The following is a 57,671-nucleotide window of genomic DNA, read 5'->3' on the forward strand; positions in this document are numbered from 1 at the left end:
CTTACGCTGGTGAAGGGTGATGAGGTGATCGAGGGAAGAAAGAAACTCACCAATCTTCGACTGCTCACTGCTTTTGGTTACTCGAAATGTAATCTTCGACAACACCGGAAACTTCAGATTCCATGTATCTGAGGTTAAACCTTGCGACCATCGACGAAAAATATCTAAGCTTGTTTTTTTCTTAAATAACTCCATAAAAAATTTAGTATCTAAATCGTTCAGAGGCCGTAAAACTGTGTAAGCAGGGCTTACGATTCCAAAGAAATCCGATTCTCCCACCGCACCTTGCCACATACGCATAGAGTTATAAGCTAGATCTCCTTTTCTTACAATTTTGTAATTACTTTTATCATCAGAGGACACGTTTCGTTTATCAGAGTCTTTCTGTCGAATAACACCATCGGCTATAGTTACAGACAGTAAATCTTCATCACCAGATGCTTTCTCCGTCCTCTGCTGAAATAAATCACCCAACTTACGCTGTTCCCAATCGTCAGTAAATCCCGAAAAACGAAGTTCTGGAGACTTTTCTTCATTTTTTGGGAACAATTTTGAAAGCAACGTTTTCTTCAATTTTTTGAGCGTATCTAACTTACGCTGGTGAAGGGTGATGAGATTGTCAATACTGGAAAAAAGAGTTCCAACTTGCTCTTGCTCTTGTACTGAAGGTATTACAATTTTTGTATTTATTATGTCCTTGTTATAAAGCCTTTTTATTGTACTTCCCTCGAGAGTCCACTCAGTTCTCTCATAAAAAGCCTTCAAGAATTTATCGACAAGTTTATCGTTATGGTCGAGCCAGACAATGTTAGAGTCTTGATAATAAGCCGATTCACCTTGATACTCAACTATTCTGCCAATGCTACCAGCTGCGGAAATTAATAATGCTCCAATCGACGGGAATGGATATTGCCTTCTGTATTTTTCAAATAATGAGTTAGAGATAAACGCGTCTGGTTTAGCTCCGAATGTTCCGATTTTATAAAACGGTACATCTCCCTTCTCTGCTGTTTGATGCCTATAGATGCGTCTGCACATCTCAACGGAGCCAAACTCTCCCAACTTACGCTGTTCCCAAGGGTCCGTAAAACCTTGAAATCTTATCCTCGGTTCCATTTTTTCCAGTTTTTCAGCCATGTTTCTTTCCTCAGTACCCCTTAAAATACAAAAACTATTCGTATTTCTTTATCTCATCCGCTAGCTCATAAATTGCCGTTCTAAACATGTTTCGATATCTAATCTTCGACAGTTCTGCGATGTCTGGAGCAGCAAGTTCTTTGAAGTAATCCTGAGCAGACCGCAAAATATCATCGATCTGGTTTTGCTTATCCAGGTCCTTCATACCTACGCGATGCCTACTGATGAGACTCTCCAGTTGGTGAGGTGTGATCGTGTTGTCCAATCCCCACTTTCGAATGAAGTTCGCAGACACACGGAGCACGGATTGGCTTTGAGCTTCATCCATCGCATCATTCATTCTTGCCGTATCTCGAGGAGCTGGATACGGCAAAGCATATTCCTTGGAATACACACGGTCCACAAACTGGTGAAGTTTCGCTTTCTCTGAATCACTCTCGGACTTAGCAATTTCATAACCGATATCTTCACGTAGCTGCGATGCAGACTCCATATCATCGTCATGAATTGCATCAGACATTTGTGCTATCAATTCCGTGAGGTAATCATAGTTGATAATGACCTCAGTAATGCGCACCATTTCCAGCTCAACCATGGAGATATCAGGCTCCTCAGTTCCTCCCAAAGGTTCTGGGTCAGTGCCTTGCTTTAGGCCATCGAAGATGAAAGTAGTGAGATTGACCTCCTGCTCAGGGGTGAGACCGATTCGATTGTAGAAATCTTCAGGGTTGCCCGTAGCCGAAACTTCGTTGCCTTCGTCATCCTTCGTATACTGCTTCATCTTACTGAGCAAAGTACTGTAGTTGCGTAGAAGATCAACAGCGTCCGCTCTATCCTTTTCACCATTCGGGATATCCGTAAAGTTGCGTGTTAATGTTCGTAGCTTATTCACGGTATCCTGTATTTGCTCTTGAACAACGCTAAACTTTACAGAAAGCACACCGTTATTAGCAAGCGTTTGAGAGTCAAGTCCATCCAGCTCACCTTGCTCTCCCTGCTGTCGGTTGGAGTATTTCAGGAGAGCATCATTCATTTCCTCTTCATTTTGCTTTGGCCATCGGTAATTAACCACATTGCCCCAAGGCTTATCGAGGATATTATGCATTCGATTAGTCCTCGAGTATGCCTGAATCAAATTTGCACCCTTAAGCGTGCGGTCCACATACAAAGTGTTCAGTTCTGGAGCATCAAATCCAGTTAGAAGCTGATCTACCACAATTGCCAGATCAAGATACCTACCATCAGCCGAGGTTTTATTGAGCCTGCGAGCCAAATCCTCAGTGTACTGTTTAGCGCTCTTCCGCTCGAAAGCCGTGCCAAACATCGCATTGTATTGAGCCATAGCGAAATCCAAACCCTCATTAGTTGGAAGCTGGTTCTCACCATTGGAGGTATCCACCGAGAAGCTTACAGCGACTTTGAGTCGCTCATCTGCTGGCCGCTTCGCATTCTCTTCAAGGAATTTATGAAAATACTGCATGGCACGAGGCGTGGAAGGTTTATGCCCTCCCACATGCACAGTAAGCAGAGCATTGTATTTACGATTATTCGAGCGCTGATTCCAGTATTTGAAGATATCCTGCACTACAAGATTAAGATGCTCCGGAGAGGTATCATAAACGCTTTCTTTCTTGTCGTCATCAATTTCTTCGGCGGTAGGATTGTCCTTGGTCTTGATGGTCTCTTTAAATTCCACGTTGAAGCCCAGCACATTCTTATCTGCAATGGCTTCCCTGATCGTATAGGTGTGCAGCACGTTGCCGAAAATCTTTTGAGTTTCAGGGAATTTTGGAGTTCCTGTATAGCCCACCCATGCAGACTGAGGAATAGCCTTACGAATATTTTGGAGCATACTTTCGTTATCTGAGCGTTCACTTGTGGAGCGGTGAGCCTCATCCACGATGAAAAGAATGTTACCTTTCACAAACGGGCTAAATTTTTCATGGGACACGTACCGAGCCATCTTTTGGATACTTGTCACGATGATATTCTTATCGGTTCTGCGCATAAGTTTCCTGTGCAAATCCGAAATATTAGCAGTATCTGCGATGACGCCACTGGTGAAATCGTTGTTGTCCGGATCGTACGCTTGATAAGCGCTCACAGTCTGGTTTGTTAGCGCAATTCGGTCCACTAAAAAGATGACCTTGTCCACATTTGGCAAAAGACTTGCAAGCCAAGCCGTTTTAAAGCTTGTAATGGTCTTTCCACTCCCGGTCGTATGCCAGACATAGCCAAGCTTGCCGTTTCCGGAGCTGAAGTCGTACCCACGCACCTTGTCTAGGACTCGCTTCGTGGCATACACCTGGTAAGGACGCATGACTTTGATGCTCTGCTTATTTCGAGTGCCATCCAACACCATAAAACGCGTTGCCATATCATGCGCCATCGGAATGGACAACACCTTGTCAGCAAACTCCTTCCACGAGTGCACACGCGTGGAGTCATTTTCATTTTGCCAATTGAAGGCAAAGGCTTTATTAAACAGAGCACGAGTCGTATTCGCCATGTAACGGATATCATTTGGCGTCATTGCGATGAGGATTTGAAGCGTAGAGAAAATATCCCCGTACTGACGTTCCGCAATGTATTGCTCCATCTGGTTGAGAGCTTCACGACTAGAATGCATGGCCTGTTTGAGCTCAATCTGGATAATCGGCAAACCATTAATCAGTAAAGTTACATCAAAACGTCTGTCCGGTTTTCCATCAATTACAGAAGGACGCTCGATTTGATTGACAACTTGGTAAACCGTATTTCCGCCACCTACTTGAGCCTGATCAAAGACCTGCAAATAAGCATCTTCGCCGTTGTCTAAATGTACAAGCACTTCGGACACACCATTCGTACCGTAAAGGAATTGCCCCGCTTGGAATGGTGTAGACAGCTTCGTAATTTCCCTCTTCACCTGGCTAAACTCAGCATCAGATAAAGGCGCATCTAAACGTGCTCTATTGTTTTGTTCAAGAATTCTCTTAAAATTCGCCCAGAGCTGCTGAGTGGTTTTGATCTCAGGCGAATACTGCCACTGCTTCACACCACCAATTTGTGTGAGGTGCTCGATTAGTTGGCGTTCGAATTCTAGTTCTGGCACACCCTTGAAATCGCCCATGATCCTTAACCTTCTTTAATCTTCTTTAGAGTACTCTTTAAGATCCTAGCCGCACATCACGGCATTCCTGCGAAAATGGAGCGTGTTGAGTGAGGCCCAAAGTGTTGAGTCTCACACGGCTATAGCTTTTTATTTTCAAGATTTACGCTTACTTCTCAGACTCCAGTTCTCCAAGCGTTTTGCCCTCAAGCGTTTTCCACATAACATTGCCGCTCAGTGAAGAACCGCCTACGAAGCACGCGGCAGCGGATGGACTACTAAAGAGCAGATCTTTCATAAGTCTTCCATCAGAGTCGATATGTACAGAATATTTCTCTCTCAACTTCCGAATATTTTTCCCTACACTCTGCTTAAGTTCCTTCGACGGCTTGCTTCCTGCACGCACCACAAAGCCTTCGGTTGTCCTCTGTCCCGTAGCTTCGGCTCTGCTAGTGTGGAAATACAACAAGGTTTCCGAATCATCAGATTCTGCTCTCGCATTTTCAACTTTTCTGGTAATGAGCGGTTCAAAAACTTTGTAACCCAAAGCGCCAATAACCAGCTTGGAATACTCGATAAATTCTTCTAATTCGCTTTCCTTTTCCTCCGTGATATTTCCTTGAGTCGGATCATTACCATTCATGACCTCATAACGGTCTGCTGTGATGGCTAAATTGCGGAAACGATTTTCAAGATAGCTGATCTCCGTCGGCCCAAAAGAGTTATTCGACGTAGTTAAAGCTACAGCTTCGGTCCACCAGTCCTTACTCGAACTGCGTTTATGCTCCTGCCAGCGGTTCAGTAAACCCTGACCATTCTTGCGTACACCTGCCTGTCCGATGTACACGACAGGGTCGCCAGTATCATCTGATACGCCGAAAAGTAGGTAAACACCCGTCTGCTGCAAATATGCGATTTCCCGAGCTTTGTCTAGCATCGTACGCGGAATCTTATATGCCACACCTGTCCAATTTGCCAAGGTACATTTAATACGCCCATTTGGATCGCTGTCCATGAGAAACAGGTTAATCGACTTGCCGACCATCAAAAATCTCCGTAGTAGCTTCATATTGCACTTTTTACAAAACTACTTTTCATCATAGAAGCAGAATTTTAAATCGGATTGCAAAATTGGAAAATTCTAGCCTGCGCTTTTCCAGAGTTTCAAGATCTAGCGTGCCCTTTCCTATAAATAGCTCCGTTTGAAGTTTGAAAGCCTAATACTGGGAAGAAGCGTGCACACAGCACAATCCATACAATGACGTATGACATTAAAGAGATTCTATAGCACCAAGAAATGAACTATAGCTAAACTGCTACACCTGAGGCGGAATTATTTTATTTCAAAGGACCAAATAAAACAATCCTGTGGTACTCAAACTATATGTACCAGCATCGAAAATCATTGATGCTCGATAGCATGGGATATAGAAACTTACTATGTCAAGAGGTAATTCCCATTACCCACTCTTTAATTTACAAACTGAGATACGAGGTATGAGATGATTGGGGCTATCGTTGGAGATATTGCAGGGTCGCGCTTTGAAATTAAAAACTATAAGGCGAAAGATTTTGAATTTCTTTCTGATAAATGTCGCTACACAGATGATTCCGTGATGTCCCTTGCCATTTGTGAGGCATTGCTGAATTCTGATGCAGACTACAGCGATCTATCCGAGCAAGCACAAAACTCCATGAAGAACCTTGTAATCCAATTTCCTTGGAAGGGCTACGGTCAAAACTTTATACAATGGGCAATGAATCCAAAACCTGAACCCTATGGCAGCTATGGCAACGGAGCAGCCATGCGTGTAAGCGGCTGCGGATACGTCGGAAATACAATAGATGAAGTTAAGAAACTCTCTGAAGCTGTTACTTGCGTAACACACAATCATCCTGAGGGAATCAAAGGTGCCGAAGCCACTGCTGTAGCGGTATTTCTCGCTCGAACCGGGGAAAGTAAAAGCGCAATTAGAGAGTATATCCAAAATTCTTACTATCCACTCGACTTCACACTTGATGGTATACGCGAAACATACAAGCCTAACCAGAGCTGCCAAGGCACTGTCCCACAGGCAATAGTTGCTTTCTTAGAATCAGACTCTTTTGAAGACGCTATCAGAAATGCCATTTCCATCGGCGGCGACAGCGATACGATTGCTGCAATCGCGGGTTCGATTGCTGAACCATACTATGGGGTGCCACGCGAGATTAGAGAAAGAACAATAGAATTTCTAGACCCAAGTCTTCTCGAAATACTTTCGAGATTTGAAGAAGTGTATCCGCCGAAAATAATTCAAGATAAAGACTGAGAGTGACATTCGCACAATCACTTTTTCGAAGGCTAAGAGCCCGTTAGGTTTCAACTTTTTATCGGGCTCTCTTTAGTTAATTCTTCTTTAGATTCTGTAATACATCCGGAAAGACCAGAAAAAGCACTAGATAAAGAGGTGTGATAACGGCGACAAATAATCAGATAAATCAAAAAATGCACATATTTGTGCGATGCTGCATCCTAGCAAAGGGAAAGTCTAATACGTCAGATTAAACAATCCGCTGATGAAACTACCGACAGAAGAACACGATAAGCCCTTTGGTACTATGAACCCTGCGTGAATCGATTACCACCAAGAACACACATATACACAGACCTAGGACGCTATCATCAACAGCAATAAGAAACATATGACAAACTCAGCCGAAGCGGCGTCAGCGTCAACCAGACGCATTTCGTACCACCGACCGAAGCCTTAAAACCAGACACACAACTGGCATGCGGTCTAAACATCATTGAAATACAAAATAAACCGCACCCATTGTAATCCGGATATGTTCATTAATAAAACCTAATATGTTAGAGTGCGGTTCATTTTACAATCAAGGAACAAGAACCAGTTAAAAGCCCAGAGGATCAAAGGTATTCGTAGTAAGATCCTTTAAACGACTCGACCAGTCCTTAGCAAGAGCTGCCGTTGGAGTCTCGCCTGCAAATGGATTTTGACCCAGATTTTTGAGATATTGACTTTCAGGATTAAATAAATCGACTGGCTCCATCCCATTATATGCAAACAGTTGTTTTAATGTTGAAGAAACATATTGCTTATTTATAAATTTATTTTCATCCTGAGCATGCCTATAAAATTCTGGAAGCATCTTAATCATAAATCTGAATCCGGAAATTTTGGTGAACGCACCTACTGCCCTATCATCCGACAAAATCTCATACCCAACCGCTTCTTCCCAACCAGATAGATACTCTGATATTAATTTCAGCATTTTTTGATCATCTAACTCTGGTGTTTTATAATCAGCGTCCCCTCTTTGAGGATAATTAGCTGACTCAGATTCAGCCGCTTTAGGCCTGTATGCGCATTCATGTATGATATCCTCTTTATTTAAAATAGAAATTACTTGCTTCGCCTTGAAACCATGACGAACCTTTTCAGAACCCATTATTATTTTCCCTCTTAACGGTGAAACACTCTCTGTATTAAGCAGTTCAACAACAGAATGGTAAAGCCGCTCGTCTGTACGAAGCATTCCCAAGACACTTCTAAACCACAGCAGCAAGTTCTGATCAACGCTTTTCTGTTTCTCATTTGTATTTTTAAAAATCATCCGTCTTTCTCTCAAAGTCGGGACAATATACATTGCAAAGTGCATTTCAAACTCAGCATTATCGGGCAGTTTATTAAACTCTGGCAAGAACGCAAAAAGTCGATGTTGTCCATCCATAATGTCAAATGTGTCTTTATACAGCTCAAATTCTTCGGCGGTCTCTGGAAAATCCATGTAGTACAAATCTAAACCTTGGATTGAATTGTCTTCAACAGGCCGTACTGACAATTTCTCCTTAACTTTCGTCCCAATGACGATGGATGTGGAGAGGGATCCAGTCTTTACAAATTCAGCAATTTCTTCAACACGTTTCTTGTTTATTGGCCTTTGAGCCTCCTGAGTGCTCTCAAATTCAGCTTTAGTAGCTAATCTTACCAAGTCTTTTGCTGGGAGCTTCCCAAGGTAAAATCGAACCTTACCTTGAACAACCTTCTGCAAAAATATTCTTTTCATAATGTTCCCTTTCGTGTTTCTTGTTTAGAAATCTATCTTTTTCCCTTTTGCATGATTGCAATGAGCACAAAGCATCTGGAAATTATCATCTAGATGGTCACCCACATATACAAATGGAACCTTATGATCTAAATGACTCTGCAAACCTATGCGCCGACCACACATGACACATAAGCCGTTCTGTTCTAAGAGCAACTTCTTCCGCACACTTACATCAATCTGTTTCCTCGAGGATTGTTTATCTAAAAATGCGGTAACTAATTTCAACATATCAGCCGCTTCATGATCAGATAATTCATAATGCTGTTCTCTTTTAATCAGCTCTTTAATCGAATGCTCCTTACTTGGTGAATTCGCCAAAATATTCCTCAATTTCCTCTGGGACTCCGGGGAAGAATTTCTACTACAAAAAACCTGAAATCGCTTCAATAACTGTGGATCATAATTGCTAGATCTTTGTTCTTTCATTTAAGCTCCGTTGCTCGTTGTCTATATCCACAATTCTATGACTTGAATTTCTTGTTTACAAAAAACACTCTAATTTTTTAGATCTATTTTCTCTATTTTCGTTCAAACATCGTTTTGAAAAGCGGCATAGTCTGTGTAACAGCAGCTACATCAACCATCGAAACAACAGCCCGTAAAATTGTGCACTGCAAAACACACCAACAGTTTCAAATAGTGGGCTTCAGAACCCATTTTTTCTTAAGCACGCACCAACAAGTATGCTGATAAACATTAACTCTGAGAAGTTGAAAGTACTAATATGTATGAAATTTCAGAGAAAGAGGTTACTTAATTAATTGCTAATTTAAACATTTTAACAACTATTAGTTCAAAGGTTTTTACTGCAGGAGGCTCAAGCAGCTCTTACGCCCCTAACGGCAACATGGGCATAACACCCGAAGATATAGTAAAGCCTTATGTGACTAGCTTTGACTACTGTCACATGGACTATCTCGGCACCGTATTTAGTGGCGATATGTTTGCTTCAAGTGATTTAACTCAGCGAGCTGAGAAACATGTACAGAAGATTGCTGAATTGATTGAAAGATAAGACTCCATGACTTATTAAAGACAAGTCCGGAATTCGCACACCCGAATTCCGGACTTGTCTTTAATATCGAACTGTATATCAGCTAGTCAGATTATCTGAGCCAGAACCACTACCTAACTCCCGAAATATCAGCACAAACTTTCTAAGCCTACTGTCTAAAGACTGTCGTTGATTTACAATGCTCATCTTCGCCGTAGGCTCTCTAACTGCGGAAATGTGGTCTGTTCTCAATCCTTCTCAGACAAAGCTATGATTTATCGCTGAGATTTTGACCAACTTTCCAGCATTCCCAAAGGATAATTGCCGAAATAGTCAATGATATGACGCTGAGTATGAATCCCATATTTCTCACCTGGCCTTCTGACCTTTACGTGGTGTGAATATTGCATCACCTTAGAATAATTATACGTCTGATGATTTTTGAGAGAATCGAGGACACGAAAATAAAAAGAAGGCTCGTCCGGTGGAATGAATGGACGAACCTTCTGAGTGGAGCTAACGGGATTCGAACCCGTGACCCCCTGCATGCCATGCAGATGCGCTACCAGCTGCGCCATAGCCCCAAAAACGTTTCTACTATACACAAGAAAAACCAATGGCGCAAACGTGTTGCGCCATTTTTTTAAAATTCTTTTTTAATTTGCCTACGTTCGCGCACGGTACTGCCTAAAACATACCTAGGCATATATCACCGCAAACCGCGAACTTTCAACCGTCGCAGACCCTACAATTCAGGATTATCCCAATCCGTTGTGTACGCAATCGCAGGACCATGACCGTAGTCTATAAGGCGATAACGTTCCGAACCGTCCGGCATGTCGAAAAGCATCATGCGGGTCCAGAAACCATTGCGCATGCTGACCAAATCCGCGAATTCCTTATGAAAATCGCTCCAACCCATCAGCGTGTGCACCACTTGGTTGATCCACGCACCATGCGTAAACACAAACAAATCCGTGTCAGAGTCCACCTTGTGTGCCCACTCATCGACGGCTTGTGCACCGCGCTTGCCTACCTCAGCTTTAGGCTCTGCCCCATGCTTGAGCTCACCATCGCCGAAGTTTCGCCAGCTTTCAAAGTCTTGCGGCCAGCGCTGCTGCATCTCCGTCACAGGCATACCTTCAAGCTCACCAAAACCGCGCTCTTTGACGCGATCATCCGTGTGAATCTCCAAATCCAAGCCATCCGAAAAAGCGTGGGCAGTTTGCTGTGCACGACCTAAAGGAGATGCCACTACGAGCTGCGAGCGCGATTCGAAAGGATTCACATACAATTTCTGCAAATCCTCAGCCGTATGCTGCACCTGCCACTCGCCCACATGGTCCAGCGGGATGTCAATCTGCCCTTGCAAACGATGTTCCGCATTGTAGCGTGTGCGACCATGGCGAATCAGGGTGACAAAACGCGCATGATTCACATCTTTTTGAGATGTGGCGGTGATGTCGTTCAACGATGAGCTTGCAGTCAGTGACATGTCATTTGTATCTGCTTTATCTGCCATTTTCGCCATCAATTCTTGAATTTCTTAAATTACGATTTATTAGTCTTCGATGTCGTCATTCTCAGCATCATCGTCATCTTCTGCACGCTCGGGAAGCTGCAGGTCGATGCGAGGGCAATCCTTCCACAAACGTTCCAAATCGTAGAAGTCACGCGAATCCTGATCCATGACATGCACCACGATGTCACCGAAATCCAGTAAAACCCACTGGCCTTCATCCAAGCCTTCACGTTCGCGAGGATTCATACCCATCTGCAAGTGCAATTGCTTTTCAATTTCCTCCGCGATAGACAAGACGTGACGAGGAGAGGAGCCGGTGGCAATGAGGAAGATATCCGTCAAACCCAATGGTTCGGAGACATCAAAAGCGACGATATCTTCGCCCTTAGCCTCGTCTGCGCCCAAAGCAGCTACGCGTGCGGCATCGATTGATTCTTTAAAAGCAGTCAATTTATTAAATCCTTAAAGTAAACCCATTGTCGAACATTCAGTCATATTCATTCTATCGAATGGACTAATTCTTCTTTTCGGTATCCGCGGAATTACGCTCCCAGGCTGGCTTCCAATTTTCTACCACATTCTGGGTGTTTTCCGAGTACACCATGGCATCGTCCGGCACATCGTGACGAATAACAGAACCGGAGCCGGTTGTGACATTATCGCCCACAGTGACAGGAGCGACAAACATATTGCCTGCCCCCACATGCACATTAGCGCCAATTTCCGTATGCAACTTGTGCACGCCATCGTAATTTGCCGTAATAGTTCCACCGCCGATATTGGTGTGGTGTGCAATATGTGCATCGCCCACATAGCTCAAGTGTGGAACTTTGGTGCCCTCGTCGATGATGGCTTTCTTCATCTCCACGAAGGCACCCGCCTTAGAGCCCTTGCCCAGCTCGTTTCCAGGGCGCAGATACGTCCATGGGCCGATATTGGCTTCAGGTCCGATATGAGTTTTTTCTACCCGAGAGCGCTCCACCTGTGCGCCTTCATCGATAGTCGCATCAATCAGCGTGGTGTAAGGACCAACCACAGCATTGGCTGCTACTCGAGTTTCACCCTGAAGGTAGGATCCTGGCAAAATAACGGCATCGGCTTCGAGCGTTACATCGTCATCAATCCACGTGGTTTCAGGGTCGAGAATGGACACGCCTTCGCACATCCAATACTCACAAATCTCTAAATTGTGTGCTTTTGCCAGCTTTGAAAGCTGTACTCTATCGTTGACACCCTCTACACGTAGCGGATTATCAACGGTAACAATGCCCACTTTGCCTATCTCACGAGCATTGGTGAGGGCATCGGTGAGATAAAACTCTCCTTGCGCATTGGAAGAGTTCAGCTTTTCAATAGACTGCAGAAGTACACGCGCATCGAAAGCGTACACAGAGGTATTTACCTCGTGGACAGCGAGTTCGCTCTCGGTGCCATCTTTTTGCTCTACAATGCGCACAAAACCGCCAGCAGAATCGCGAATAATGCGACCATATCCAAAAGGATTGTCGAGTTTGCAGCTCAGAATCGTCGCCACATTGGCACTTGCCTCGTGTGTGGAGACCAGATTCGTCAAGGTTTCGCCATCGAGCATAGGCATGTCGCCTGCCACGATGAGTACGGTGCTCACAAGAGAGCCCTTATTTTTGAGCTCATCCATAGCGCACTGCACGGCTCGTCCGGTGCCCGGCATGTCATCTTGGTGTACGATAACGGCATCAGCATTGTAGCTGAGCGCTGCTGCGGACACCTTTTCAGCCTCATGACGCACAACTACGGCCACGGTTTGTGGCTCGGTGGCTGCTACGGCATTGAGCACACGCTGGAGAAATGTCTTTCCTGCCAAGCTGTGCAAAACCTTCGGTGTGGCAGACTTCATGCGTGTGCCTTCACCTGCTGCTAATACGACTGCTGCGTTAATGCTCATACGAGCCCTACTCCTCTACTTCGCCGCTTTCGGCAATAGGAATCAAGTCACCGATGGAATCAACCACGTGACTTGGGCGGAATGGATAAGCTTCCACCTGATCCTTGGTGGTGACACCGGTCAAGGTCAAGAAGGTGTGCAAACCAGCTTCCACGCCTGCAATCACATCCGTATCCATACGATCGCCAATCATGGCGGTGGTTGCAGAGTGTGCACCCACGCGGTTCAAAGCGGTACGGAACATAATTGGGTTTGGCTTACCAATGAAGTATGGTTCGCGGCCCGTTGCATTTGTAATCAAGGCTGCAACAGCGCCGGTGGAAGGCAAAATACCCTGATCGCTTGGGCCTGCATTATCTGGATTTGTGCAGATGAAACGCGCTCCGTCCAAAATCAAGCGAATAGCCTTCGTAATAGCTTCGAAGGAGTACGTACGGGTTTCACCCAAAATCACATAATCTGGGTTGCGATCGGAAAGAATGTAGCCAGCTTCATGCAAAGCTGTAGTTAGGCCTGCTTCACCGATAACGTAAGCAGAGCCGTGAGGGATGGTCTGAGAAACAAACTGAGCTGTGGCCAGAGCCGAAGTCCAGATGTACTCTTCAGGGATGTCAATGCCTGACAGCTTCAAACGTGCAGACAAGTCACGTGGAGTGTACATAGGGTTGTTTGTCAAAACCAAGAAACGACGATTGTTGTCGCGCAAGGCTTGGATAAATTCAGGAGCTCCTGGTAAAGCACGTTGTTCGTGAACAAGCACGCCATCCATATCTGTTAGCCATGTATCAATTTTATGCGTTGTCACTTGAGTAACCTTTCTTATAAACGAAAAAGCCGACGCCTCAGCAGATTTTGCTGGACGCCGGCCTCCCCAGCAGCTCCCCCACCTAGATTCGAACTAAGACTAAGGGTTCCAAAGACCCGTGTGCTGCCATTACACCATGGGGGAATATCCACTAAGAAACTGTACCACAGTGTTGAAACTTTAGTAACAACGACATGTCGATGACTTAGCGAAAGCCCTTTAAACTCAAGGTGGTTTAACCGAACTGGAACTGACCTTGATGGTGTGTTGGATAGTTTTCGAAGATGCTTGCCATCGAATTATCTTCGAAGACAGCACGAATACCAGAAGCAAGCAATGGTGCGATGCTCAGTACCGTCAAACCATCCCAGCGCTTTTCCTTAGGCACTGGCACGGTGTCCGTAATGACGACTTCGCGAGCGCCGCAATTCTTCAAACGCTCTACAGCAGGATCAGACAGCACGCCGTGCGTAGCCACGACAGTGACAGACTTTGCGCCAGAATTCAAGATGACCTGGCAAGCGTCCACAATGGTGCCGCCGGTATCAATCAAATCATCGACGAGCACGCAATCCTTACCTTCGACGTCACCGACCACGCGGTTGGCGACAGAGTGATTTGGACGGGTGATATCGCGGGTCTTGTGTACGAAGGACAATGGTGCACCGCCCAAGCGCTGAGCCCACTGCTCTGCCACCTTAATACGGCCAGCATCTGGAGATACAACGGCTACATTAGTCAAGTCTAGGCAGTCACGCACATAATCTACGAGTACTGGCATAGCCTGCAAATGGTCTACCGGGCCATCGAAGAAGCCCTGAGACTGGGCAGCATGCAAATCCACAGACATAATGCGGTCTGCGCCCGCCGTACGCATCAAATCGAAGACCAGACGTGAGGAAATAGGCTCGCGACCCTGATGCTTCTTATCCTGACGGGAGTATGGCATCAATGGGCATACAGCCGTGATGGAGTTTGCGGAAGCACGCTTGAGAGCATCAATCATAATGAGCTGCTCCATAATGTGCTTGTTTGTAGGATCTGTGGCAGTTTGCAACACGAAAACATCTGCACCACGCACAGACTGCGTGTAGCGCACATACATTTCGCCGTTTGCAAAGTCGTACAGAGTAGTTTCGAGAACATCTACACCGAGTTCATTCGCTACATCTAACGCCAGTTTAGGATGAGAACGACCGGTAACTAAAATAAGATTTTTGTCAGGCTTACCTTCGAGGACTGCACTCACAGAAACTCCAACCATTTGACGGATAGCATTGCTTTGATTTAATCGTATCTGTAATTATTGACACAAATTTATTAGGAGTTTTGCAATAACTTTGCGTACAAGCCGTGCTTGCTGATGTATTGCACTACTCCATCAGGGACGAGGTACCACACAGGTTCGCCTGCGTTGGACCGGCGACGGATATCCGTGGAAGAAATAGCCAAGGCTGGAATTTCTAACACATCCACCGCATCTTCCGGCACATCTAGATTACTCTTATCCATGGTATAACCCGGACGCGTGACGCCGACAAAATGCGCCAAATCCCACATCTTATCTGCATCTTTCCATTTCATAATCTCCGCCAAAGCGTCCGCTCCAGTGATAAAGAACAAATCTGCGTGCGGGCGCACGGCACGGATATCGCGCAACGTATCGATGGTATAGGTGATGCCCGGGCGTTCAATATCTACACGCGATACGGTAAATCGTGGATTGGAAGCGGTGGCAATCACGGTCATAAGATAGCGATCTTCCGGATTGGTCACAGCTTTGTGTTGCTTGAAAACCGGGCGGCCCGTGGGCACGAAGATGACCTCGTCGAGGTCATACACCCACGCTACTTCGGAGGCGGCTACCAAGTGGCCATTATGGATAGGGTCAAAAGTGCCACCCATAATGCCAACGCGAGGGCGTTCATGAATGCTACCCTGCTCGGATCTGCGTTTGAGAGACAATCGCGAAGGATCGTTGACGGCAGAAGGCGTTGCTGGGATTTGAGCCATAGTGCGGTCTACGCTAGTGCGGCCCATGCTGGTGAGATCCATACTAGTGCTATCGCTCAGGTCCGCGCCTGCGTTCTGCTCTGGCTGTAAAGATATCTCGTTCATTGATGATCCGTGGAGTTATCTGCTGGAGTGGAGCTTTCTGGAGAACTTTCAGACGCCGTTTCCATACTCTGCTGATCCGTATTTGTCTGGCTCTCCTCCGTCTCCTTTTGCTCATCCAAGCGGGACTGCATTTCTTCTTCCCACTGCTGCTGCACATAACGGCGAATTTCCGCATATGTAGGCAAAAGGAAGCCTGGCTGATATGCCTTCCTCACCTGTGCCACATTTTCGCTGATATGAATTAAGGTATCCGCCATAGTCGCCGTGTCATTATCCAGCTCGGCCTGCCTAAACACGGAAATACGCTTTTCAATTTGCATGACAAAATCGGCAATCGCTTCTGTATTATCCGGCGTCACGACGTCTGCCGCATCCGTTTCCGGCCAACCAAGCAGCACAGCATCCGAATACTCCAGCGCACTGCGTTCTGGCACTTGTGGGATGCCATCTTCGATAGACACGACAAATACGTAGCGCACCGTGCTCAAACGCTCGGCGGCAACGCGCAGCAGTGTGCGAGGCGTTTCTTCCTCGGCGGCAATGAGCTCCTCAAGGGAGGTGGTGGTATTTACTAAGGCCATTAGTCGCGCACCTGTCCTGTGCCATAGCCCACCCAGTGCGTGGTGGTCAGCGCTTGCAATCCCATTGGGCCGCGCGCATGCATTTTCTGAGTTGAAATGCCCAGCTCCGCGCCAAAGCCGAATTGTCCACCATCGGTAAAGCGCGTCGACGCGTTGACCATTAATACAGCACTGTCGACGTTGCGCGTAAATTCCTCGATGGCTGAGTAATTTTCGCTAACGATAGCCTCCGTGTGCTTGGTGGAGTGTGCATTAATATGTGCAGTTGCTTCTTCCAAACTGTCAACCACCCGAATGCCGAGGATATAGTCCAAATATTCGGTATCCCAATCCTCGTCTTCTGCGTGCTCGACCTCAAAACCAGCGCTATGGATAATATCGTATGCACGCTCATCTGCGCGCAGGCGTACATTGAATTCCTTCAGACTTTCAGCCACCAATGGCAAGAAGGCCTGTGCCACAGCCGAGTGGACGATTAGCTTTTCCGCCGTATTGCAGGTGCCCACGCGCTGGGTCTTGGAGTTGATAATAATAGGCAATGCCTTGGTAAAGTCTGCGCTTTCATCGATGTAAATATGCACATTTCCAGCGCCAGTTTCGATGACCGGAACCTTTGCATTGTCCGCAATATACTGAATGAGGCGGGCACTGCCGCGTGGCACGAGCAGGTCGATATAACCACGAGCCTGCATCATCGCCTGTGCACCTTCACGGCCGAAGGCGTCTACAGAACTGACCAAAGCATCATCCACGTTATGGCTCTTCAAAGCTTCCGAAATGACGCGTAACGTGGCTGCATTCGTTTTCTCGGCAGCGTGGCCTCCGCGGATAATGACGGCATTTCCAGACTTTAACGCCAGAGCTACCACATCCACGGTGACGTTTGGTCGAGCTTCATAAATCATACCCACCACGCCCATCGGCACGCGGGACTGGATAAGGCGCATGCCATTATCCATATCGATGCCGCGCACGACTTCACCTACTGGGTCTGGAAGTTCCGCCACCTTGCGCATACCTTCGGCGCTGGAACGCACGCGATCCGCGTTAAAAAGCAAACGATCCAAAAGACCGGCGCTCATACCTTCTGCGCGAGCGGCCTGCATATCCTGAGCATTAGCGTCTTCAATTTCTTGAGCATGAGCTACTAAAGCATCGCTGATTGAAAGCAGTAAAGCATTTTTCTGCTTCGTTGTCATCTTCTCCAGCACACGCTGAGCGGCGCGAGCGGCAAGAGCCTGACTTTGTACGGATTGCATTGTGTCTGTCATGAGTCTCATTGTATGCGACCCGTAGCACATTGTGGGCAGGTTTCACGTTAAAATCAATATAAATCCTGCGACCAGTCTGGCCCAAAGATGTGGTACGCAGACATCTTAATTGACATCACGCCAGTTCATTTGTGAGGCATGCAGATTCTGGCCCGATGAAAGGGAAACCGTGGAACTATTTCACAGCACACGCAGTACAGATATTCAAGTCACCGCAAAACAGGCTATTCGCCAAGGAATTGCAGATGACGGCGGTCTTTTCGTCAGCGATGGTTTAGGTCAGAAGACCATTGATGTGGAGTCGCTTCCCGGCAAGAGCTATCAAGATATCGCATATGAGGTGCTGTCTGCGCTTTTACCGGATTTCACTGAGGAAGAACTGCGCGAGTGCATCACCTCCGCGTACGGTGAAAATTTCAAGGATGAGGCGATTACCCCGCTTCAGCCATTAGGCATGAATCATATCCTTGAGCTTTTCCATGGGCCAACATCTGCTTTTAAGGATGTGGCTTTGCAGATTTTGCCGCGTTTTATGGCGCATACAGCCTCTGCGGGTGCTGATGCGGGCGCGGGTGACTCTGCCGACTCTGCTCAATCTGAAACGGATCGCGTGCTGATTTTGACTGCAACCAGTGGCGATACAGGAAAGGCGGCTTTGGAAGGGTTTGCCGACGTGGACTCTACAGGCATCGTCGTCTTCTACCCTGCCGGTCAGGTCAGCGAAGTGCAACGCTTGCAAATGGTGACACAGCAGGGCTCCAATGTCGGTGTCGTCGCCGTACATGGCAACTTCGATGATGCACAGGGCAATGTGAAGAAGATTTTCGGTGATGCAGACTTGAGCAAGGCTATAGCCGAAGAAAGTCACACGCGTTTATCCAGCGCAAACTCGATTAACGTAGGCCGTCTCGTGCCACAAGTTGTGTATTATTTCACCGCTTATGCTCAGTTGCTCTTCAGCCAAGAAATTAATTTTGGCGATGAGGTCGATTTCATCGTGCCAACAGGCAACTTTGGCGATATCCTCGCAGGATACTATGCCAAGCGTTTGGGCTTACCAGTTGGAAAATTGGTGGTGGCCAGCGATAAGAATAACGTGCTCTACGATTTCCTTACCACAGGCGCGTATGATCGCAATCGTGAATTCTTCACCACCATCTCCCCAAGTATGGATATCCTCATTTCATCCAACTTGGAGCGCATGCTGTATTACTTCAGCGATGGCGATACAGAGCTCATCTCCCGTTTGATGAACGATTTGGCGGCAACCGGTCGCTATGAAGTGCCTGCAGAAATTATGACGAAGATTCGTGCAGTCTTTGACTGCGGCTGGGCTGACGAAGATCAGGTGCGCGCGGCTATCGCCGAATGCTGGGAGGAGAACCAGTATGTGCTCGATCCGCATACCGCCTGCGCTTACCATGTGCTCTCCACCACCGAGGGCACGCCTATGGCTCCTCGTGTGGTGCTTGCGACGGCAAGTCCTTACAAGTTCCCACGCGCTGTGCTGGAGGCATTAGGTAAGGAAGCGCCGGCTAGCGACTTTGCTTGCATGGATGTTTTGCACGAGCTCAGTGGCGTGCCAATTCCACAAAATTTGCGCTCACTCGAGGGGCAAACGGCTCGCTTTGATGCGGAAATCAATGTGGAGGATATGCCTGAATATGTCCGCTCGATGGCTGCGCAGTTTGCACAGTAATCACAGTAAAAACGTCATCGCTGTATAAATACATTTAATCCCTCTGGTCTTGTGAGACTCAGAGGGATTATTTTGCCATGGGCGCTTGAGGAGTGTGCGCTAAAGTGTGCACTCCTCGAGTAACTCTTCAGCGTGTTGCAAGGAGGTCTGCGTTTGTGACCCGGATAGCATACGCGCAATTTCTTCTACGCGCGCGTTCCCACTCACTTCACGGACCGAAGTAGATGCGCTGGTATCCGTTTTTGCTTTTGCCACAACGAATTGTTTGCCTGCCCACGCAGCTACCTGAGGCAAGTGCGTGACCACTATGATTTGTGTGCCCCGTGCTAGTAAAGCTAGGCGTTTGCCCAGTTCTGTAGCAGCCTTACCGCCCACGCCGGCATCGATTTCATCGAAAATCAAGGTAGGTACCGCATCGCCGTCACTATTTGCGTTATTTGTGCTATCTTCATTTGCCTTATCGCTGGGCACAGCAGCATGCTTCTTTTCAAAGGCTACCAATTCTAGCGCAAGCATTAGTCGGCTCAGTTCACCACCGGACGCGCTTTTGCCCAGAGGAAGCCACGGTGAGCCAGGAAACGGCATAAATTCGAAAGCCACCGTATCCATGCCGAAAAGGTCCAGAGTATCTTTTTCGGTCACGCGAATCTGCAGTGCAGAGCCTTCCATGGCCAAAGACTTCAATTCCTCGGTAACCTTCTCCCCCAGCTCTTGGGCCGCGTTCTCCCGTGTGTGCATTAATTTTTGGGCGAGTTTTCGGGCTTCTTCGTAGGCATCCTCCACCTGCTTTTTCAGCTCTTCGATGCGCTCCGGGGAGGCGTCCAAATCTTCCAGATCAAACTGCGCCTTTTCCTTCCACGCCATCACATCTTTCAGCGTAGGTCCCCATCTCTTCGTGAGTTCATCCAGATCATGGATGCGCGCATGAATGGTGTCCAGCTCTTGAGGATTAATCTCCTCATCCTCACCGCGAGCCAAGGAGTACACGATATCTTGGATTTCATCATTGACAGACTCGAGGCGAGACACTAATTCTGCCATCTGCTCGATTCTGTCCACAGAATGTAACTCATGAATGGCTAGAGCCAGCAACTGGCTAACCGATTGGCCTTCACCTTCCGCCGATGAATCTAAAGCTTGAAGCGCTTGAGCTTGCGCACTGGCAATCTCCGCCGCATTTTCGATGTATTGGAGACGAGATTTCAGCTCCTCTTCTTCACCCTCATGCGGATCTACGGCGTCGATGCGCGCAATGGCGTCTTTTAAATAGTCAATCTGCGCCACGGCTTCAGACTGTGCCCCTTGAAGCTGCTCGAGCTTCGTTTTCAAGGTCGTATAGCGCTCAAACGCCGCGGCATACTCGCGATACTCAGCTGCATTGGCCGCAAATCCGTCGAGAAAATCACGCTGCTTGGAGGCACTTGCTATTTTTAATTGCTCAGACTGGCCATGGATAGTGACGAGTTCCGAACTAATCTGCGTCAGTACGGTACGAGGCACACTGTGACCATTGAGAACCGCGCGTGAGCGTCCCGTTTTTGGCACAGTACGATTGATGAAAAGCTGGTCATCTACGCACGCGCTGCCCGCGGATTCAGCCAGGTTTTGGATGGCAGCATTGTTTGACACATCGAAGATAGCCTGCACCCATGCCTGATCAGCATCTACGCCTACGCGGGAAGCTTGGGATTGCGCACCAGAAATGAGCTCAATGGCATTCAGGAGCATGGATTTACCTGCACCCGTTTCACCCGTAATCACATTCATACCCGCGTGTGGCTCAATGCGGGCGTGACGTATAGGTCCTAATGAGCGAATTTCAAGTTCTTCAAGCACTTATTTCCCATAGCCTTTCTTTTCCGAAGCAGTTTCGCGCCATCCACGCACCGGCAGGTCGAATTTTCTGACCAAACGGTCGGTAAATACCGTTCCCGTCAAATGTGCCAATCGTAATATGCTGGAGGACTGGCGTACACGCACGTGTGATCCTCGAGGCACGATGCATTGGCGTCGTCCATCGCAGCAAATCCAACCATCCGTGGCTGAAGATTCCAAAACACGCAAATCAAAAGTTGAGGTAGAGCCGATGACCAGCGGATGTGCAAATAGCGCATGAGCGGCGATAGGTGTTAATTCCAAAGCCTGCACATCCGGCCAAATCACGGGACCGCCGGCAGAAAAAGCATAGGCGGTAGAGCCCGTAGGCGTAGACACCACTACACCATCGCAGCCGAAGGAACTCATCGCCACATTGTCAACGCTAATGCCTAACTCCACCATGCGCGTGCGATCCTCGTGACCCAGCACCATATCATTCAAGGCCCAATCGCAAATAATATCGGAGCTACCTGGCAGATAGAGCTCCACTGCTGCAATCATGCGCTCCTCAATGGTGTAATCGCGTTCTGCGATTTTTTGCATGGCACTGTTGAGCTCAAAACTTTCAAACTCTGCCAAGAAACCCACATGACCTGTGTTGATACCAATAATCGGCACTCGCGTCCCCTTGACGAGTTCTACCGCTCGCAAAATAGTGCCATCGCCACCCAGAACGACTACGATTTCCACGCTGTCATCCACAGGCGCAGCATGCACACCAAATTGTTGAACGTCAGGAATATCATCGCGCAAAGTGACATCAAAACCAAGCTCAGTTAGCTGACGAAGTGCTTGATTGACAGTTGGGTGATCATGTAATGCCGCATGGGTAACAACCACAGCCTTACGCTGATTCGTGGCATCATCGCTCATAGTTACCTCCTCAGACCGAATGCATATGGTCACACTGTCTCTATTCTAGCGAGGAGAGCTCCCAGCCATGCTCTGAGAAAACTATGCGCGAGTTATCCACAATAAGTATTCTTGATTGCCATGCGTGCCCGTAATAGCAGAAGGCGTAACCTCCCGAATAGTGAAGCCCTGGTCTTGCGCACATTGGGTAACCTTATCGATGGCTTCTTGACGGTATGCATCCTGAGTGACGATACCACCCTTGCCCAGCTTGGACCGCCCCACCTCAAATTGCGGCTTAATAAGCAAAACCGCATGAGAATCCGTAGGCATAATCTGCGCCAAAACAGGAATCACATAAGTCAGTGAAATAAAAGATACGTCCGATACCACCAAATCTGGTGCAAATTCAAGATCTGCAGGGTTGACATCGCGAATGTTTACGCCACTAGCATCGATAACCCGTAGATCCTGCTCAATGAGCGGATCCAACTGATCATGTCCCACGTCCAGCGCGATAACTTTCTGAGCACCCTGCTGCAGCAGTACTTGGGTAAAGCCTCCCGTAGATGCGCCCACATCTAGGCAATTTTTACCTTCAGGCGTTGGCAAACCATGCGGGATAAATATTTCTAAGGCTTCCACTAGCTTGATGGCGCCGCGCGATACATACTGACCGCTAGAGCGAATATCTGCATTCACACGAATCTCGTCACTCTCGGATACAGTCAGCGAAGCCTTGGCTTTTTCCGGTGAACCGTTGACAAGTACAGCTCCGGAATCAATCAACTGCTGAGCGCGCGAACGTGTGGGCGCTAAACCGCGACTGACGAGTTCTTTATCTAAACGCTGAGCCATGAACTATTCGTCACCTTTGTGATTGTTTTCATCCAGCTCGGATTGCAAATTTTCCAGCACCTGCGTGTAATGCTCGATTACTGCAGAAAAATCGGCATCCTCACTCAAAGGCTGGGCGCCGTTCTGCTGAGAAAAATCTGCAGAATATTCCGTTTCCTTAGGCTGCATAATGGTCGGCTTATTTTGTGAACTCAGCGCGGAAATCTTCCACGAATTGGGCAGCAAAATGAGGTAGCTGGATATCACCGGCACGGATATTCCCACGATCCACAGCAGCCCAAGCCACGCTGGCCGCTGCACGCAACGCATTCAGACTAGAAATATTGTCTGTCTGCTCAGCTCCATCGACCTCAATACGCAGCTGCGAGCCATCCATCCAGGCGCGCGCATTATCACACGTGGCCTGAGCGTCAGACACCTCCACCTGAGGCTGTGGTGTGGAGAGCCCCAGCAAATCGACGCAAATGTAAGTAGGACGCAAAATCGGTTCTGCGGTAATGATTTGCTGAGCATCCGCCACGCCCGTCAAGACCACTGCACTATCGTAACCGCCACGATTTGCAGCCTCAATATCCGTATCCAAGCGGTCACCCACCGGCAAGCAATTTTCTGTTTCGACCATATGCTCTGTAGGGCTAAACAAATGACGAGCCTGATGATACATGGCGGCTTCAGGCTTTCCGGCAGAATCCAGAGGCTCCTGACCCGTGGTTTTGATGACAGCCAACTGGAGCGCACCCGTGCCGGGCGCAATGCCCTGCTCGCGCGGCAAGGTCAGGTCACGATTCGTGACATAATACTGTGCCCCGTTTTCGATGGCGTAACAGGCTTCAGCCAGCTGAGCCCAGCCAATTTCTGGGTACCACGACTGAATAATGGCATCTGGTTTGTCCGCGGCCTTATCCACCACTGTGAGGCCAACTTTTTCAATCTCATCGCGCAAATGATCTTTGCCGATGACCAGCACGGAAGCCCCCTGAGGTAGCTTTTCTGCCAGCATAACGGAGGACACCATAGCCGAAGTGATGACATCCGTGCCGTGCGCATCCACACCGAAGCTACTGATTTGCTCCGCCACCACGTCTGGGAAACGCGACGGATTATTGGTGGTATAAGCAATGCGCATACCTTGCTCGGCCGCCTGTGCAATGCCGGAAGCAGCATTATCTACAGGATTTGCACCGCGATAAACAACCCCGTCCAGATCCAGTAGTGCAAGTGTGTAGCGTTGTGCTAATGGTGTAGCACTTCCTTTAATCTTTACGGGATACTTCGTCACAGGGATACTCCTCGCTGGTATGCGCATATATAAATTGGTCGTTGTCAATTCTATGCAGCAACAGAATACAGATTAATCTTCAACTTCTTCTGTTGCCGCTTCTTCTGCTGATGAATCGTCGGTTGATGAATCGACTGTGTTTTCTTCTTTTGAACTGTTTTCGGAAGGCTCATCGGTGGAATTCTCTTCAGAATCCTCCTCAGAATTCTCAGCAGAGTCCTCTTCAATATCTTCGCTATCTTCAGAATCTTCGTCTTGTGCTTCGCCACGATACGATGCAAATTCGCTCGGATCGATGCCTAAGCCTTCCAGCATGTCATCGTCAACGAATTCCAAATCGTTGTCCACATAAACGTCTGCCTCATCCAAATCATCGACATCGGCGTATTGTGCCTCCAGACGATCGAGCAAATCGTTCAGTTTTTCCGCTTCTTCGTTGCGGCCGGCGAGTTCGAGGAAGTTCTGCTCTGCTTGCACCGCACGCATGCGATACGCGCCGCCCACACCTTGCGCATGAGCGATGGTGTGTACAACTTCCACAGCCTTATCAAACAAATCAAGATCTGCCAATGCGCCCGCGTATACGAGGAAGAGCTCAGCCTTAGCCTCTCCCCTCAAACGCTTAGCGTCATCGGATAGTGCAATATCCACAGCCTTTTGAGGATTACCCAAGCCACGCTCACAGTCTGCCATGAATGGCAAATAATCACCATACCCATTCATGCGATACGCGGTGCGGAATTCACGCAATGCCAGCTTGTAATTGCCCTGACGGTAAGCCACAAAAGCTAAGGTTTCACGAGAGACATCCACGCGAGAAGCTTGACGCGCTACCCATTGGGCATGCTCCATCGCCAACTGTGGGTCTTCCTCTTCCAAGGCGTAAGCGGCGAGCATGTGCAGGCCGATATTTTCTGCATGCTCCTTGGATAAACCGCGCAAACGCTCTTTTTCATCGGATGACAGCATGGACCATTCGAGGCCCTTTGGCATCTTTGGCTCGCCTGGACGACGGTCTGTATAAGGATTCTGCGATGGGAAGCTTAACGTGCCATCGGAATTCTTGCGTGGACGGTCATAGTTTTGAGAGGACTGACGGCCGTTGTGATTTCCGCGCTGGTTGCTGAAACCGCGAGACCTATCGCCGCGGCCATCTTCGCGACGGAATTCGTTATCTGTGCGCTCATTGTCTGGGCGGGAATTGCGCTCGTAGCGTGGATTGCCGCCTTGTGAACGGTTGTCATTGCGACGGCGTGAACCGTGGAAGTCGCGACGATCCGAACGATCGAAACGGCCATTTCCTTCAAAACGACGACCTTCAGAGCGACGTCCCTCGGAATTACGACCTTCGCTGCGGTCAAAACGACGCTCTTCGCCATCCTCACGACGACGATCAGAATTGAATTTTCCAGCACCGCTCCTCTTGCGGAAGCCACCGCCATTGCGGTTACCGCCCGACTTGCCATTGCGAGAGAATCCGCGTCCGGAGCCATTTGAGGAACCGCGTCGGTTTCCACCGAATCCGCCGCCGCTCTTGCCATTACGTCCGCCGGAGCGACGATTAGATTGATTTTCTGCCATACCTTATTTTGCCTCCACAGCACCAAGTGCTTTTTTGCCTCGACGAACGAGAGCGAAACGATTGAAAAGGAAATCTTCGCTGCTGAGCACAGCTTCAGCGTCCTCTACGCGCTGATTGTTGACGTATACGCCGCCACCATTAATGGTTTTGCGAGCCTCAGAAATCGATTTGAAAAGTCCGGAAGCGACTCCCGCTTCCACTACGCGCATGCCAACCTGACCTACTGCGAAGACTTTTTCACCATTATCACCGTCAATTTTAACGCCTTCTAGCGCTGCTTCCAAAGTCTGCTCGTCCAAGCTGGACAATTCGCCACGACCAAACAAGGCAGCCGATGCGTCGATGGCACCCTGAGCAGCCTGATCGCCATGGACAAAGCTGGTTACTTCCCAGGCAAGCACACGCTGTGCCTCACGCGCACCCGGATTCGTATTTACTTCCTGCTCCAGACGTTCAATTTCCGTCTTAGGCAAGAAGGTGAAGAACTTCAAAAGCTTAATAACTTCGCTATCTGGCTGATTGAACCAGAACTGGTAGAACTTGTATGGGCTAAACATGCTAGCATCCAGCCATATGGCACCGCCCTCAGACTTACCAAACTTCTTACCCTGAGAATCCGTGATAATTGGACTGGTCAGCACATGCACCGAAGCGCCACGCACCTTGCGAATCAAGTCCAGACCGGATGTGAGGTTGCCCCACTGGTCTGCACCACCCGTTTGCAAGGTTACACCATATTCGTCGTACAAATGCAAGAAGTCATTGCCCTGAAGAACTTGGTAGCTAAATTCGGTAAACGAAATACCTTCTTCAGAATTCAAGCGACGTGCCACCGTATCCTTGGCAAGCATGGTACCCAAGCGGAAATTCTTACCTACATCGCGCAAGAAATCGATGACATTCATCTGTGCAGTCCAATCGTAATTGGATACAAAACGCACAGGGTTTTCACCCTCGGTCACGAGGAAACGGGAAATCTGGCTGCGCAGACGGTCTGTCCATTCCGCCACGATTTCCTTAGAATTCAAGACACGCTCGCCGCTTTGACGCGGATCGCCAATCAAACCGGTAGCGCCACCCACCAAAGCGATTGGGTGGTGTCCCGCTTCCTGCAAATGGCGCAGCATCAAAACTTGAACAAGATTTCCAATATGGATAGAAGCAGCCGTTGGATCAAAACCGCAATAATAAGTGATTGGTTCTCCGTTAAGCGCCAGTGCGAGTTGTTCGCGATCTGTGGACTGATTAATCAGACCACGCCATTCAAGTTCTTCAAGGAGCGTATCAAAGCCAGCTTCCTTGTAGTTCCTAACTTGAGCCATGGGAAAACTATCCTCCAAATCAGTAGTTTTGATGTAAAAACGCTGTTTTATTGTTAAAATCGGCGTAAATCCGTATCCTTTAGTTTCCCATGTGAGCACGACTTTATGCCCGTCGAAAACGTGGAATTCTTTGCTCTGGAGCGGTGCTTTGTATACCAGTCATCTCTGGGCATATCGCGGGCTTTATATCGAAAAACAAAATGCGTAGCGTGGGTGACACACTACGCATTTTATCTCTATCACATTTGTGGTGAAATGAAACCCTTGGGTTCATTCCCGCATTTGCTCTGAGTAGCAGGCACCCTTCCGCAAATCTGTGTGCTCGCGGTTTTTCTTCTATTGCACATACTTCATCCCCTATAGCAATCACGCGTGCCTGAACGGTTATGCACCTATTCAATGTGTACGAGAAAGCATAGCGTGAGCTTCGAGGGGCAGCATATCGCGAGCGCGCCTATTGTGTCGGAACGAATCTGCTCAGAACTCTCAATGATGCTATTTCTGGAATTTTGAAGTTTTCTCTTCGCTCGTCAGGATGTTACCATAGGCGATTTTTGCATTGACAATTATGTCATCGCTACCCTCTTCGGCAGCAATCAGCGCACAGTGACGTAAAGCATCCATGCATTCTTCGTATTCGCCTTCGATAACGGTTTCGAAAGGCGTCACCTGAGCATTTGGGAAACGATCTTGAAGATAGTAGATGACACGATCAATATCTGGAATGTAATCAGATACCTTCATCGGCAATACTTGAATAGCAATACTACAATTATTCATATTTTTCCTTCCGCTGGCATTATCCAGATCAAGTACGGTCGAAGCAAATGCTTCCTCTCAGCTATATGAGCTCCCGCCGTGTTTTAGTATACCTTGAGGTGCGCACTGTGCGTTTCGCATGCAATTGTGGGTTATGCGCCTTCCCTCATCGGTTTCCTCACCGCACAAATGCAAAAAAGACCTTCGCAGAGCAGATACGCAAATCCGTGCGAAGGTCTTATATAAAGGGAAAATCCTTTGGAGTTTCTTTTGTTTAGAAACTTCCTGGAGCCTTATAGGCGCTTGCATCGCTCGTAGACTGAGCAAATGTGTCCAACTGCGCTACTAACTGGACGGCTTTTTCAATCTGCTCTACGACGCGCACGTAAGCGGTGCCTCCCTTTCCCAGGCGTGAATTGACACTACCCTGCGTGGACAGCACTTCACGGACCTGTGGCGCTACATCAGCATTGAGGAATTCCTTGAAAATGGAGATGTAGTCCTCATCTGTTAAATCCCACAATTCCTGACCGCGCTGCTCGGCTATGCGTACGCATTCGCCGGACAGCTCATGCGCATGGCGGAATGGTACTTTTTGCTTGACAAGCCATTCAGCGATATCTGTAGCCAAAGCGAATCCTGTTGGCGCTTCCTCTTCCATGCGCTGATAGTCAAAGACCATGGTGCGCACCATGCCGGTGAATGCGGGAAGCAGAACGAGGAGTGTATCTACTTGATCGAAAACTGCCTCTTTATCCTCCTGTAAGTCACGCGCATAGGCCGTTGGTAGGCCCTTTAAGGTAGCCAATAATCCGGTCAAATCACCAATCAGACGTCCAGACTTTCCACGTGCTAGCTCAGCAATATCTGGATTCTTTTTCTGCGGCATAATCGAGGAGCCCGTGGAGTATGCATCATCGAGACGTACGAATGCAAATTCTTGAGAATTCCAAATGATTATTTCTTCGGACAAGCGCGAAATATCCACACCCAGCATGGCGGCGACGAAAGAGAATTCCGCAACGAGATCTCGAGAAGACGTACCATCGATGGAATTTTCGGTAACATCGCTAAAACCGAGTTCCACAGCCACTGCCTGTGGGTCAAGACCCAGCGTATTGCCAGCGAGTGCGCCGGAGCCATATGGAGAGGCGTCAATACGCTTATCCCAATCGATGAATCGTTCCACGTCGCGCAGCAGAGGCCATGCGTGAGCCATGAGTTGATGGGCAACCAACACAGGCTGAGCATGCTGCATATGCGTACGACCTGGCATGACCGCCTTATCTGCAGTACGGGCCTGCTCAATTAACGCGTTGACAAGATCGAGCACTTCACGACTGATAAAACGGGCCTGACGACGCAGCCACATGCGGATCAGAGTAGCAATCTGATCGTTTCGTGAACGTCCTGCACGCAGCTTTCCACCCAATTCATCACCGGCGATGGCGAGCAAACCACGCTCGAGCGCCGTTGCTTCATCCTCGTCGCTCTCCTGCGGCACGAAAGCGCCGGAGTCTACTTGGCGCTGCAATTCGTCCAAGGCGTTTTCCATGGATTCGAGCTCGTCTGCGCTCAGATGACCTGCACGGCCCAGAGCTCTGGCATGAGCTCGTGAACCGGCGATGTCATCATCTGCAAGACGCCAATCGAATTGGGTTGATTTGCTTAACCGCGCTAAGGCTTGCGAAGGACCTGACGTAAAGCGGCCACCCCACAAAGCGATGCCGTCATTGCTTTTTTCGCTGGATGCGTCTTGCATAATTGCTCCTTATCCGTGAATCGTAGTAATTATTCTACGGTGCTGGCTGGCACTTCTACAGCATTGCCGAACTTAACGTCACGCGCGGCTGCCACGCGGGTTGGCAAGCCGTAAATTTCGATGAAGCCGACGGATGCGTTCTGGTCGAAGGTGTCACCGGATTCGTAGGTGGCAAGGTTGAAGTCGTAGAGGGAGGAGTCGGAACGACGGCCTACTACTACGGCACGTCCACCATGGAGTACCATGCGAATTTCACCAGACACATATGTTTGCGTGTCATCGATGAAGGCATTCAAAGACTTGACAGCTGGTGAGAACCACTGAGCATCGTAGACGAGCTCTGCCCAGCGCTTATCGATATCACGCTTGATGCGGTGCTGCTCGCGCTCGAGACAGAAGTTTTCAAGTTCCTGATGAGCCGTAATCAAGGCGATAGCACCTGGAGCTTCATACAGTTCGCGAGACTTGATACCTACAAGGCGGTCCTCAATCAAGTCAATACGTCCGATACCCTGAGCACCTGCGCGACGGTTCATTTCTTCGATAGCCTGCAATGGGGTGACATCGCGGCCGTCGATCTTTACTGGCACACCCTGCTTGAATTCGATGGTTACTTCGTCTGCTACTGGTGGGAAGGCTGGATCATCCGTGTAGGAGTACACATCCTTGGTTGGTGCATTCCATGGGTCTTCCAAATAACCTGTTTCGATAGCTCGACCCCATACGTTCTGGTCGATGGAATATGGGCTCTTCTCGGTCTGTTCGATAGGCAAATTGTGGTCTTTTGCGTACTGGATTTCCACATCACGTGTCAAAGACAAATCGCGAATTGGGCTAATTGCAGACAGGGTTGGATCGATGGACTGGATGGACACCTCAAAACGCACCTGATCATTACCCTTACCCGTGCAGCCGTGAGCAATGGTGTCTGCATCAAACTGGTGCGCAGCACGTACCAAATGCTTAGTAATCAGCGGGCGTGAAATTGCAGATACCAATGGATACACACCCTCGTAGAGAGCGTTGGCCTTCAAAGCGCGCATGCAGTATTCATCGGCAAACTCGTCGCGCGCGTCGACGATATATGATTCCACAGCGCCACACGCTAAAGCACGCTCACGAATAGTTTCCAAGCGTTCGCCACCTTGACCTACATCGAGGGAAACAGCGACGACGTCCTTTCCTGTGCGATCCTTCAAATATGGAATTGCTACGGAAGTATCCAAACCTCCGGAGTAAGCAAGAACAATTCTTTTCTGCTCTGACATGGCTAACCTTTCTTGTTGTACGCCATCAAAAATTGATACGTAAAGTAATCTGTATTTATTGTATGAAAAGCTCTTCCGCTTTCGGGTTTAGCGCGCGTCCGAGGCGATGGCTACAAGCCATTGCAACTTTTCCTGTGCGGCTTGATTGTCGGTAGTAATCATCATGACGGTATCATCGCCTGCGATAGTGCCCGCCACATTCTCTAAGGGCTGCTTATCGATAGCGCTGGCGACATATTGCGCCGCCCCTGGCGGTGTGTGGATAACGACCAAATTCTGAGCAGCCACCACCTCGGTGATAAGACCGTTGATGACCTTGGCCAGCTGCTGCTCCAGCTTTTGGTTGATTCTTTCGGCTATAGTTTCATCGACAATGCTGGAATTAACCGCACTAAAAGGAGTTTCCTCAGTGAGGGCATAGGCAAAAACTCCGGACGGCGTGCGTACCTTACTGGCATGCAAATCATCCAAGTCTCGGCTCAGTGTAGCCTGAGTGACTTGGATGCCTTCTTTCGCAAGCAGGTCGACAAGTTGTTGCTGGGACTCGATGATATTGTGCGAAATTAAGCGTTCCACTATGCGTAAACGTGCAGTACGCGTAGTGGGAATTGCTGCATTCATCATGAATTACTAACCTATTTCTTTCATGCACCATTTTAGAATGAGTCATCCTAAAATGATGCAAATGTTGCTCGAGTTGAGCCGTGGATCCTAAAGTGAAACTCCACCCAGAAGGCTGTCATCATCACGCTGCTGGGCAATGAGCCACGTGAGCAATGCCTTTTGAGCGTGCAAACGGTTTTCTGCCTCATCCCAGACCACGGATTGCGGACCATCGATGACACTAGCTGTGACTTCCTTACCGCGATAGGCAGGCAAGCAGTGCTGGAAGAGCGCGTCTGTCTTGGCAGCAGCCATAAGCTCATCATTCACCTGATAGGACACGAAAGGCTTGGAACGCAACGCATATTCTGCTTCTTCTCCCATAGATACCCATGTATCGGTAAAGACACAGTCTGCGTCTTGTACGGCCTCGAACGGGTCGGTGGTTACCGTTATGGAGCCCCCAGTTTCTGCGGCAATTTTTTGTGCGTCACGCACAATGTCTTCGCGCGGCAAGAATCCTTGTGGGCCAGCGACGCGCACATGCATACCAGCAACGGCACCGCCGAGTAGATACGAGTGAGACATATTGTTTGCCGCATCTCCCAAATAGGCAATGGTTTGACCTGGAAGAGCATCCACGCCACCGCGATGCTGCGCAATCGTCATCAGATCGGCCAGCACTTGGCAAGGATGAAAATCATCTGTCAAGGCGTTAACCACGGGAACTGTGGCGTATTGTGCCATCTGCTCTACGCGGTCTTGACCAAATGTGCGCCAGACGATAGCAGAGGTCATGCGCGTCAATACGCGAGCCGTATCTGCCACCGGCTCACCGCGACCGAGCTGAGAGCCATCCTTATCAATAATCAAAGGATATCCACCCAACTCTGCCACGCCCGTAGCAAAGCTTGAGCGTGTACGCGTGCTTGGCTTATCGAAAAGCACTGCTACGGATTGTGGCCCCTCAAAAGGACGGGATAAATAACGGTTTTCTTGGAAAGCCAGTCCTAATTTTAGGATGAGCTTTTGCTCGTCGTGGTTAATATCATCATCGCGAAGCATGTGACGTAGTGTGCCTGCCATATTTTCCCCTTGTGTTCTTTCTTCTCGTATATTTTTCGTCGACGCTCGTGCGGACATGTCTTTAATCATTAGGTAAATCCGTGGGAAGCTGCGCTAAGATTGCGCAACCTTCCTCGATTTGTGCTGCTGTAATGTTCAGCGGAGGTGCCATACGCAAGGCATTTGGTGCCACTGCATTGACGATTAAGCCATGTTCCAAGGCCCAAGCCGCAGCTGCATGTGCACACGGATGAGAAAGCTCTACAGCGTTAAGCAAACCGGCCCCACGTACGGAAACAAAGAGTTCATTGGAGGATTGCGACAGAAGCGCCCTGAGCTGCTCGCCACGTTGGCGCGCATTGTCTATGAGCTTTTCCTCTTCGATGATCTTCATAGTGGCGAGTCCGGCTGCAGTCGCCAAAGGATTGCCTGCAAAAGTAGAGCCGTGAGAGCCCGGTGTAAAGAGTGCGGATACCTCAGCGCCGAAGCTGATCAGGCCTCCCATAGGGAAACCTCCTGCCACGCCTTTCGCAAAGCTAATGGCATCCGGTATGATTCCACCACTGAGATGCTCATCTTGGAAGGCGAACCAGTGACCCGTTCTCCCCATACCCGTTTGGACCTCATCGATGACCAGTAAGGCGTTATGCGCATCACATAACGCGCGTACCTTGCGGGCAAAATCTGCTCCGATAGGCAAAACACCCGCCTCACCTTGGATGAGCTCCATAATGACGCCGGCTACAGGTCCCGAGGCGAAAGCCTCTTCCATCGCTTGCGCATCTCCCGATTCCACGAATTCGATATGTGGCAGCAAGGGATTAAACGGCTCGCGGATATTTGGCTTCCATGTCACGCTCAAAGCCCCGAGTGTACGTCCATGAAAACTGTGTGTCAGAGCAATGATTTTTGCGTCTTTTTCTATACCACGGTGGCGTGCGTGCAACTTGAGCAGCTTCAAAGCTGCCTCGTTGCCTTCTGTGCCTGAATTTCCAAAGTACACATGAGAGCCCTGTGGAGCGCCAGCTTTTTCAATCAGTGCAGTCGCGAGCTCAATCTGTGGCACGGTGGCGAAATAATTCGAGGTGTGAGCAATTTTCGCAGCCTGCTGCGCTACTGCTTGCGCCCACTGAGGATGTGCGTATCCGACGGAGTTCACGGCTATGCCTGCGAGAAAATCGAGATACTTCTTACCATCGATATCCCATACGTATGAGCCTTCGCCATGATCGAGCACAAGCAATGGTGTGCCAAACACATTCATATGGTGCTCAGCATAGGATTCCAAAAGCTGAGGAGTGGATAATGTCTCAGTCATGCTGCTGCCTCATTTCTAAGCCTTTACCGTTGACAATCATGGTGCCAATGCCGGCTGTAGTAAATATTTCGTTTAAAATATAATGCTTTTTGCGTCCATCAATAATGTGTGCTTGTGACACACCTCCATCGAGAGCACGGATGCACGCTTCCATTTTTGGCCGCATGCCGCTTTCCAAATCTGGAAGTAAATCTCGCAGGGTTTCTACCCCTATTTGCCCTACGAGGGAATCTTTATCCGGCCAGTGGGAGTATAGGCCTTCTACATCGGTGAGAATGATGAGTTTTCGAGCTCCCAAAGCAGTGGCCAAGGCGGCGGCTGCCGTGTCTGCATTCACATTCAACACTTGGGTGGGATCTTCTTCATCCGGCGCCACCGAAGACACCACGGGGATCCGTCCAGATGCGATGAGATCTTCTACCGCACTTGCATCCACGCTGACCACATCTCCCACCAAGCCCACATCAATTTTGTGTCCATCGACCACGGGCATACGCTGCGTGGCAGAAAAGAGTCCTCCATCCTCACCGGACAGGCCTACGGCAAATGGTCCATAAGAGTTGATTTCTCCAACGAGTTCTCGTGAAACCTTGCCTGTCAGCACCATGCGCACCACATCCATTGTTTCTTGATTTGTGACGCGCAAACCGCCCTTAAACTCCGATTTAATGCCCAAATTTTCCAGCATTTCACTGATTTGAGGACCGCCCCCATGGACGACTACTGGGTGAAGACCTACTTGGCGCAGAAAAACCATGTCTTCTGCAAATGCGGCGCGAAGTTCGTCGCTGACCATAGCGTTGCCACCATATTTCACGACAACGAGTGATCCAGCAAATTCTTGTAGCCAAGGCATCATCTCGAGAAGTACTTCAGATTTTTGAGCATCTGTCAAATCTTGATGCACATCGAGCTGATGAAAATAGTCGCTACTCTTGTCTTGAACTTCTTGCATGATGCCTACGATTCATAATCTGCGTTAATATGCACATAATCCAGCGTTAAATCATCCGTCCATACGGTTGCTTGCTCGTGTGAACCGGTGCCGAGGTCGATATCGATATGAACCTCTCTTTCGGCCATGGATACGAGCTCTCGGCTTTGGCCAGGTTTGCCGCCATCACATACTCGTATACCATTGATATCCACACTTACATTATCCGGATGGAATTCTGCCACAGACGCTGGAACAGTGCCTAAGGAAGAAACCACACGACCCCAGTTTGGATCATTACCATAAATTGCACATTTCAGGAGGTTCGACGCTGCCACGGCACGAGCACAAGCCAGCGCCCCCTCATAATCCTGTGCTCCCGTTACGCGTATGCGAATGTCGTGAGAGGAGCCTTCTCCGTCGCCGATGATTTGGCGGGCGAGGCGTGCACAGGCCTGAGCGATAACGCCCTCAAACTCCTGCTCATCCGCTTCTACTCCACTAGCACCCGAAGCGAGTAATAACACCGTGTCATTCGTAGACATGCATCCATCCACATCGATGCAGTCGAAGCTTTGGGAAGTCGCCTTTTTCAAGGCTGTCTGAGCCAATTCTGGACTGACGACAGCATCTGTAGTAATCACGCTGATCATGGTGGCAAGCTGAGGAGCAATCATGCCGGAGCCCTTCACCATCCCGCCAACCTTGAAACCCGTCGCTTGAATTTCGACAGTCTTCGGTTTGGTGTCCGTGGTCATTATAGCTTCCGCCGCATTGTGCCCCGCCTGCTCATCCTGAGCTAATTCGGCTGCAGCCTTTTCGATGCCCTGAAAAACAGCCTCTAAAGGCAGTAACTCGCCAATAAGACCCGTCGACGCCACCAACACAGAATCTTCAGCGACGCCCAATTTCTCAGCAGCGAACTGTGCGGTTTTTTCGCTCTGCTGGAGACCTTCTGCTCCCGTGCATGCATTTGCACCTCCAGAATTGATGACAATGGCACGCGCATGGCCCGTGGAGACAATTTTCCTCGAATACTGTACTGGAGCAGCCGCAAAACGATTCGAAGTGAAAACACCTGCCGCCACATCTAAGGGGCCGTTGTTGACCACCAGTGCGAGGTCTTTCTTCCCCTCGATTGCTGAAATACCTCCACGCACACCGGCGGTGGAAAATCCTTGAGCAAAAACTACGCTCATGGTGCTACTCCAATCGTTGTAAGCCCGGCATCTTCAGGAAGACCCAAGGCGATATTCAAAGATTCAATGGCTTGACCGGCCGTGCCTCGATTGAGATTATCGATAGCACAGAAAGCATATAATAGGCCCGCATTGCGGTCTACAGCGACCTGAAGCTGAGCACTATTTGACCCCACAACATCTGCGGTAGCAGGAATCATACCCTGTGGAAGCAGATGTATGAAGGACTGATTCTTATACACCTGCTCGTATACCTGACGAATATCATCATCGCTCAATGCCCAACCTTGATCGGATAAAGGTGCACTGACTGTGGCGAAAATACCACGGGACATAGGTGCCAGCACTGGCGTAAAACCGAGACTGAATTCCGATGCGTGATCTACCGACACGCCTGCGGCATGCGTAAAATTCTGCTTAATCTCAGGAATATGCCTATGCTTGCCACCCACAGCATATGCAGTAGCGGAGCCCAGCGCTTGCGCCGCCAGCAGGTTGATGCGCCCCAGATTCTTACCAGCTCCCGAATATCCTACGACGAGGTTGGCAGTAATGTTCGTGTCCACTAATCCTGCGCTAATAGCCGGCTGGAAAGCCAATGTCGTCGCTGTCACATTGCACCCAGGGCCCGCAATGCGCGTAGCCCCGATCAGATTGTTTCGCTGGAATGTGAGTTTCGTATCAGAACTGATATGCGCATCTATAGCAGAAGTGAGGAGCTCCGGCATGCCATATACCCATGGCTCGTAGAAATCTCCACCATAAAAGGCATCCCAGTCTGCTGCGCTTTCCAGTCTGTGATCTGCGCCCAAATCCACGATAACCTGGACATCGGAGAGTTGCTCAGCGATTTTTCCGGATGCACCGTGCGGCAAAGCAAGAATTACCACATCGTGACCATTCAAATGCTCAGGAGTGGTGTCTTGCACCACAAGTTCAGAAAGCTGTGGAATATGCGGCGCATACTCGCCGAATTTATGTCCCACAGAAGAGCGCCCTGCTACCGTAGTCACGCGAAAATAAGGGTGCGTTGCAAGGATGCGCACCGCTTCGCCTCCCGCATATCCCGTAGCTCCTACCACGGCTACGCTCAGGATTGGATGAGTTTCATCACTTTGCATAATCACACCTACTTATTCATGTTTATGTATAATTATGCATATATGACTCGACAGACGTCATCTCCATGTCACATGATGAACACGTTAAATTCACGGTATTTCAAGCAAAAGAAAAGCTGACGTTCGACACGCCAGCTTTTTCAACACTGTGCATATTCACCATATGCTCAGAAATAATTTATGCAGCCTGAGGAAGATTTGCCTGCAACCAATCCAGCACATTCTTCAAAAACTCTGCTTCTGTCATGCCCGCATACACAAGATACGCATAAAGGGCAATTTGAAGAACGCACAAAACGATGGCAATAATCGCCAACGTGCGACCCTTCATATGCAAAGCCTTCGTTCTTCTCAAAGACAAAAATGCGAGGAATAAGGAGAGCAACGTGGTCTGGGCGAAGAAAGCCCCGATAAAGGCAATGATGGCATAAAAATCCCACCGATTGTACATCGGATTCTTCTTGGGATCATTTGGATCAAAGTCGAAGACCTCAAACGGGTCTTTAACCGGATTTCCGTTGCTGTCGTAAAAACGTGGTCCCGATGCAAATGGATTGGTAGAATTCGCATTGCCCTGAGCGCCGTTTTGAGTAGCATTCCCATCAGTTTGCGTTGGAGTACCCGAAATGGTCACAGACTGTGCAGGATTTTGCTGTGCGCGCTTCGACCTGGGTGGCTGCTCTATGGCCTCTGCAATTTCCGGCTTGCCATAAACATAAGGATCCCAATGAGGAAAATCGGATGCAAGACGGCCATAAGTGGGTTGCTGAGGTGCATCATCTCGATTCTTGCTAGGATGTGCTGCCTGCTCGTTTACTTGTGAATTCTCATCTGTCATAGGACTATCCCCTTCCCTTACTTATGCGCGCAGCACGGCTCCTACAGCCTGTGCAGCATCGATAATGTGGGCACGAATTTCATCGGTATCCTCCGCACTCAGTGTGCGGTCTGGTGCACGGAAACTTACAGAATAAGCCAAAGACTTCTTATCGCTACCAATGCTTCTATCCTTGAACACATCGAAGAGTTCGATGGATTCAAGCATCTCACCGGCTGCCTTCTCGATGACGTCGCTCATGCGAGCCGCAGTCATGGAATTATCCACGATGAATGCAAAGTCTTGGTGTACTGGTGGATATGTGGATACTGGTTTGGCCTGAAGTGGCTGGTATTCTACAAGATCAAATACGCGATCTAAGTCCATTTCAAAGGCAGCACTATGCGCGGGCAGGCCGAGCTCTTCATTCACACGTGGATGAATTTCGCCCACCTTTCCTACAACTTCGTCGCCAACCATAATCTGCGCAAAACGACCCGGATGCCACGTAGGCTCCACGTCTTCACCGGTGATCTGATGCAAGCTGAAGTGTGCTGCGAGACGTTCGGAAATGCGTGTCACCGCTTCTACAGCATCTGTCCAATCAGCTGTACGCTTTTCACCCATCCAACCCGTTTCTTGCACTTGACCCGTGAAAATAGCAGCTACGTGCAGAGGCTGATGAGGCAATCCGGCATCCAAGGCAGCCAACTGTTCGTCTGTAGGACGCACACCGCCGGGCAATGCAGGAATAGCAGGAGCCTGAGGATCCCACTCAAAAACGTGCCCAATTTCGTACGAGCTGGACTGCAAATTGCCGCGGCGAATATTGCGCTGTACGGTACGCATCAAGGTCAGCATAATTTCACGGCGCAAATATGGGCGGTCGCCTGCCAGCGGATTTTCCAACTCTACGCTCACAGGCAGAACCTGCTGCTCACCAATGGCAAAATCATGGAAATCCGCCTCGCCCACAAATGGATAGCTTATGGTTTCTGTCAAGCCGTACTCCGCCAAAGTATCTGCTACCTGGCGACGACGCAGCTGTGAATCTGTAAGACCTGAGGTGCTCGATGCTGGTACGGCAGGCACCGTTACTGCAATCTGGTCATAGCCTACGAGGCGTGCCACTTCCTCCACCAAATCGCATGGTTCGGAAATGTCTGGGCGCCACGATGGTGCGGTGACATGGAAAATACCGTTGTTTTGGTCTTCTACCGTGCAGCCGATGTCTTCAAGAATTTCACGAATGCGCTCTTCGCTCGTCTCCAGCCCTGTGAGACGCTGAACTTCAGACGTTGGGAATTCCACTGCGGCTGGATCTTGTGTGCGGTTGATATCTGTAGGCTTTTCGCTCACCTGACCGCCGCACAACTGTGTCAACAGCTCAATGGCTTCCGTTGCAGCAGCAGCCTGGAGCTGAGTATCTACGCCACGCTCGAAACGACGACTGGCTTCCGATGGAATCTTATGGCGACGTGCAGAGCGCGCAATCGAAATCTGGTCGAAGTGTGCGGACTCAATCAGAATATTCTTCGTATCGGCCGTGACTTCACCATAAAGTCCACCCATCACGCCTGCCAAGCCCAGAATACGTGAGCCTTGCTTGCCTTCTGGCGAATCTGTAATAAGCAAATCCTCGTCTACCAGCTCGTGCTCTTTGCCATCGAGCGTGGTGAGCGTTTCGCCGTTGCGTGCTCGGCGAATGACGATTGGCTGCTCAATCTTGTCCAAATCATAGGCATGCAAAGGCTGTCCCACATCGAGCATGACGTAATTTGTCACATCCACTGCTGCGGAAATTGGACGCATGCCGGCGCGCAGCAAACGCTGGCGCATCTGATGAGAGGAACTGGCCATGGCATCCACATCCGTGATGGTCTGCGCGTAGTAACGGTCACACCCCAAAACGCCGTGAATTGGGTTATTATCGTCGATAATAACCTGCACATCGCCAGCTTCACTGGCCTCATACTGTGCAGCTTTGGCTGCATATGTGCTGACCACATCCGTGAATTGTGCACCTGTAGAATGATGGAATTCGCGCGCAACACCACGATAGGAGAAGGCATAACCGCGGTCTGGTGTGATGTTAATTTCCAAAGTGGATTCGTGTAAGCCCAGCAATTCCATAGCATCCTGACCTGGAACCAAAGCTTCGTACTGCTCTGGGCTCAGGCCGTAATGGCGCAGCAAGATAATGCCATTATGGTCGGAACCCAAGCCTAGTTCGCGCTCGGAGGCACACATGCCGTCTGAAATATGACCATAGGTCTTACGTGGCTCGATTTTGAAATCGCCCGGAAGCACTGCGCCCGGCAGGGTGACGACTACCTTTTCGCCGGCTTTGATATTTGGCGCACCACAAATGATGCCACGTGGCACCTTGTTGCCATCCTCATCGAGGACATTGTGCTCACCCACATCGATATGGCACCAGTTGATAATTTTGCCATTTTTCTGTGGTTCTGGTGTGAGGTCGACGACATAACCCACCACGATAGGGCCGGTGACTTGAGAGGTGTGAATTTCTTCCTCTTCCAAGCCCACTTTGACCAAATCCGCAGCAAGCTGCTCGTAAGTTTCTTCAGCAGGTACAGCTACGTGGTCGCGCAACCAATTCATATCAATTAATGGCATTCTTACTCTCCCATCGCAAACTGCTGGCTGAATCGCACATCGCCTTCAACCAAATCATGCATATCGTTAATATCGTGGCGCAGAAGCAAGGTACGCTCCATGCCCACACCAAAGGCGAATCCCGAGTAGACATCTGGATCGATACCCGCAGAGCGCAAAACATTCGGGTTGACCATACCGCAGCCACCCCACTCAATCCAACCTGGACCGCCCTTCTTATCTGGGAACCACAAATCCATTTCCGCACTTGGTTCCGTAAATGGGAAGTAGCTTGGGCGCAAACGCGTCTTCGCTTCAGGTCCAAACATGGCCACGGCGAGCTTGTCCAAAACGCCCTTCAAATCAGCCATGGTCAAGCCCTTATCCACGGCCAAAGCTTCGCACTGGTGGAATACAGGCGTGTGCGTGGTATCCAGCTCATCCGTTCTAAACACGCGACCCGGGCAGGCAATATACAGTGGCACCCCGCGAGACAGCAAGGAGCGCGCTTGTACCGGAGAGGTGTGCGTGCGCATAACCATGTTGGATCCCACAAATCCGGCGGAATCCTTTGCCTGATTGCCCTTAATATAGAAGGTATCTTGCATTTGACGAGCAGGATGGTCCGGACCGAAGTTGAGAGCATCGAAGTCGTGCCACTCGGTTTCTACTTCTGGTCCTTCAGCAATCTGCCAGCCCATAGATACAAAGAAGTCCTCGACATCTTCAAGCAGCTTTGGAAGAGGATGGCGTGCGCCAATAGGGTTGCGGCGCACGGGCTGAGTCATATCCACCGTTTCAGCTGCCAAAGCAATTTTCTCAAGATGTGCTTTAATAGCTTCTTCACGGGCGGCAAAGGCACGACCAAAATCTGCACGCAGCTTGCCGACGATTTTACCGGCTTCCTTCTTGTGTTCAGCCGCAAGAGCGCCAATTGCTTTGCTGGCATGAGCGAGCACAGAGCTTCCGCCTGCGTACTCGTTGCGTAACGCGCGCAAATCTTCAATCGTCTCAATAGTCTTGAGCTTTTCGATGCCTTGTGCCACTGTCTCTTGCACATGCTGGGCATCGAACTGAATGTCATCAGTCAATTTGCTTACCTTCCCCTAAGAACAAGTCTGTATGCCATTTTTCCTTTTGGCTTAGACTTTAAGATATTACCTAATTGTGGGAGTACAACTACCTCGTTATCTCACTTCTTCTTCCATTACTCCAAATGTATGCCCATGCCTATTTCACCTGCGCTTTGTCCGAGTAAAAAGTGAAGCACAGAGACAAGGTCTACACGATTGCCGTTATGCTCAACGATATGCTCAACCAGAAATTTTCTGCGAAATAGATGCGCATGTCGCTTAATGCACGCGCATGGCGAAGGTGTAGAGCATAATGGATGCACTCATAGCTACATTTAAGGACTCTGCTTTGCCGTAAAGAGGAATAACAGCAGCCTGATCACAACGGTCCACCGTAGTACTGTTTAATCCTCGTGCCTCGTTGCCAAATAAAATGGTATGAGCCTTGCTAAAGTCTAAGTTATCTACGACGTGATTCCACGCAGATACGGGTGTTTTCTCCGTCCCGTACACATCTGCGGCAGTGACGATGGTGTTATTTTCTCGAGCCCAGTCGAAGAATTCTGCTTGGCTCATTTTCACGGTAGGAATATGGAATAGGGATCCTGCTGTGGAGCGTACCACCTTCGGATTGGTAATATCTACGCATTCATCAACAAGAATGACAGCCGCACAACCCGAGGCATCCGCTGCACGGATAATCGTGCCGGCATTGCCCGGATCACGCAATTCCCAGAAGGCCGCACTTAGCGCACCCGGATGGAGGGAAATGTTGTGCGCAGAAAACTGCACGGATTCACTGCGCACAACGGCAAGAATTCCTTGACAATCCTTGCTCATAGCGTCCATAACCGCGCGGCTTGCGGCATGGACGTAAATGTCCTGATGGATAGCGTCATCCACTAATGCACCTAGCACCGAAGACTGCGCAAAATCTTGAACGACATAGATATCGCGAATAAATTCGCTGGCATAATGCAAAGCTTCTCGCACGGACTGCGGCCCTTCGGCTAAGAAGAGCCCGGTTTTCTTTCTCGCCTTGTGTGAGGCCAGTTCAGCAACAGAACGAACGCGAGAGGCTTTTACATTATCCATAACATCGCGATGCAGGGGCATGAATAAACCGCTTTCTATATCAGATTCCCAAAGAGATTTAACGTTCCTCCATAATACGCTACAAGGAGCGATATAACAGGGATGAGAATGCTAATAACGAAAGCTAGCGTGTCCGTAGTCCCCATCGTGGAGATGCGAACGTTGGTACGCTTATGATCCGAGCCAAAACCTCTTGCTTGCATAACAAGTGACAGCGTCGTAGAACGACGAATGGCTAAGACCAGCAAGCTCAAGGCGTCATTCGACCATTTACGCCACCAAGACTGTGGACGCAGGCCGCGAATGGTGCGCGCTTGATGAATGGATTCCAAATCGACTTTCAGCAACGGTAACAAGCGGAAACCTGCTAGTGCCGCATAGACGAAACGATCCGATAGTTTCAACTTTTGTACAAAGGCGTCCGCCAAATCCGTAGGATCCATGCGCATAACGAGAGCGATGGCCGGCACGCCCATAGCAAGGACACGCAAAGCGGTAGCCAGCGCCAAAGTCCAGTCATGCTGTGCGTTGTAAATCATGACCGTTACAAAGGATCCGGCAGCACCAATCATGATAGGCCACGTGTACTTCGCCAGTGTGATGGGCTTGAAACCAAGCATAAATGCCAGCACGAGTTCAGCCATTAACGCCACACTGGAGGACACGATATCCAAGGATGCAATAAGTGGCAAACCAATGAAAATGCCGGCAAATAAACGCGTCATAGGATTCAGCGCAGCCACGAATCGTGACTCGCTTTCTACGCGCACATCCTTCGCGGCATTTTCTGCAGGCTTGGCTTCTATTACCAGTTCACGCGCACCCAAACACCGAATGAAGGCGCGATCATGCGTCACCATAATGATGCAGGTGCCACTATCGCGTAGCTGCGCAAACATGGTGAGAAGGCTGCGCCACGTGCGTGGATCTTGACCGTAGGTTGGTTCGTCCACAATCAAAATACTCGGTTTTGATTCAATGGCACACGCCACTGTAAGTCTGCGCTTCTGACCGCCCGATAGCGAGTATGGATTCTGATTTTTTTGTTCAGCCAGATCGTAGTACTCCAGACGCTGCTGCGCCAGATCACGCAGTTGAGCATCCTCCATATGAGCATGACTGATGCGCAACGCACTGGCCATCTCATCTATGACCGTGCTCGTCACAAATTGATGCTCCGGATTTTGGAATACGTACTGGATGCGCTGAGCCAGCTCCTGGCTACTCCACTCGGAAGGCAATGCACTGGCAGCCTCCGCGCGCACCACATCGCTTACCTTCATCTCACCGCTTATCAGTGGAAGTAAGCCCGCGAGCGTCAAGGATAGTGTGGTCTTCCCCGCGCCATTTACGCCGGTCAACGCGGTAATGGTACCCAGCCTAAATTCTGCGGAAAAGGGATGAGAAATCTTCTCGCCCTCATAACCGAAACACAAATTTTCTGCGGTCAGGGCCACCTCTCCTGCAGGATGCTGTGGCGCATAATCGAGTGCCTCATTTTCCGCATAGGCCTGCTGCGCATCGTCATGGAGCACTATATGACGGGTAATAATAGGTAGCCACACATCGGCATTATGGTCCACGATGATGAGCGTTGCGCCCGTTTCCTCTGCTGCGTCGGAAATGGACTGCACAACTCTTTCGATGCCCTCCGGATCGAGATTTGCGGTGGGCTCATCACAGACGATGACGTCTGGCTGCATGGTCATCAGGCTAGCGACGGTGAGGCGTTGCACTTGCCCACCCGAAAGGCGCTGCGCTAAACGGTTTGGCTCGATGCCGTGCTCACGGTCAATATCCACGGTTTCCAAGGCATCCTGTGCACGCGCAATAATTTCCTCCCGCGGCACGCCCAGATTTTCTGCACCAAAAGTTGCATTATCGAAAACGCGGGCAAAAATAATTTGGCTATCCGGGTCTTGCATAATAAGCCCGACACGACCGCGCGACTGTAATGCCGGCACACCATCAATCGTAATGCTGCCCTGCATAAGTCCGCCGTCCTCGGCATCACCCAGAATCCCCGCAATGCCATGCAGCAAGGTACTTTTGCCCCAGCCGGAGCGACCAGTGAGCAAAACCTTCTCACCAGCCGTCACGGAAAGGTTCATATCGTGTACAGCCCAATTTTCATTGAGCGGGTAACGATAGGACCAATGTGTGATTTCTACTTGTGATCCCACTTAAGCATTCGCCTTATCGTTCGCCTTATTTGCTGCTGTGCGGATATCGCGACCGGATTCAAAGTGATCCAAAGCACCGGTACGCGCAATACCGATATATAGCCACCAGGTGAAGACGCCCGCAACGACTGCTCCAGAAATTATGGTGGTAATCAAATTAATGCCACCGTAAGGACCATTCCAATCGATGGCCTGCAAATTCGTAAAGAATGTGTATGCCCAGCAAGCCACGCCGGAAACCGCGCCGGAAATGACGGTAATCCACATGTTCCATACCTTGTACATCACGACGGCAAAGACGATTTCCGCTGCTACACCTTGTGCCAAACCTGTCAGGAAAGTGGCGCTTCCACCCCAAGAATTACCCAGCAATGACTCAATAATAGCTGCTACAACCTCTGCATAAATAGCGGCACCGGGCTTGCGCACAATAATCAAGGCCAAAGTCGCTGCGAAAAGCCAGAAACCGTTAATAAGACCCAAAAGTCCCGGCACGATGGCGTCCAAGAAGGACAATGGTCCATAGGCCACGGCGAAAAGCCAATAAATAAGAGAGCTTGCTACAGCGATAACGCTTGCCACTGTGATATCTACAACGCGCCATTTCAGGCTACGTGTGGCTGGAGCAGAAACTGAAACAGTTGAAGAAGAGTTCATAAGTGCCTCCTATGATCTGATGGTCATCAGTACATCCCCGTGATGTACGTGAGGCACGGGTTGAATGACGTCCGTGCGCCGGCATTACCCGGTATACGTTCAATCGGTCAGGATTTATAAAAATCCGTATCTCAGCTCTACTCACTCTTCTGCGCGAGCACAGCACCCGTGTCATATGCTGAGTATACAAACTGGTGTGAATATCGCACATGATATTCACACCAGCGTTTTGTTTTTGTCCGTTTTATTTGGGTCCAGACCTGCGACGCGCGCGAATTCCATACACATTCTTAAGACTTAATGCACAGTTTCGCACATGCCAAGTTTCGAACCTGCCAACCGCGCGCAATGCCAGCAACTGCTACATTACGGTAACTACTGAGTCTACTTTGCTTGCTGAGCCAAAGACTGAAGCATCAAGGCCTCTGCAATGACATTGTTCTTCAATGCAGACAAACTGATGGACTCGTTTGGCGAATGGGCATTGGCCTTTGGATCTTCCGGACCGGTGACCAAAACCTGAGCAGATGGGAAAATGCGCTGCAACTCAGGAATGAATGGAATAGATCCGCCCTCACCCTTATTAATCGGCTGCGTTTCAAAGGCATCTGCCATAGCTTTTTCGGCAACGTGTACAGCCGTAGAGTCGGGATCCATGGCCCAGCCTTGGCCGTTCTCACCCAACGTGACTTTCACCTCTGCGCCAAATGGTGCATGTGCTACGAGGAAGTCTGCAAGTGCCTTCTGCGCCTCAGCAGGATTCTGATGAGGCGACGTGCGTAAGGACAGACGGAAACGTGCACTGTCCGCAATCACATTAAAGGAGCCTTCGACCGGGTGTGCATCGAAACCGATAACGCTGACGCTTGGCTTAGTCCACAAACGGGAAGCCAGCGATCCTGTACCAGCAAAGGAGTAGCTCTCCACCACCGCCGCATCGCGGCGTACAGTGGCCTCATCCATATCGCGCTGCAAACCGCCAATTGGCTCTTCACTATCCACGCCTTCAACGGCCAAGTCGCCATTTTCGTCGTACATGGATGCGATCAGCAGGGCTGACAAGGTGTTGGCATCCAAAATTGGACCGCCGAACTGACCAGAGTGCACAGGATGTCCCAACACGCGAACTTCCACATCCATATCGGTATTACCGCGCAAGGAGGTAGTCAAGCTTGGAGTTGTATCGGACCAGTTACCGGAATCTGCCACAATAATAATGTCGGATTCGAACTCATCCTTGTGCTTCTCGATAAAAGGAATAAAGCTTGGAGAGCCCATTTCCTCTTCACCCTCGATGAAGATACGAATATTGACGCCCAAATCTTCCCCCAACGCGTGCAAAGCACCGGAATGAATAGCAATGCCGCCACCATCATCCGCAGCGCCACGACCGTACAGACGATCATCCTTTACCGTGGCCGTGAATGCTGGAGTTTCCCACTGGCTCTCATCCGGCACCGGCTGCACATCATGGTGCGCATAAAGCAAAACGGTGGGAGCCTGTGGATCGACAATCTTAGAACCGATAACCTCCCATGCACCGGCGCTTCCATCTGGATTCGTGGACTGCACCACACGCGCATCCACGCCTTGCGCACGCATCTCTTCTGCCACGAACTGAGCCGACGCCTTCATATGATCGCCCGTAATGCCCTTAGCAGAGACGGCACCTAAAGCAATTTTCTGCGACAGGACATCGACGACGCGATTCCAATCGGACTCTACTCGAGAACGAATCTCCTCAACTGATAGCTGGACCATGAGCTCCCTTCCTCATTCCTGCGGTAATACGTATTAATTATGACTTTAATGCAGAGAGTCGATACTTTTACATAACCTTAAAGAATGAAGTGGAACCCATTTAATCGTTCAGAGAAGTCTGACCAGTCATCAGATAGCACGGAAGAAACACGCGAAGGCGCTTCTGTGGGCAAAGGTCGCCCAACCCCCAAGCGCCGTGACGCAGAAAATGCACGTTTAACCCCTTTGGCTCCTAAGGATCGCAAGGCTCAGCGCAAGGCTGAAACAGCCCGCCGACGCGAGCGCGAAAATACAGAGTATGAGGCCATGCGCAGTGGCGATTTGCGCAAGATGCCTCGCAGTGAGCAGCTCCCTTGGCGCGTCTACATCCGCGATTATGTGGATGCACGGCATAATTTAGGCGAGTATTTCATGATTGTCGTGGTCGTATTGCTCTTGGTGGCAGTGGCCGCTAGCTACTTGGCTCCACGTCTTTCTCTTTACATCCTCGTGGGCATGTATGTCTATCTGTTTGCCATTATTATCGACAGTTGGATTATGTGGCGCGGTTTAAAGAAGAAGCTGATTGAGAAATTCGGGGAACGTTCTGTGGCTCGCGGTATGCGCTCGGGTTATTACGCGTGGAGTCGTGCCATGCAGGTGCGTCGCTGGCGTTTGCCAAAGCCACGTACAAGCAAGCATGGCGAATGGCCAAAGTAAGCCATACATCGTACGCAAGTAAAGAACAAACAATTAAACCCGCAATATGAAGAAGTATTGCGGGTTTTTGTGTATATATGTGTACGCAGAAGACATCTCTATAATTCTGTCTTCAAATAATGTAAACAATTATTAATTCTGTGTGTGGGATATTTATTCCCATTTCACTGCTTTGCGCTCTGCGCTAGCCAACCGCATTTTCATGGGCTGAGCACGTAAAATTGAGGTATGACTTTTGATTATGATGTGATTGTTATCGGCTCTGGTCCTGGCGGATATGCCACAGCTTTGCGCGCAAGCGATTTAGGACTCAATACCGCTGTCATCGAGATGCGTGACGTCGTGGGCGGCACCTGCTTGAACCGTGGTTGCATACCAACAAAAGCCTATCTCACCGCGGCGCATACACTGCACGATGCGCACCGCGCGAGTGTGTGGGGCTTGGATGTTTCGGTGAATGCCATAGACATGCCAAAGCTCAAGGAAGCAAAGGATAAAACGGTTTCAGGCGTGGTAAAAGGCCTGTCCCAGCTGCTGAAGGCGCGTACAGTGGATGTGATCCATGGTGAGGGCAGTCTTGTAGAAGCTCACAAGGTCAAGGTCACCGATGGGGACACCACACGAGAGCTCACTGCAGAGCATATTGTGCTCGCCACGGGTTCTCACGCTACCCCACTTCCCCAGCTAGCATTCTTCTCAGGTACCCAGGATGAAGTGCGCGATGCCATTGCCGCCCGGAAAGTTCCCGTACTGTCCTCGGATGAGGCTCTGGATATCGACACGTATCCGGAGAACGTCGTTATTGTGGGCGCAGGTGCTATTGCCTTAGAATTCGCCACTTTCTGGAATGCGCTCGGTACGAAGGTGACGGTTTTGCTTCGTAAAGACGTGCCTTTGTCTCGTTGGGATGCGCATGTCAGCTCCACAGTGATGCGCACGATGAAGCGCAATGGCGTGAATTTTGAAACGCACAGCTCTATTATTTCCGCAGCCGAGGGAGAAGTGACGTACAGTGTTACCAATCCAAAGAATGGGGAGGTTACCGAAAAATCCATTCCTGCTGATTTCGTGCTCGCCGCTATTGGGCGTTCTCCTCATACGACTGCACCGTGGTTTGAAACATCCGGTGTGGAGCTCAATAATCGCGGATTCGTGGTCACCGATGCTTATGGCCGCACTAATTTGGACAATGTGTGGGCTGTGGGTGATATTACCGATGGTCATTTACTGGCCCATGAGGCTTTTGAACAGGCCTTGACTGTTTCGCAAACCATAGCTGGGAAGCCTGCAAAACCAGTCGACCCTATGACCATTCCGCAGGTGGTATACGGCATGATTGATGCCGTGTCTATCGGATACACCACCAAGGCAGCCGAGGACGCAGGTTTCGAGGGCGTAGAAGAAACAGTGGTGCCACAGCTGTCCAATCCTCGCGTGGCTATGCTGGGCTCGAATGGTACGACGGTTGTCGTTTCCGCGCTGGCTCGCAAGGATGAGGGAAAATCTGACGAAAAGTCTGAGGAAGGCGAGGCTAAGCGTCTGGTCATCGGCGTGCACATGGCTGGCCCACAGGCCTCGGAAATCGCGGGGGCGGCCCGTGAAATTATCCAAAATCGCATTCCACTCAGCGATGCTGCTCAGGCATTATTTGCTCACCCTACCTTGAGCGAAACCTTGGGTGAAAGCCTACTCAAGGCAGATGGTCGACCACTGAATGTGCGCTAAATAACCGCATACCGCACCGTGCTAGCAGATTCCTTTGGAGGGATGTGCTAGCACTTTTGTGTCCTGATTAAAATAGCACTCTCAAACAAATAAACTGTGTGAAAGCAAGCACAAAAGTGCCTTTTTCGTCTCGATACAGTATGATGGCTAAAAGATTTGGGACGTATATGACGTCACTGTTTTCCACGGAGGAGAAATAGTCAAGCTATGGCAGAAGAAACAAAGCCAAGGCGCAATAATATGTTGCGTCAAATGAAGCAACTGTATGATTTTACCCGTCAAGATGATCCTCAGGTAACGTGGTGGCTGATCGGCGCTTTTGTCGTACCTTTTGTGCTGATTATTCTGCTGGCTTTGCCATTTAACATCGGCTGGTTTACGTGGATTATGGTCGTCATCCTCGCCTTCATGGTGGGCCTGCTGGCCGCCACCTTCGTGCTCTCTCGCCGCAGCGAAACCGTGGGGTATCGCCGTATCCAAGGTAATCCTGGCGCTGCGGGTGCTGTGTTGCAATCCCTAAGCAAGCGCGTGTATACCTTCTCCGAGCAGCCAGTATGGGTGGATCCTCGCACGAAAGACATGATTTGGCGCGGCACCAGCTTGTATGGTGTGTACTTGGTATCCGAGGGACCTACCAAGCGCGTGGCTAAGGCTATCGAGGCAGAGAAAGCGAAGATTCGTCGCGTTACTCAGGGCTCTGAAATCCGCATTATCACGATTAACACAGGCGATGAAGAAGGTCAGGTGCCTTTGACAAAGCTGAGCCGTGAAATGCGTAAGCGTTACAAGCACCCACTGACTAGTGATGAGTTGAATCATTTGAATGGTCGTTTGCGCACGCTGGAGCGTATGGGCGGCATCGGTATGCCTGCAGGCATCGATCCGCGCGCAGCTCAGCATCAAAGCCGTCGTGCTATGCGCGGTCGTTAAAGTCTTTAAAATCGTTAATAAGGCTGTAACTACTTTTCGTCGGTGATTGTTTGTGCAATCACCGACTTTTTTATACTCGCACACAGCATGCAAAGGCGGCACTGCCCTACCCTGTTCTATAAAATATTTAAGAATTAATGAAGAAGCTTGTTACATAGTTGTAACCTAAACGTTCTTTTTAGGTAATGCCCTCCTTTAGAATAGATAAGTATTCAAACCAATGAATATTTCAGCACAAAGAAGGTATGGTCTTATGGCTCTTTCTACAAAGGAAGATGTAGAAGCTCTCATCAACACCGAGGGCATCGAATACGTTTCAGTACGATTCACGGATTTAATCGGCGTACAGCAGCACTTTAATGTGCCAGTTGACGAATTCTTGGATAACGCATTTACAGATGGCCTGCCTTTTGATGGCTCCTCTGTGCAGGGATTCCAGGCAATTAACGAATCTGATATGAAGCTAATCCCGGATGTATCCACCGCTTATGTAGATCCTTTCCGCAAGCATAAGACCTTGAATGTGGCATTCTCTATCGTGGATCCAATTACCGATGAGGCTTATTCTCGCGATCCTCGCCAGGTGGCCGCTAAGGCGGAGGCGTATTTGAAGTCCACTGGCATTGCTGATACGGCTTCTTTCGCACCAGAAGCTGAGTTCTTCGTCTTTGATAAGGTACGTTTCGAAAACTCCATGCGCACCTCTTTCTATGAGGTAGATTCGGATGAGGCGGGCTGGAATTCTGGCGCTCAAACAAATCTGGATGGCACACCAAACATTGGTTTCAAGAATCAACCAAAGCGTGGCTACTTCCCAGTGCCACCTCTGGATCAGTCCGCAGATTTGCGCGACGAGATGGTGTACAACCTGCAGAAGGTAGGTTTGACACTGGAGCGTTCTCACCACGAAGTAGGTGGCGCAGGTCAGCAGGAAATTAACTACCGTTACAACACCTTGATGCACGCGGGTGATGACTTGATGAAGTTCAAGTACGTGGTACACAACACCGCCGCTCAGATGGGCAAGGCTGCAACCTTTATGCCAAAACCAATTGCAGACGACAACGGTACGGGTATGCACTGCCATCAGTCCTTGTGGAAGGATGGTAAGCCATTGTTCTACGATGAGAACGGTTATGGCGGTTTGTCCGATTTGGCACGCTGGTACATCGGCGGTTTGATCAAGCACGCTGATGCTGTTTTGGCTTTCACCAACCCATCTCTGAACTCTTACAAGCGCTTGGTTCCAGGCTATGAGGCTCCAATCAACTTGGTGTACTCGGCTCGCAACCGCTCTGCAGCTATCCGCATTCCTCTGGCAGGTACATCTCCTGCAGCAAAGCGCATCGAGTTCCGCGCTCCAGATCCAAGCTCCAACCCATTCTTGGCCTTCTCCGCTCAGCTCATGGCTGGTTTGGACGGTATTTTGAACCGCATCGAGCCACCTGCGCCAGTGGATAAGGATTTGTACGAGCTTCCTCCAGAAGAGATGGTGGGCATTAAGACCGTGCCTGCTTCCCTCGATGAAGCTTTGAAGGCTTTGGAAGAAGATCATGACTTCCTCACCGCGGGCAACGTCTTCACGGAAGATTTGATCGAAACATGGATCGATTTGAAGAAGCAGGAAATCGATGCTGCTCGCTTGCAGCCAACGCCTTTGGAGTATCAGCTGTACTTCCATATTTAAGTCTGAAATTCTAGACATAAGTAAGCCTTCTGTGGTCAAACATTGTTCCACAGAAGGCTTTCTTTTATAATGGAGACTGATATGGCTAAGAAAATTCGCACATTTATTATTCTTCTGCTTGCTCTAGTTGCAGTTGCCGCAGGCGGGTATTTTGCAATTACCACACTGTTCCCAGATATTTTCAGTAAAAACACGGGTCAGCAGATCAGCAAAACGACACAGCTACTCAAAGCCGATAAATCCAATGTGATTACCAAAGAACTGCATGTCAACCATGATGATATGGATCTGTACGGCACTTTTGTAGCACCTTCAAATTATGAATCCTTACAGCTACCCTTAGTTATCCTGTCTCCGGGTTTAAACATGAATTCCGATGTCTTGAATCCTGTGGCTCAGCAGGTAGCAACGCAGGGGTACATGGTGTATTCCTTCGATTTTTATGGCGGTTCGACGACCACGCGCAGTGGCGATACCGACATGATGAATATGACTCTGGATACGGAAAAGGCGGATTTGAATGCCGTGCTCAGTTACTGGAGGTCTCAGTCGTTTGTGGATACGAATCATGTGTATTTGGGCGGCGTTAGTCATGGTGGCTTGATTAGTTCACTGGTGGCGGCGGAGCGACCAGCGGATGTGAAGGCTATGGTTTTGTTGGCACCTGCCTTTAATGTGCCTGATGTGGTCAGAAGTGATATGGAGCAGCTGGGATACACGGATGCTGAGCAATTACCGGATATTGTTAGCTACCAAGGGCAAAGTGTCAGCAAAGCATATATCGCCTCTGCGTTAAATACCGATGTATCTGCGGCCCAACGGGCATACTCCGGCAATGTGCTGATTATTCACGGCACTGCGGATGATATGGTGCCGGTAAGTTATAGCGAAGCAGCGGCGCAAACCTTCCCTCATGCGGAGCTTATGTCCGTCGAAGGTGCTGGGCATGAAGTCAGTGAAATTGCGGCGATGTCTGTATTGCTGAAAATTCAGCAGTTTATGAGTGCGAACTAGGCAGGCACACGCCTGTTTTCTATGCCAATAGGCTTTTCTTTGCAGAATGTGAGCGAAGAAAAGCCTTTTCCATTTCTGGCCCCCACCATCTCGCGTATCCTGCGCGCGTGGGATGAATGCTATCCATCATGTACAAAGACTTGTCCGCATCCGTGGCCGCATTCAATGTTTTATTGTGCCATAAATCGATTATCGTTACATCGGTACGCTGTTGTGCCAAGCCACGGGCAGCTTCGACCATACGATCGTATGCTTCGCTGTCAAATCGTGTGGAAGTGTACACATACACCGGCACAGCCCATTCTTGAGCTATATAATCCAGGATAAGTGCGAGCGCGTGAGTTGTTTCTTCTGGCGAAAAACCCTGATGCGCATCATTCGTGGATAATTGCACGAGGAAAAGATCTGGCTGATCCGTGCTGTGAGAATGCTGCTGGAGACGATGAAGATAAGATTGTGGATCTTTGCTTGCTATGCAGGTACCGTTCACGGCATCCTTCGTCAGACTCCACCCGAATCGTTGAGCGAGGTACTCTCCTACCGCCTGACCACCCGAGGCATAACCCCAGGTCACCGAAGAACCGAGCGCGAAAAGTCGACAACCCTTGTGCACTGCAGTTTCTGGAGTCTTGAGTGGTGCGACATGCGCCATGTCGTAAACTGTAGCGTTTCCTGGATGCTCTTGCCACCCTGCGATATAATCTGCCATCGTATTACTCAGCTGTGCTGCTTGGCGCTGTAGTGTGTGGTTTTGCGGACATGAGTGCGTGCACGATAGAACTAAAGGTGCGCGCAAGCTCAGAATCCGCAAGTTTCCCATCTGCATCCAGCACGGCTGGCCTGCCGGCCTCGGCAACCTCACGTATAGGCGGTTCCAAAGGTATGTGCGCCATCAAAGGCACATCATGACCAAGCTTTTCGTGAAGCTGCTCAGAGAGCTGGTCCGCCACACGCTGGCCTCCGCCCTCGCCAAAAATGCGCAGTCTTTCGCCCGCATGGTCGTACCACGACATGTTTTCTACCACACCAGCCACATCCATAGGCACTTGCAGGGCGACCAACCCAGCGCGCACAGCGATGTCTGATGCCGACGGTTGAGGCGTGGTGACAACGATGAGTTCCGCATTTGGCAAAGCCTGCGCCACAGAAATCGCCATATCTCCCGTGCCCGGAGCCATATCGATGAGCAGCACATCCGGCTCTCCCCACCACACATCGGAGAGGAACTGCTCGAGAGAACGCTGCAAGCGCGGACCACGCCACAAAATGGCCTTATCGGAGCCCGCAAACATGCCAATCGACATGAGCTTAGTACCCCAAGCTTCCACAGGCATGAGCATGCCATTGAGATTTGTAGGAGACTGTGATGCGCCCATGAGTTTTGGCATAGAAAAACCATAAATATCCGCATCGATGACGGCCGTATCGTAACCTTCAGCCGCAAACGTTGCCGCCAAATTTGCCGTCACGCTGGATTTGCCCACGCCGCCCTTGCCGGAAGCTACGGCAAAAATGCGCGTTTTTACGCCGGGCTTGTGGAACGGGTTTTCACGACGCTCTGCCTTGAGCTGCGCCACGAGGCCCCCCAGTTTCTTCTCATCCATCGACCCCACGGCCAGCTCTAATTCCAGCGTGGCATCCGGGTATGTGGACACGGCCTGTTCGATACGCTCACGAATCACCTGGGACAGCGGACACTGCGGCACCGTCAGTTCGATATCGATATGAACGAGAAATGTGTCGTCGTGCAGATTTTCAACTTTTACGCCCGTCACCATGCCTAATTGAGTAATAGATTTACCCAATTCTGGATCAATAACACCTGTTAATCGAGCATAAATATCGCGAGCTATGCGTTCTTCCGTCATTCCTCAATCTGTCCCGTGTCTAAAAGCTGCGCAAACTGGTCTGCATTAATCATCGCGATGCCCAGGCTTTCCGCCTTCGTCACCTTCGAAGCTCCCGGCTCATTGCCAACTACAACGTAGGACGTCTTGCCACTTACCGATCCGGAGGCCTTGCCACCATGCGCAACAATGGTTTCTTTGATGCTTTCGCGAGTGTAGCCCTCCAAGGAACCCGTCACCACAATGGTTAAGCCTGCCAATGTCTGATCGAGCTGTTCCTTCTCCTGCGTGCGCATACCAACGCCCGCGTCCATCCACGCCTGCAAAATCCTGCCTCGCCAATCGGCAGTATTGCCCAGCTGCGACATCCACGAATATACGGAATCGGCTAGGGTTTCACCCACGCCTTCAATGTTTACCAGTTCTTCTCTCGACACTCCAGCAAAAGATGGCAAAGAAGGATAATGCTCCGCTAAATTGCGCGCATTCGGACCGCCTATGTGACGAATCGACAAGGCCACTAGTACCCTCCACATATCCACTTCAGAGGCATGACTGAGCTGATCGAGAATAGCCAAGGTGGCGCGAGCCGGTTCAGCTTCTTGGCCTTTTTTAGGTGCATTGTAGAAAATTGGCACCTGATGCCACACGCCGGATCCGCCAATCGTTTTGCGCTGAGTACGCTTTTTGCCCGTGTCTGGATCGGTATACCGCGTAATGCGCACTACCGGTATTTCACGCCATACGCGCACAGCGCGCAGTTTTTCTGCCGTCAAAGAGAAAATATCTGCGAGGCTTTGCACGACCGGCGTTTGCTCTGGCGGAAGAGTCAGACCTTCGGGTGGCACATATGCGTCCAATTCCTCATCTTCTACGAGCTCGATTTTAGATAATTCCGGGGCATAAATATCCACCGTAGCAGGTCTATCCAATTCTGGATTTGCCAAAGCCGCAGCAATCTGATCACCCAAAAAATCGATGTCAAAGGCCTCACGCCCTGCCAATTTAATAATGCGCTGTGTCAGCTGAGCAGGGCAGGATTCGGCATTTGGGCAGCGGATATCCTTATCCCCCTCTTTTTCTGGCGCAATAGGCGTGCCACAGCTTGGGCACACCGTCGGCATGACAAAGTCATGCAACTGGTCGTCGCGCCCCTTCCGGGCGGAGAGCACAGGTCCCACAATTTCCGGAATTACATCTCCCGCCTTGCGCACCACCACGATATCGCCAATTTTGACACCTTTGAATTCCACCTCGGACGGATTATGCAAGGTGGCACGAGAAATGGTAGAACCTGCCACACGCACGGGTTTTAACTGCGCCACAGGGGTTACACGTCCCGTACGCCCCACTTGAACCGTAATATCGAGCAGCTCCGTATTGACCTCTTCTGGCGGGTATTTGTAGGCAATTGCCCAACGCGGTGCTCTCGACGTGGCACCCAGCTGCTCTTGCAACCTACGCTCATCCACCTTGACCACGATGCCATCCAAGGCATGCTCAATATCGTAGCGATGCTCCTCGTAATAATCGATCATGTCCGTAATTTCGCGGAAAGAACGCACAAGTCGATTGTGAGAAGACACAGGAATATTCCACGTGGTATACAGCTCGTAAGCCTCATCTTGGCTCTCCACCGTGGCATGATGTGTGGAATTCTCCGGCCATTGCAAAATGCCTAAACCATGCGCATAAAAACACAGTCTGCGGCGCGCAGTTATAGCCGGATCCTTTTGGCGCAAAGAGCCGGCTGCGGCATTGCGAGGATTTGCAAACAGCGGACGCCCATGGCGCTCATTTTCGCGATTGAGCTCTTCAAAATCGTCGAAACGCATAAAAACTTCGCCGCGAATTTCCACCATTTCAGGAATATCCTCAGCATCGCCCCCCAGATTTTGTGGAATATTGGAAATCGTGCGCACATTGGCGGTGATATCCTCACCTACCACGCCATCGCCGCGCGTCAATCCCTGCTCGAGCACGCCATGGCGGTAAATAAGATTGAGCGCAAGACCATCGATTTTTACCTCGCAGGTCATCGGCAATTCCTCGTGAGACGCCAGTTCTAGCTGTTTTTTAACGCCTTCATACCAGCTTTCCAACTGACCAATGCTAAACACATCGTCCAAACTGAACATGCGCGAAGGATGCTGCACCGAGGCGAAGTCCTGTGAAAAATTCCCGCCCACACGATGGGTTGGACTTTGCTCCGTATCCAAGAAGGGGAACTGGACCTCCAACCGTTTGAGGAATTCCATGCGCGCATCATAGGCAGCGTCAGAGGACTGTGGTGCATCGTTGATATAGTAGGCAATTTGATCGGATTCTACCCATGCCGCCACCTTTGCCCAGGCCCGCGCCGCATCTTCGGCGGCAAGCTCTGCTACATCGGCAGCATTTAGGGACAGTGCGCTGGCATCGGTGTATTCGAGCGCATCCCACCACGGCAGTTCACGCACACTCGGCGCGCTGTCGGTAGCCCTCGAAATTTCCTCCGCAGAGGAGTTAT

47 protein-coding genes and 2 tRNA genes (1 of these 49 running past the window's edge) are annotated in these 57,671 nt (G+C 49.7%); 8 read left to right on the plus strand and 41 right to left on the minus strand.

The genetic code is table 11. The features are described from left to right. From D570_RS0103425 to D570_RS0103435, 3 genes are all read right to left on the minus strand, one after another. A partial coding sequence (locus D570_RS0103425) for a restriction endonuclease subunit S (RefSeq protein WP_018143002.1) occupies positions 1-1,137 on the minus strand: 1,137 nt, incomplete at its 3' end. A gap of 34 nt (positions 1,138-1,171) precedes the next feature. Further along, positions 1,172-4,249, minus strand: a complete 3,078-nt coding sequence (locus tag D570_RS0103430) for a type I restriction endonuclease subunit R (protein WP_018143003.1) — start codon at positions 4,247-4,249, stop codon at positions 1,172-1,174. Between the two features lie 148 nt (positions 4,250-4,397). After that, positions 4,398-5,243: a GIY-YIG nuclease family protein gene (locus tag D570_RS0103435; RefSeq protein WP_245531860.1), complete on the minus strand. Its 846-nt coding sequence runs from the start codon at positions 5,241-5,243 to the stop codon at positions 4,398-4,400. 487 nt (positions 5,244-5,730) lie between these two features. Here D570_RS0103435 and D570_RS0103440 point away from each other — a divergent pair, with 487 nt between their 5' ends. Then, positions 5,731-6,540, plus strand: coding sequence for an ADP-ribosylglycohydrolase family protein (locus D570_RS0103440; protein WP_018143005.1), 810 nt, complete (start codon positions 5,731-5,733; stop codon positions 6,538-6,540). A gap of 583 nt (positions 6,541-7,123) precedes the next feature. Here the strand turns inward: D570_RS0103440 and D570_RS0103445 are convergent. Together D570_RS0103445 and D570_RS0103450 are read right to left on the minus strand one after the other, a co-directional pair. Further along, positions 7,124-8,299, minus strand: coding sequence for a DGQHR domain-containing protein (locus D570_RS0103445; RefSeq protein WP_018143006.1), 1,176 nt, complete (start codon positions 8,297-8,299; stop codon positions 7,124-7,126). Positions 8,300-8,323: 24 nt separating this feature from the next. Further along, positions 8,324-8,659 carry an HNH endonuclease gene (locus D570_RS0103450; protein ID WP_169331217.1) on the minus strand — a complete coding sequence of 112 codons (336 nt, stop codon included), beginning with the start codon at positions 8,657-8,659 and terminating at the stop codon, positions 8,324-8,326. A gap of 469 nt (positions 8,660-9,128) precedes the next feature. Here D570_RS0103450 and D570_RS09740 point away from each other — a divergent pair, with 469 nt between their 5' ends. Next, positions 9,129-9,356 carry an NAD(P)H-dependent oxidoreductase gene (locus D570_RS09740; protein ID WP_407636339.1) on the plus strand — a complete coding sequence of 76 codons (228 nt, stop codon included), beginning with the start codon at positions 9,129-9,131 and terminating at the stop codon, positions 9,354-9,356. Between the two features lie 490 nt (positions 9,357-9,846). Here D570_RS09740 and D570_RS0103460 read toward each other — a convergent pair. From D570_RS0103460 to D570_RS0103505, 10 genes are all read right to left on the minus strand, one after another. Further along, a tRNA-Ala gene (locus D570_RS0103460) sits at positions 9,847-9,919 on the minus strand. Positions 9,920-10,080: 161 nt separating this feature from the next. After that, positions 10,081-10,866, minus strand: coding sequence for a histidine phosphatase family protein (locus tag D570_RS0103465; protein WP_018143009.1), 786 nt, complete (start codon positions 10,864-10,866; stop codon positions 10,081-10,083). A gap of 30 nt (positions 10,867-10,896) precedes the next feature. Beyond that, on the minus strand, positions 10,897-11,307 hold the full coding sequence (gene rsfS / locus D570_RS0103470; protein ID WP_018143010.1) for a ribosome silencing factor: 411 nt from the start codon (positions 11,305-11,307) through the stop codon (positions 10,897-10,899). Positions 11,308-11,371: 64 nt separating this feature from the next. Next, complete coding sequence (gene glmU, locus D570_RS0103475; protein WP_018143011.1) at positions 11,372-12,781, minus strand: bifunctional UDP-N-acetylglucosamine diphosphorylase/glucosamine-1-phosphate N-acetyltransferase GlmU; 1,410 nt, start codon at positions 12,779-12,781, stop codon at positions 11,372-11,374. Positions 12,782-12,788: 7 nt separating this feature from the next. Then, positions 12,789-13,586: an HAD-IIA family hydrolase gene (locus D570_RS0103480; protein WP_018143012.1), complete on the minus strand. Its 798-nt coding sequence runs from the start codon at positions 13,584-13,586 to the stop codon at positions 12,789-12,791. 73 nt (positions 13,587-13,659) lie between these two features. Beyond that, positions 13,660-13,730: transfer RNA gene (locus tag D570_RS0103485), tRNA-Gln, on the minus strand. Between the two features lie 91 nt (positions 13,731-13,821). Next, positions 13,822-14,850 carry a ribose-phosphate diphosphokinase gene (locus tag D570_RS0103490; RefSeq protein WP_018143013.1) on the minus strand — a complete coding sequence of 343 codons (1,029 nt, stop codon included), beginning with the start codon at positions 14,848-14,850 and terminating at the stop codon, positions 13,822-13,824. A 56-nt stretch (positions 14,851-14,906) separates the two neighbouring features. Continuing rightward, positions 14,907-15,599: a nicotinate-nucleotide adenylyltransferase gene (nadD, locus tag D570_RS0103495; RefSeq protein ID WP_245531865.1), complete on the minus strand. Its 693-nt coding sequence runs from the start codon at positions 15,597-15,599 to the stop codon at positions 14,907-14,909. A gap of 101 nt (positions 15,600-15,700) precedes the next feature. Then, entirely contained in the window at positions 15,701-16,285 is a 585-nt protein-coding gene (locus tag D570_RS0103500) for a hypothetical protein (protein WP_018143015.1), read from the minus strand. Then, a complete protein-coding gene (locus D570_RS0103505; protein WP_018143016.1) occupies positions 16,285-17,556 on the minus strand; it encodes a glutamate-5-semialdehyde dehydrogenase in 1,272 nt (423 codons plus the stop codon). The genes D570_RS0103500 and D570_RS0103505 overlap by 1 nt, the downstream gene beginning before the upstream one ends. A gap of 169 nt (positions 17,557-17,725) precedes the next feature. On the opposite strand from D570_RS0103505, the gene thrC reads away from it, so the two are divergent. Then, complete coding sequence (gene thrC / locus D570_RS0103510; RefSeq protein WP_018143017.1) at positions 17,726-19,255, plus strand: threonine synthase; 1,530 nt, start codon at positions 17,726-17,728, stop codon at positions 19,253-19,255. A 99-nt stretch (positions 19,256-19,354) separates the two neighbouring features. Here the strand turns inward: thrC and D570_RS0103515 are convergent, their stop codons facing one another. The 23 genes from D570_RS0103515 to D570_RS0103625 all read right to left on the minus strand — a co-directional run bounded on the left by D570_RS0103515 (position 19,355) and on the right by D570_RS0103625 (position 47,260). Further along, positions 19,355-21,091, minus strand: a complete 1,737-nt coding sequence (locus D570_RS0103515) for a DNA repair protein RecN (RefSeq protein WP_018143018.1) — start codon at positions 21,089-21,091, stop codon at positions 19,355-19,357. Further along, complete coding sequence (locus tag D570_RS0103520) at positions 21,092-22,006, minus strand: NAD kinase (RefSeq protein WP_018143019.1); 915 nt, start codon at positions 22,004-22,006, stop codon at positions 21,092-21,094. 81 nt (positions 22,007-22,087) lie between these two features. After that, positions 22,088-22,843: a TlyA family RNA methyltransferase gene (locus tag D570_RS0103525; RefSeq protein ID WP_018143020.1), complete on the minus strand. Its 756-nt coding sequence runs from the start codon at positions 22,841-22,843 to the stop codon at positions 22,088-22,090. A 3-nt stretch (positions 22,844-22,846) separates the two neighbouring features. Next, the gene (locus D570_RS09400; protein WP_018143021.1) at positions 22,847-23,011 is read right to left on the minus strand and encodes a hypothetical protein; all 165 of its coding nucleotides are present in this window, start codon (positions 23,009-23,011) and stop codon (positions 22,847-22,849) included. A gap of 10 nt (positions 23,012-23,021) precedes the next feature. Continuing rightward, positions 23,022-24,122 (minus strand): HAD-IIA family hydrolase, encoded by a 1,101-nt coding sequence (locus D570_RS0103535; RefSeq protein ID WP_018143022.1) that lies wholly within the window; start codon positions 24,120-24,122, stop codon positions 23,022-23,024. Positions 24,123-24,194: 72 nt separating this feature from the next. Next, positions 24,195-25,703: a hypothetical protein gene (locus D570_RS0103540; RefSeq protein ID WP_018143023.1), complete on the minus strand. Its 1,509-nt coding sequence runs from the start codon at positions 25,701-25,703 to the stop codon at positions 24,195-24,197. A 3-nt stretch (positions 25,704-25,706) separates the two neighbouring features. Beyond that, positions 25,707-27,026 (minus strand): tyrosine--tRNA ligase, encoded by a 1,320-nt coding sequence (tyrS, locus tag D570_RS0103545; RefSeq protein WP_018143024.1) that lies wholly within the window; start codon positions 27,024-27,026, stop codon positions 25,707-25,709. A 495-nt stretch (positions 27,027-27,521) separates the two neighbouring features. Then, positions 27,522-27,806: a thiamine-binding protein gene (locus tag D570_RS0103550; protein ID WP_018143025.1), complete on the minus strand. Its 285-nt coding sequence runs from the start codon at positions 27,804-27,806 to the stop codon at positions 27,522-27,524. Between the two features lie 253 nt (positions 27,807-28,059). Further along, on the minus strand, positions 28,060-29,547 hold the full coding sequence (argH, locus tag D570_RS0103555) for an argininosuccinate lyase (RefSeq protein ID WP_018143026.1): 1,488 nt from the start codon (positions 29,545-29,547) through the stop codon (positions 28,060-28,062). 29 nt (positions 29,548-29,576) lie between these two features. Continuing rightward, positions 29,577-30,815 carry an argininosuccinate synthase gene (locus tag D570_RS0103560; RefSeq protein WP_018143027.1) on the minus strand — a complete coding sequence of 413 codons (1,239 nt, stop codon included), beginning with the start codon at positions 30,813-30,815 and terminating at the stop codon, positions 29,577-29,579. A gap of 87 nt (positions 30,816-30,902) precedes the next feature. Beyond that, a complete protein-coding gene (locus D570_RS0103565; protein WP_018143028.1) occupies positions 30,903-31,439 on the minus strand; it encodes an arginine repressor in 537 nt (178 codons plus the stop codon). 87 nt (positions 31,440-31,526) lie between these two features. Further along, entirely contained in the window at positions 31,527-32,504 is a 978-nt protein-coding gene (gene argF / locus D570_RS0103570) for an ornithine carbamoyltransferase (protein ID WP_018143029.1), read from the minus strand. Positions 32,505-32,565: 61 nt separating this feature from the next. Further along, positions 32,566-33,801 (minus strand): acetylornithine transaminase, encoded by a 1,236-nt coding sequence (locus tag D570_RS0103575; protein ID WP_018143030.1) that lies wholly within the window; start codon positions 33,799-33,801, stop codon positions 32,566-32,568. Then, positions 33,794-34,756 carry an acetylglutamate kinase gene (gene argB, locus D570_RS0103580; RefSeq protein WP_018143031.1) on the minus strand — a complete coding sequence of 321 codons (963 nt, stop codon included), beginning with the start codon at positions 34,754-34,756 and terminating at the stop codon, positions 33,794-33,796. The genes D570_RS0103575 and argB overlap by 8 nt, the downstream gene beginning before the upstream one ends. Positions 34,757-34,761: 5 nt before the next feature. After that, positions 34,762-35,934, minus strand: coding sequence for a bifunctional glutamate N-acetyltransferase/amino-acid acetyltransferase ArgJ (gene argJ, locus D570_RS0103585; protein ID WP_018143032.1), 1,173 nt, complete (start codon positions 35,932-35,934; stop codon positions 34,762-34,764). After that, the gene (locus tag D570_RS0103590) at positions 35,931-37,055 is read right to left on the minus strand and encodes an N-acetyl-gamma-glutamyl-phosphate reductase (protein WP_018143033.1); all 1,125 of its coding nucleotides are present in this window, start codon (positions 37,053-37,055) and stop codon (positions 35,931-35,933) included. Before D570_RS0103590 ends, argJ begins: the two co-directional genes overlap by 4 nt. Before the next feature lie 178 nt (positions 37,056-37,233). After that, a complete protein-coding gene (locus D570_RS0103595; RefSeq protein WP_018143034.1) occupies positions 37,234-37,893 on the minus strand; it encodes a hypothetical protein in 660 nt (219 codons plus the stop codon). Between the two features lie 21 nt (positions 37,894-37,914). Further along, positions 37,915-40,512 carry a phenylalanine--tRNA ligase subunit beta gene (pheT, locus tag D570_RS0103600; protein ID WP_018143035.1) on the minus strand — a complete coding sequence of 866 codons (2,598 nt, stop codon included), beginning with the start codon at positions 40,510-40,512 and terminating at the stop codon, positions 37,915-37,917. Between the two features lie 2 nt (positions 40,513-40,514). Next, positions 40,515-41,570, minus strand: a complete 1,056-nt coding sequence (pheS, locus tag D570_RS0103605; protein ID WP_026181845.1) for a phenylalanine--tRNA ligase subunit alpha — start codon at positions 41,568-41,570, stop codon at positions 40,515-40,517. A gap of 273 nt (positions 41,571-41,843) precedes the next feature. After that, positions 41,844-42,659 carry a TrmH family RNA methyltransferase gene (locus tag D570_RS0103610; RefSeq protein WP_245531862.1) on the minus strand — a complete coding sequence of 272 codons (816 nt, stop codon included), beginning with the start codon at positions 42,657-42,659 and terminating at the stop codon, positions 41,844-41,846. A 35-nt stretch (positions 42,660-42,694) separates the two neighbouring features. After that, positions 42,695-44,842 carry an ATP-binding cassette domain-containing protein gene (locus D570_RS09055; protein WP_018143038.1) on the minus strand — a complete coding sequence of 716 codons (2,148 nt, stop codon included), beginning with the start codon at positions 44,840-44,842 and terminating at the stop codon, positions 42,695-42,697. Further along, positions 44,843-45,499, minus strand: coding sequence for an ECF transporter S component (locus D570_RS0103620; RefSeq protein ID WP_018143039.1), 657 nt, complete (start codon positions 45,497-45,499; stop codon positions 44,843-44,845). A gap of 384 nt (positions 45,500-45,883) precedes the next feature. After that, a complete protein-coding gene (locus D570_RS0103625; RefSeq protein WP_018143040.1) occupies positions 45,884-47,260 on the minus strand; it encodes a dipeptidase in 1,377 nt (458 codons plus the stop codon). A gap of 84 nt (positions 47,261-47,344) precedes the next feature. Between D570_RS0103625 and D570_RS0103630 the strand changes: the two genes are divergently transcribed. The 5 genes from D570_RS0103630 (at position 47,345) to D570_RS08410 (ending at position 53,315) form a co-directional block, all read left to right on the plus strand. Continuing rightward, positions 47,345-47,959, plus strand: a complete 615-nt coding sequence (locus D570_RS0103630; RefSeq protein ID WP_018143041.1) for a DUF3043 domain-containing protein — start codon at positions 47,345-47,347, stop codon at positions 47,957-47,959. A 228-nt stretch (positions 47,960-48,187) separates the two neighbouring features. Then, the gene (locus D570_RS0103635; protein ID WP_018143042.1) at positions 48,188-49,684 is read left to right on the plus strand and encodes a dihydrolipoyl dehydrogenase family protein; all 1,497 of its coding nucleotides are present in this window, start codon (positions 48,188-48,190) and stop codon (positions 49,682-49,684) included. A gap of 207 nt (positions 49,685-49,891) precedes the next feature. Further along, the gene (locus D570_RS0103640) at positions 49,892-50,614 is read left to right on the plus strand and encodes a DUF4191 domain-containing protein (RefSeq protein ID WP_018143043.1); all 723 of its coding nucleotides are present in this window, start codon (positions 49,892-49,894) and stop codon (positions 50,612-50,614) included. 253 nt (positions 50,615-50,867) lie between these two features. Further along, a complete protein-coding gene (glnA, locus tag D570_RS0103645; protein WP_018143044.1) occupies positions 50,868-52,301 on the plus strand; it encodes a type I glutamate--ammonia ligase in 1,434 nt (477 codons plus the stop codon). Positions 52,302-52,382: 81 nt separating this feature from the next. After that, positions 52,383-53,315, plus strand: a complete 933-nt coding sequence (locus tag D570_RS08410) for an alpha/beta hydrolase family protein (protein WP_018143045.1) — start codon at positions 52,383-52,385, stop codon at positions 53,313-53,315. A 19-nt stretch (positions 53,316-53,334) separates the two neighbouring features. Here D570_RS08410 and D570_RS08415 read toward each other — a convergent pair whose 3' ends face one another. The 3 genes in view from D570_RS08415 to ligA are tightly spaced (at most 4 nt apart) and all read right to left on the minus strand, a layout consistent with a single transcriptional unit that may run on beyond the window. Continuing rightward, a complete protein-coding gene (locus D570_RS08415) occupies positions 53,335-54,024 on the minus strand; it encodes an SGNH/GDSL hydrolase family protein (RefSeq protein WP_018143046.1) in 690 nt (229 codons plus the stop codon). 4 nt (positions 54,025-54,028) lie between these two features. Next, on the minus strand, positions 54,029-55,183 hold the full coding sequence (locus D570_RS0103660) for an Mrp/NBP35 family ATP-binding protein (RefSeq protein ID WP_018143047.1): 1,155 nt from the start codon (positions 55,181-55,183) through the stop codon (positions 54,029-54,031). Beyond that, positions 55,180-57,671, minus strand: partial view of an NAD-dependent DNA ligase LigA gene (gene ligA / locus D570_RS0103665; RefSeq protein ID WP_018143048.1) — the 3' portion only. Its footprint extends 37 nt past the window's final position; only the last 2,492 of its 2,529 coding nucleotides appear in the window; the start codon falls outside the window, past its right edge; it ends in the stop codon at positions 55,180-55,182. Before ligA ends, D570_RS0103660 begins: the two co-directional genes overlap by 4 nt.

The organism is Alloscardovia criceti DSM 17774 (assembly GCF_000376885.1).
Lineage (GTDB): Bacteria > Actinomycetota > Actinomycetes > Actinomycetales > Bifidobacteriaceae > Alloscardovia > Alloscardovia criceti.

Excerpts from the sequence above, each read along its gene's own strand:
- D570_RS0103430 (WP_018143003.1), bottom strand. The coding sequence starts at position 4,249 with ATGGGCGATTTCAAGGGTGTGCCAGAACTAGAATTCGAACGCCAACTA.
- D570_RS0103435 (WP_245531860.1), bottom strand. The coding sequence starts at position 5,243 with ATGGACAGCGATCCAAATGGGCGTATTAAATGTACCTTGGCAAATTGG.
- D570_RS0103440 (WP_018143005.1), top strand. The coding sequence starts at position 5,731 with ATGATTGGGGCTATCGTTGGAGATATTGCAGGGTCGCGCTTTGAAATT.
- D570_RS0103445 (WP_018143006.1), bottom strand. The coding sequence starts at position 8,299 with ATGAAAAGAATATTTTTGCAGAAGGTTGTTCAAGGTAAGGTTCGATTT.
- D570_RS0103465 (WP_018143009.1), bottom strand. The coding sequence starts at position 10,866 with ATGGCGAAAATGGCAGATAAAGCAGATACAAATGACATGTCACTGACT.
- glmU (WP_018143011.1), bottom strand. The coding sequence starts at position 12,781 with ATGAGCATTAACGCAGCAGTCGTATTAGCAGCAGGTGAAGGCACACGC.
- D570_RS0103490 (WP_018143013.1), bottom strand. The coding sequence starts at position 14,850 with ATGGTTGGAGTTTCTGTGAGTGCAGTCCTCGAAGGTAAGCCTGACAAA.
- nadD (WP_245531865.1), bottom strand. The coding sequence starts at position 15,599 with ATGGCTCAAATCCCAGCAACGCCTTCTGCCGTCAACGATCCTTCGCGA.
- D570_RS0103500 (WP_018143015.1), bottom strand. The coding sequence starts at position 16,285 with ATGGCCTTAGTAAATACCACCACCTCCCTTGAGGAGCTCATTGCCGCC.
- D570_RS0103505 (WP_018143016.1), bottom strand. The coding sequence starts at position 17,556 with ATGACAGACACAATGCAATCCGTACAAAGTCAGGCTCTTGCCGCTCGC.
- D570_RS0103520 (WP_018143019.1), bottom strand. The coding sequence starts at position 22,006 with ATGAGCGATGATGCCACGAATCAGCGTAAGGCTGTGGTTGTTACCCAT.
- D570_RS0103525 (WP_018143020.1), bottom strand. The coding sequence starts at position 22,843 with ATGGCTCAGCGTTTAGATAAAGAACTCGTCAGTCGCGGTTTAGCGCCC.
- D570_RS09400 (WP_018143021.1), bottom strand. The coding sequence starts at position 23,011 with ATGCAGCCTAAGGAAACGGAATATTCTGCAGATTTTTCTCAGCAGAAC.
- D570_RS0103540 (WP_018143023.1), bottom strand. The coding sequence starts at position 25,703 with ATGGCAGAAAATCAATCTAATCGTCGCTCCGGCGGACGTAATGGCAAG.
- tyrS (WP_018143024.1), bottom strand. The coding sequence starts at position 27,026 with ATGGCTCAAGTTAGGAACTACAAGGAAGCTGGCTTTGATACGCTCCTT.
- D570_RS0103550 (WP_018143025.1), bottom strand. The coding sequence starts at position 27,806 with ATGAATAATTGTAGTATTGCTATTCAAGTATTGCCGATGAAGGTATCT.
- argH (WP_018143026.1), bottom strand. The coding sequence starts at position 29,547 with ATGCAAGACGCATCCAGCGAAAAAAGCAATGACGGCATCGCTTTGTGG.
- D570_RS0103560 (WP_018143027.1), bottom strand. The coding sequence starts at position 30,815 with ATGTCAGAGCAGAAAAGAATTGTTCTTGCTTACTCCGGAGGTTTGGAT.
- D570_RS0103565 (WP_018143028.1), bottom strand. The coding sequence starts at position 31,439 with ATGATGAATGCAGCAATTCCCACTACGCGTACTGCACGTTTACGCATA.
- argF (WP_018143029.1), bottom strand. The coding sequence starts at position 32,504 with ATGGCAGGCACACTACGTCACATGCTTCGCGATGATGATATTAACCAC.
- D570_RS0103575 (WP_018143030.1), bottom strand. The coding sequence starts at position 33,801 with ATGACTGAGACATTATCCACTCCTCAGCTTTTGGAATCCTATGCTGAG.
- argB (WP_018143031.1), bottom strand. The coding sequence starts at position 34,756 with ATGCAAGAAGTTCAAGACAAGAGTAGCGACTATTTTCATCAGCTCGAT.
- argJ (WP_018143032.1), bottom strand. The coding sequence starts at position 35,934 with ATGAGCGTAGTTTTTGCTCAAGGATTTTCCACCGCCGGTGTGCGTGGA.
- D570_RS0103590 (WP_018143033.1), bottom strand. The coding sequence starts at position 37,055 with ATGCAAAGTGATGAAACTCATCCAATCCTGAGCGTAGCCGTGGTAGGA.
- D570_RS0103595 (WP_018143034.1), bottom strand. The coding sequence starts at position 37,893 with ATGACAGATGAGAATTCACAAGTAAACGAGCAGGCAGCACATCCTAGC.
- pheT (WP_018143035.1), bottom strand. The coding sequence starts at position 40,512 with ATGCCATTAATTGATATGAATTGGTTGCGCGACCACGTAGCTGTACCT.
- D570_RS0103610 (WP_245531862.1), bottom strand. The coding sequence starts at position 42,659 with ATGGATAATGTAAAAGCCTCTCGCGTTCGTTCTGTTGCTGAACTGGCC.
- D570_RS0103620 (WP_018143039.1), bottom strand. The coding sequence starts at position 45,499 with ATGAACTCTTCTTCAACTGTTTCAGTTTCTGCTCCAGCCACACGTAGC.
- D570_RS0103625 (WP_018143040.1), bottom strand. The coding sequence starts at position 47,260 with ATGGTCCAGCTATCAGTTGAGGAGATTCGTTCTCGAGTAGAGTCCGAT.
- D570_RS0103630 (WP_018143041.1), top strand. The coding sequence starts at position 47,345 with ATGAAGTGGAACCCATTTAATCGTTCAGAGAAGTCTGACCAGTCATCA.
- D570_RS0103635 (WP_018143042.1), top strand. The coding sequence starts at position 48,188 with ATGACTTTTGATTATGATGTGATTGTTATCGGCTCTGGTCCTGGCGGA.
- D570_RS0103640 (WP_018143043.1), top strand. The coding sequence starts at position 49,892 with ATGGCAGAAGAAACAAAGCCAAGGCGCAATAATATGTTGCGTCAAATG.
- glnA (WP_018143044.1), top strand. The coding sequence starts at position 50,868 with ATGGCTCTTTCTACAAAGGAAGATGTAGAAGCTCTCATCAACACCGAG.
- D570_RS08410 (WP_018143045.1), top strand. The coding sequence starts at position 52,383 with ATGGCTAAGAAAATTCGCACATTTATTATTCTTCTGCTTGCTCTAGTT.
- D570_RS08415 (WP_018143046.1), bottom strand. The coding sequence starts at position 54,024 with ATGGCAGATTATATCGCAGGGTGGCAAGAGCATCCAGGAAACGCTACA.
- D570_RS0103660 (WP_018143047.1), bottom strand. The coding sequence starts at position 55,183 with ATGACGGAAGAACGCATAGCTCGCGATATTTATGCTCGATTAACAGGT.